Annotated in this window: 48 protein-coding genes and 2 tRNA genes (2 of these 50 running past the window's edge); 19 read left to right on the plus strand and 31 right to left on the minus strand. The window is 67.2% G+C overall.

Translation table 11 applies throughout. From position 1 onward, the window contains the following. From CMV14_RS12120 to rsmI, 5 genes are all read right to left on the minus strand, one after another. On the minus strand, window positions 1-1,805 hold the 5' portion of the coding sequence (locus CMV14_RS12120) for a glycosyltransferase family 4 protein (protein WP_066959137.1). 382 nt of this gene lie to the left of the window's left edge; the window shows 1,805 of its 2,187 coding nt (coding positions 1-1,805); it begins with the start codon at window positions 1,803-1,805; its stop codon lies off the left edge, out of view. Between the two features lie 300 nt (window positions 1,806-2,105). Further along, entirely contained in the window at window positions 2,106-2,705 is a 600-nt protein-coding gene (locus CMV14_RS12125; RefSeq protein ID WP_066959138.1) for a DedA family protein, read from the minus strand. Window positions 2,706-2,718: 13 nt separating this feature from the next. After that, entirely contained in the window at window positions 2,719-3,666 is a 948-nt protein-coding gene (gene gshB / locus CMV14_RS12130) for a glutathione synthase (protein WP_066959139.1), read from the minus strand. Between the two features lie 117 nt (window positions 3,667-3,783). Further along, window positions 3,784-4,134: a YraN family protein gene (locus tag CMV14_RS12135; protein WP_066959140.1), complete on the minus strand. Its 351-nt coding sequence runs from the start codon at window positions 4,132-4,134 to the stop codon at window positions 3,784-3,786. Next, window positions 4,131-5,012, minus strand: a complete 882-nt coding sequence (gene rsmI / locus CMV14_RS12140; RefSeq protein WP_066959141.1) for a 16S rRNA (cytidine(1402)-2'-O)-methyltransferase — start codon at window positions 5,010-5,012, stop codon at window positions 4,131-4,133. The genes CMV14_RS12135 and rsmI overlap by 4 nt, the downstream gene beginning before the upstream one ends. A gap of 12 nt (window positions 5,013-5,024) precedes the next feature. Between rsmI and CMV14_RS12145 the strand changes: the two genes are divergently transcribed. Beyond that, on the plus strand, window positions 5,025-6,212 hold the full coding sequence (locus CMV14_RS12145; RefSeq protein ID WP_066959142.1) for a penicillin-binding protein activator: 1,188 nt from the start codon (window positions 5,025-5,027) through the stop codon (window positions 6,210-6,212). Between the two features lie 319 nt (window positions 6,213-6,531). Here CMV14_RS12145 and hemW read toward each other — a convergent pair whose 3' ends face one another. The 3 genes from hemW to rph are packed head-to-tail and all read right to left on the minus strand — an operon-like array spanning window position 6,532 to window position 9,136. Further along, the gene (gene hemW, locus CMV14_RS12150; RefSeq protein WP_083215654.1) at window positions 6,532-7,728 is read right to left on the minus strand and encodes a radical SAM family heme chaperone HemW; all 1,197 of its coding nucleotides are present in this window, start codon (window positions 7,726-7,728) and stop codon (window positions 6,532-6,534) included. 56 nt (window positions 7,729-7,784) lie between these two features. Continuing rightward, the gene (rdgB, locus tag CMV14_RS12155) at window positions 7,785-8,423 is read right to left on the minus strand and encodes an RdgB/HAM1 family non-canonical purine NTP pyrophosphatase (RefSeq protein ID WP_066959143.1); all 639 of its coding nucleotides are present in this window, start codon (window positions 8,421-8,423) and stop codon (window positions 7,785-7,787) included. After that, window positions 8,420-9,136: a ribonuclease PH gene (gene rph / locus CMV14_RS12160; protein WP_066959144.1), complete on the minus strand. Its 717-nt coding sequence runs from the start codon at window positions 9,134-9,136 to the stop codon at window positions 8,420-8,422. Before rph ends, rdgB begins: the two co-directional genes overlap by 4 nt. Before the next feature lie 112 nt (window positions 9,137-9,248). Here rph and hrcA point away from each other — a divergent pair, with 112 nt between their 5' ends. Then, window positions 9,249-10,277: a heat-inducible transcriptional repressor HrcA gene (gene hrcA, locus CMV14_RS12165; RefSeq protein WP_066959145.1), complete on the plus strand. Its 1,029-nt coding sequence runs from the start codon at window positions 9,249-9,251 to the stop codon at window positions 10,275-10,277. Between the two features lie 220 nt (window positions 10,278-10,497). On the opposite strand, the gene CMV14_RS12170 is transcribed toward hrcA, so the two are convergent. Next, a complete protein-coding gene (locus tag CMV14_RS12170) occupies window positions 10,498-10,818 on the minus strand; it encodes a PilZ domain-containing protein (protein ID WP_066959146.1) in 321 nt (106 codons plus the stop codon). Between the two features lie 131 nt (window positions 10,819-10,949). Between CMV14_RS12170 and CMV14_RS12175 the strand changes: the two genes are divergently transcribed. Further along, on the plus strand, window positions 10,950-11,789 hold the full coding sequence (locus CMV14_RS12175) for a cytochrome b/b6 domain-containing protein (RefSeq protein WP_066959147.1): 840 nt from the start codon (window positions 10,950-10,952) through the stop codon (window positions 11,787-11,789). Then, window positions 11,786-12,541, plus strand: coding sequence for a molybdopterin-binding protein (locus CMV14_RS12180; protein WP_066959148.1), 756 nt, complete (start codon window positions 11,786-11,788; stop codon window positions 12,539-12,541). The genes CMV14_RS12175 and CMV14_RS12180 overlap by 4 nt, the downstream gene beginning before the upstream one ends. A 116-nt stretch (window positions 12,542-12,657) precedes the next feature. Here the strand turns inward: CMV14_RS12180 and CMV14_RS12185 are convergent, their stop codons facing one another. The 3 genes from CMV14_RS12185 to CMV14_RS12195 form a co-directional block, all read right to left on the minus strand. Continuing rightward, window positions 12,658-13,584, minus strand: coding sequence for a DMT family transporter (locus CMV14_RS12185; protein WP_066959149.1), 927 nt, complete (start codon window positions 13,582-13,584; stop codon window positions 12,658-12,660). Window positions 13,585-13,727: 143 nt separating this feature from the next. Next, a complete protein-coding gene (locus tag CMV14_RS12190; RefSeq protein ID WP_066959150.1) occupies window positions 13,728-15,269 on the minus strand; it encodes a 2-isopropylmalate synthase in 1,542 nt (513 codons plus the stop codon). A gap of 224 nt (window positions 15,270-15,493) precedes the next feature. After that, window positions 15,494-16,354 carry a class I SAM-dependent methyltransferase gene (locus CMV14_RS12195; protein ID WP_066959151.1) on the minus strand — a complete coding sequence of 287 codons (861 nt, stop codon included), beginning with the start codon at window positions 16,352-16,354 and terminating at the stop codon, window positions 15,494-15,496. A 42-nt stretch (window positions 16,355-16,396) separates the two neighbouring features. On the opposite strand from CMV14_RS12195, the gene CMV14_RS12200 reads away from it, so the two are divergent. From CMV14_RS12200 to CMV14_RS12215, 4 genes are read left to right on the plus strand one after another with little or no spacing between them, the layout of a single operon-like run. Beyond that, entirely contained in the window at window positions 16,397-17,149 is a 753-nt protein-coding gene (locus CMV14_RS12200) for a ComF family protein (RefSeq protein ID WP_066959152.1), read from the plus strand. 51 nt (window positions 17,150-17,200) lie between these two features. After that, a complete protein-coding gene (gene grxC, locus CMV14_RS12205; protein WP_066959153.1) occupies window positions 17,201-17,458 on the plus strand; it encodes a glutaredoxin 3 in 258 nt (85 codons plus the stop codon). Further along, window positions 17,458-18,285 carry a carbon-nitrogen hydrolase family protein gene (locus CMV14_RS12210; RefSeq protein WP_066959154.1) on the plus strand — a complete coding sequence of 276 codons (828 nt, stop codon included), beginning with the start codon at window positions 17,458-17,460 and terminating at the stop codon, window positions 18,283-18,285. The genes grxC and CMV14_RS12210 overlap by 1 nt, the downstream gene beginning before the upstream one ends. After that, window positions 18,282-18,764, plus strand: coding sequence for a DUF1178 family protein (locus CMV14_RS12215; RefSeq protein WP_066959155.1), 483 nt, complete (start codon window positions 18,282-18,284; stop codon window positions 18,762-18,764). The genes CMV14_RS12210 and CMV14_RS12215 overlap by 4 nt, the downstream gene beginning before the upstream one ends. Before the next feature lie 16 nt (window positions 18,765-18,780). Here CMV14_RS12215 and CMV14_RS12220 read toward each other — a convergent pair. The 3 genes from CMV14_RS12220 to CMV14_RS12230 form a co-directional block, all read right to left on the minus strand. Further along, a tRNA-Arg gene (locus tag CMV14_RS12220) sits at window positions 18,781-18,857 on the minus strand. A 52-nt stretch (window positions 18,858-18,909) separates the two neighbouring features. Then, window positions 18,910-19,116, minus strand: coding sequence for a DUF1737 domain-containing protein (locus CMV14_RS12225; RefSeq protein ID WP_066959157.1), 207 nt, complete (start codon window positions 19,114-19,116; stop codon window positions 18,910-18,912). A 20-nt stretch (window positions 19,117-19,136) separates the two neighbouring features. Further along, a tRNA-Gly gene (locus CMV14_RS12230) sits at window positions 19,137-19,210 on the minus strand. Window positions 19,211-19,362: 152 nt separating this feature from the next. Between CMV14_RS12230 and CMV14_RS27400 the strand changes: the two genes are divergently transcribed. The 8 genes from CMV14_RS27400 (at window position 19,363) to CMV14_RS12265 (ending at window position 26,843) form a co-directional block, all read left to right on the plus strand. After that, entirely contained in the window at window positions 19,363-19,485 is a 123-nt protein-coding gene (locus CMV14_RS27400) for a hypothetical protein (protein WP_255250147.1), read from the plus strand. A 132-nt stretch (window positions 19,486-19,617) separates the two neighbouring features. After that, entirely contained in the window at window positions 19,618-20,721 is a 1,104-nt protein-coding gene (locus CMV14_RS12235) for an LLM class flavin-dependent oxidoreductase (RefSeq protein ID WP_066959159.1), read from the plus strand. 19 nt (window positions 20,722-20,740) lie between these two features. Further along, a complete protein-coding gene (locus CMV14_RS12240; protein WP_066959161.1) occupies window positions 20,741-21,178 on the plus strand; it encodes a cupin domain-containing protein in 438 nt (145 codons plus the stop codon). An 18-nt stretch (window positions 21,179-21,196) separates the two neighbouring features. Further along, the gene (locus CMV14_RS12245) at window positions 21,197-22,327 is read left to right on the plus strand and encodes a CaiB/BaiF CoA transferase family protein (protein ID WP_066959163.1); all 1,131 of its coding nucleotides are present in this window, start codon (window positions 21,197-21,199) and stop codon (window positions 22,325-22,327) included. Window positions 22,328-22,329: 2 nt separating this feature from the next. Next, window positions 22,330-23,580 carry an MFS transporter gene (locus CMV14_RS12250; RefSeq protein ID WP_139114665.1) on the plus strand — a complete coding sequence of 417 codons (1,251 nt, stop codon included), beginning with the start codon at window positions 22,330-22,332 and terminating at the stop codon, window positions 23,578-23,580. A 67-nt stretch (window positions 23,581-23,647) separates the two neighbouring features. Continuing rightward, window positions 23,648-24,034 carry a DUF983 domain-containing protein gene (locus CMV14_RS12255; protein ID WP_096367721.1) on the plus strand — a complete coding sequence of 129 codons (387 nt, stop codon included), beginning with the start codon at window positions 23,648-23,650 and terminating at the stop codon, window positions 24,032-24,034. Between the two features lie 36 nt (window positions 24,035-24,070). Further along, window positions 24,071-24,790 (plus strand): type II secretion system protein N, encoded by a 720-nt coding sequence (gene gspN / locus CMV14_RS12260; protein ID WP_066959175.1) that lies wholly within the window; start codon window positions 24,071-24,073, stop codon window positions 24,788-24,790. After that, the gene (locus tag CMV14_RS12265; protein WP_066959178.1) at window positions 24,777-26,843 is read left to right on the plus strand and encodes a protein-disulfide reductase DsbD family protein; all 2,067 of its coding nucleotides are present in this window, start codon (window positions 24,777-24,779) and stop codon (window positions 26,841-26,843) included. The genes gspN and CMV14_RS12265 overlap by 14 nt, the downstream gene beginning before the upstream one ends. Before the next feature lie 110 nt (window positions 26,844-26,953). Here the strand turns inward: CMV14_RS12265 and CMV14_RS12270 are convergent, their stop codons facing one another. Continuing rightward, a complete protein-coding gene (locus tag CMV14_RS12270; RefSeq protein WP_176488937.1) occupies window positions 26,954-28,729 on the minus strand; it encodes a sensor domain-containing diguanylate cyclase in 1,776 nt (591 codons plus the stop codon). Between the two features lie 166 nt (window positions 28,730-28,895). On the opposite strand from CMV14_RS12270, the gene CMV14_RS12275 reads away from it, so the two are divergent. Continuing rightward, a complete protein-coding gene (locus tag CMV14_RS12275) occupies window positions 28,896-29,066 on the plus strand; it encodes a DUF1289 domain-containing protein (protein ID WP_083215657.1) in 171 nt (56 codons plus the stop codon). On the opposite strand, the gene CMV14_RS12280 is transcribed toward CMV14_RS12275, so the two are convergent. From CMV14_RS12280 to CMV14_RS12335, 12 genes are all read right to left on the minus strand, one after another. Then, window positions 29,053-30,597 carry an alkaline phosphatase D family protein gene (locus tag CMV14_RS12280; protein ID WP_066959181.1) on the minus strand — a complete coding sequence of 515 codons (1,545 nt, stop codon included), beginning with the start codon at window positions 30,595-30,597 and terminating at the stop codon, window positions 29,053-29,055. The two genes, CMV14_RS12275 and CMV14_RS12280, sit on opposite strands and share 14 nt — an antisense overlap. 31 nt (window positions 30,598-30,628) lie before the next feature. Next, entirely contained in the window at window positions 30,629-31,984 is a 1,356-nt protein-coding gene (locus CMV14_RS12285) for a PepSY-associated TM helix domain-containing protein (RefSeq protein WP_066959183.1), read from the minus strand. Then, window positions 31,981-34,260: a TonB-dependent receptor gene (locus CMV14_RS12290; protein WP_066959186.1), complete on the minus strand. Its 2,280-nt coding sequence runs from the start codon at window positions 34,258-34,260 to the stop codon at window positions 31,981-31,983. The genes CMV14_RS12285 and CMV14_RS12290 overlap by 4 nt, the downstream gene beginning before the upstream one ends. Window positions 34,261-34,309: 49 nt before the next feature. Continuing rightward, window positions 34,310-34,708: a hypothetical protein gene (locus CMV14_RS12295; protein ID WP_066959188.1), complete on the minus strand. Its 399-nt coding sequence runs from the start codon at window positions 34,706-34,708 to the stop codon at window positions 34,310-34,312. A 162-nt stretch (window positions 34,709-34,870) separates the two neighbouring features. Further along, a complete protein-coding gene (locus tag CMV14_RS12300) occupies window positions 34,871-35,320 on the minus strand; it encodes a DUF6265 family protein (RefSeq protein ID WP_066959190.1) in 450 nt (149 codons plus the stop codon). 345 nt (window positions 35,321-35,665) lie between these two features. Beyond that, complete coding sequence (gene bglA / locus CMV14_RS12305) at window positions 35,666-37,300, minus strand: beta-galactosidase BglA (protein ID WP_066959192.1); 1,635 nt, start codon at window positions 37,298-37,300, stop codon at window positions 35,666-35,668. Next, entirely contained in the window at window positions 37,300-39,258 is a 1,959-nt protein-coding gene (gene glgX, locus CMV14_RS12310) for a glycogen debranching protein GlgX (protein WP_066959195.1), read from the minus strand. Before glgX ends, bglA begins: the two co-directional genes overlap by 1 nt. A 176-nt stretch (window positions 39,259-39,434) precedes the next feature. Next, entirely contained in the window at window positions 39,435-41,066 is a 1,632-nt protein-coding gene (locus CMV14_RS12315) for an alpha-D-glucose phosphate-specific phosphoglucomutase (protein ID WP_066959197.1), read from the minus strand. After that, the gene (gene glgA / locus CMV14_RS12320; RefSeq protein ID WP_066959199.1) at window positions 41,063-42,538 is read right to left on the minus strand and encodes a glycogen synthase GlgA; all 1,476 of its coding nucleotides are present in this window, start codon (window positions 42,536-42,538) and stop codon (window positions 41,063-41,065) included. The genes CMV14_RS12315 and glgA overlap by 4 nt, the downstream gene beginning before the upstream one ends. 8 nt (window positions 42,539-42,546) lie before the next feature. Beyond that, window positions 42,547-43,827, minus strand: coding sequence for a glucose-1-phosphate adenylyltransferase (glgC, locus tag CMV14_RS12325; protein ID WP_238147008.1), 1,281 nt, complete (start codon window positions 43,825-43,827; stop codon window positions 42,547-42,549). Beyond that, on the minus strand, window positions 43,824-46,007 hold the full coding sequence (gene glgB / locus CMV14_RS12330; protein WP_066959201.1) for a 1,4-alpha-glucan branching protein GlgB: 2,184 nt from the start codon (window positions 46,005-46,007) through the stop codon (window positions 43,824-43,826). Before glgB ends, glgC begins: the two co-directional genes overlap by 4 nt. Before the next feature lie 42 nt (window positions 46,008-46,049). Then, window positions 46,050-48,512 carry a glycogen/starch/alpha-glucan phosphorylase gene (locus CMV14_RS12335; RefSeq protein WP_066959203.1) on the minus strand — a complete coding sequence of 821 codons (2,463 nt, stop codon included), beginning with the start codon at window positions 48,510-48,512 and terminating at the stop codon, window positions 46,050-46,052. A 208-nt stretch (window positions 48,513-48,720) separates the two neighbouring features. Here CMV14_RS12335 and CMV14_RS12340 point away from each other — a divergent pair, with 208 nt between their 5' ends. Further along, the gene (locus CMV14_RS12340) at window positions 48,721-49,911 is read left to right on the plus strand and encodes an aromatic ring-hydroxylating oxygenase subunit alpha (protein WP_066959204.1); all 1,191 of its coding nucleotides are present in this window, start codon (window positions 48,721-48,723) and stop codon (window positions 49,909-49,911) included. After that, window positions 49,908-51,515: a phytoene desaturase family protein gene (locus CMV14_RS12345; RefSeq protein WP_066959341.1), complete on the plus strand. Its 1,608-nt coding sequence runs from the start codon at window positions 49,908-49,910 to the stop codon at window positions 51,513-51,515. The genes CMV14_RS12340 and CMV14_RS12345 overlap by 4 nt, the downstream gene beginning before the upstream one ends. A 102-nt stretch (window positions 51,516-51,617) precedes the next feature. Here the strand turns inward: CMV14_RS12345 and CMV14_RS12350 are convergent, their stop codons facing one another. The 3 genes from CMV14_RS12350 to CMV14_RS12360 form a co-directional block, all read right to left on the minus strand. Next, window positions 51,618-52,904, minus strand: a complete 1,287-nt coding sequence (locus tag CMV14_RS12350; protein ID WP_066959205.1) for an APC family permease — start codon at window positions 52,902-52,904, stop codon at window positions 51,618-51,620. A 136-nt stretch (window positions 52,905-53,040) separates the two neighbouring features. After that, the gene (locus CMV14_RS12355) at window positions 53,041-55,401 is read right to left on the minus strand and encodes a TonB-dependent receptor (RefSeq protein ID WP_066959207.1); all 2,361 of its coding nucleotides are present in this window, start codon (window positions 55,399-55,401) and stop codon (window positions 53,041-53,043) included. A 94-nt stretch (window positions 55,402-55,495) separates the two neighbouring features. Further along, window positions 55,496-57,031, minus strand: partial view of a tetratricopeptide repeat-containing sulfotransferase family protein gene (locus CMV14_RS12360; protein WP_083215658.1) — the 3' portion only. 153 nt of this gene lie beyond the right edge of the window; 1,536 of the gene's 1,689 nt are visible here — the last part of the coding sequence; its start codon lies off the right edge, out of view — the gene reads right to left on this strand; it ends in the stop codon at window positions 55,496-55,498.

Genomic DNA, 57,031 nt, shown 5'->3' on the forward strand with positions numbered 1-57,031 from the left:
GAGCCCACCGGCCGGAAATGCCCCTCGCGTGCGGTCTGCCGGTCCGCGAGCCAGCGCAGGGCCTCAAGCCCGGCTTCGACCCATTCCGGACGGCGGCGCTCCAGCCCGGCCTCGATCAGCGCCTGGCAGAGGCGCGGATTGTCATAGGCGAGTCGCGCTTCGAACCAGGTCCAGCCCGGTCGGCGGGAGTGCTGGAGAAGATCGAACAGCATCGCGCCGCCACGATCGAGGATATGCGCAGCGCGAAGATGATCGTGTACGGTCCGCAGCACCGCCGCAGCGCCCAGCATCGCGAAAGCGGTAGATCGTGGCGGTCGCAGAGTTTCGGCAATGGTCGAGGTTTCGTCGAACCAGCGCAGCGCCCAGCGGCGCAACTCCCGGTCGGGCGCCAGCGCGGCGGTCTGGCCCAGCGCCCATATCGCCCGGCCGTTCGAATCCTCCGAACCGACTTCCTCGCACCAGCTCCGGTCGAACGCCATGAAATTGCGGAAGCGCCGCGCATCCGGGTTCCAGGCGTGCTGGATGAAGCTGGCATAGACCAGGCTCCAGCGCATCCGCTCCTCATGCGCAAGGTCGGGCACGATGTTCATCAGCATCAGCGCCCGGACATTGTCGTCCAGGCAATAGCCATGCCGCCGGTCGGGAACCATCCCGATCGAATGCTGCAGCATCCCGCAGCCGTCGCTCATCGTCCAGACGCCGGACAGGCCGGGCCTCGCCCCCATGCGGACCTCACGTCCCCGGGGACGGATGGCCCGGCGAACGAGGGCGGCGCTGGCATTGGCGAATTCGGGCCAGATCGTCCGGCGGCCGGCGGCATAGGCGCGTTCCTTGGTCGCGGTCAGCCGCTCCGGGTCGTCGAGAAGGCCGTTGACCGCCTCGGCGAGAGCGCGGCTCGACTGCGGTTCGACGATCAGCCCGACGCCCCCCGCCAACAGTTCGCGCGCATGAACATAGGGGGTCGCCACCACCGCCTTGCCCAGCGCCACCGCATAGCTCAGCGTGCCTGACGTCGCCTGCTGGAGGTTGGCATAGGGGGTGACATAGATGTCGCAGGCCTCCAGCTGATCGAGCAACTCTTCTGTGTCGAGGAAGCGGTTCTCCCAGGCGACATGATCCTCGACGCCGAGCGAACGGGCGAGTTGCTGGAGCGACTCGCGATAGCGCTCGCCCTCCTCGGCGATCAGGTTCGGGTGGGTAGCGCCGACGATGCGATAGAGCGCCCGGGGGTGGCGCGCGACGATCGCGGGCAGCGCCTCGATCATGTGCTCCAGCCCCTTGCCGGGGCCGATCAGTCCGAAGGTCATCAATATCGGCTGGTCGCCCAGCCTGAAACGAGCCTTGAACTCAGCTTCGCGGCCGAACGGACGGTCGGGTGCGCCATGTGCGATCGTCTCGACGATCGCGGCGGGCGCGCGATACTGGCCGATCAGCGTCTCGCGCCCCTGCTGCGACATCACCATGATCCGCGATGCGCGCGAGATCAGATGCTCGACGATCGCGCGCTGGCGCGGCGAGGGGGCGCTCAGCACGGTATGGAAGGTCAGGATGATGGGCGCGGCGATACGATCGGCGAAATCGCACACCATCTCGCCGTCGGGTCCGCCGAAGATGCCGAACTCATGCTGGATCCAGACCGCGTCATAGGCAGCGGCGTTGATCTCACGCGCGGCGCGCACATAATCGTCGGGCAAGGATTGGCGGATCACGCCGGCGACGTCGGGCCGCGCCCCTGCCTCTCCATGCTGCTCGATAGCATGGACGCTGATCTGGAAATCCGGTCTGGCCCCAAGGCGATCGAACACATCCTTGGTAAAGGTGGCGATGCCGCAACGGCGAGGGGGAAAGGTCCCTATCAACGCGACCCGGATAGGCCGTTCACTGGTACCCGATCCCACACCCCCGAAAAGCGAGACGACTTCGCCGCTGGCAGAAGAACTCCGAAACACATTGCAATCCATAGGAATTCCCTCGTGTCGTGGCGGCAAAGGGCCAACGCGACACGGAACAACCTGTTCCCGTCCTGCTTCGTTGCGGTGCAATATTTTCGTCCGGGTGAAGATAATCCGCGCCAGGACCCATTGCTGTACGCTCGACTCGGTCGATCAGGTTCGCGGCCGCCAGGTCAGCACGCGCCAGAGATACCAGGCGCCCAGCGCGATCAGCAGCAGGGTGGATGCCAGCCCGAGCCACGCTTCCATCTCAGCAAAACGGGTTCCCAGCACCCACCCTCCTGTCCCGAGCATCGCCGACCAGCCCACCGTCCCGATCGATGACCACAGGCAGAAGGGCAGGAAGCGCATCCGCATCAGCCCGGCGGGGATCGATATCAGCGATCGCAGCGTCGGCAGCATCCGTCCGATGCAGACGAACAGATAGCCATGGCGCATGAACCAGCGCTCGCCCCGGTCCACTTCCGCCCAGTCCATCGTCAGCCAGCGGCCATGGCGTTCGATCAGCGGGCGGAGCCGCTCCATCCCCAGCCCGCGCGCGGCCAGATACCAGGCGATGTTGCCCAGCATCGCGCCCGCCGATCCGACCAGGATCGCGCCGGTCAGGGACATCGTGCCCTTTGCGGCCTGGAGTCCGGCCATCGACATGATCACCTCGGACGGGATTGGCGGGAAGATGGTCTCGCCGAACATCAGCAGGAAGACGCCAAGATAGCCGCCCTCGGCGATCAGCGCCTGCACCCAGTCGGTCATTCGGAACGCTCCGCTACTTCAGCTTGGATTCGATGGCGTCCCATATCAGCGCGGGTGTGTCGGTTCCGTTGAAATTGTCTATCGCGACGATCCCGGTCGGCGAAGTGACGTTTATTTCGGTCAGATGGCCGGCGATCACGTCGATGCCGACGAACAGCAGCCCCCGCGCGGCCAGATCGGGGCCGAGCGCATCGCATATCTCCACCTCGCGCGCCGTCAGTTCGGTCGCATCGGCGCGGCCGCCGGCGGCGAGGTTGGATCGGATCTCGCCCGCCTTGGGCAGGCGGTTGATCGCGCCGGCCACCTTGCCGTCGACCAGTACGATCCGCTTGTCGCCCTTGGACACGTCGGGAAGGAAGGCCTGCACCATGAAGGGTTCGCGCCAGACCTGGCCGAACAGCTCGGTCAGCGCCGCCAGATTGGCGTCGTTGCGGCCGACATGGAAAACCGCCGATCCGGCATTGCCGTAGAGCGGCTTCACCACCACCTCGCCATGCTCGGCATGGAAGGCGCGGGCATCCTCTAGCCGCCGGGTGATCATCGTCGGCGGCATGAAACGGGCATAATCGAGCACGAACAGCTTCTCGGGCGCGTTGCGGACCGAGGCCGGGTCATTGACGACCAGCGTCCTGTGCTGGATGCGCTCGAGCAGGTGGGTGGCGGTGATATAGGCCAGATCGAACGGCGGGTCCTGTCGCATCAGCACCACGTCGATATCGTCGGCGAGATCGAGCACCACGGAATCGCCCACCGCGAAATGATCGCCCGCCACCCGTTGGAGCTTCGTGATGGGGCGCGCGGGCGCGGTCACCCGGCCATCGCGGTAGCAGAGGTCGCCCGCCTGATAATGGTACAGCCTGTGCCCGCGCGCCAGGGCGCCCAGCATGATCGCAAAGGTCGAATCTCCCCCGATATTGATCGTCTCCAGCGGGTCCATCTGGACGGCGACATTCAGGGGCATGGGCAGGCTCCGATGGTTTCGGGGGCCTAACTAGAGAGTGCGGTGAAGCGGTGCAATGGAGCACGTCCATTACCGTCATGCCGGATCACGTCAGCGGCGACGAAGAATGGAATGGCTCTACCCATGCCACACATTCTTAAGATGCACCGGCAGCCGCCACGGCCGTATCAGCATCACGTCGATCCGTATCTCCTGCGCGCCCCTGCCGTAGCGGGGCAGCAGCGCCTCGGCGGCATCGATGACCCGACGCAGCCGATAGTCGTCGATCGCGATGTCGAGCGCAGCCCCATCTCGGCGGGTCTTGACCTCGACGAAGGCGAGTGTCCGTCCGCGCCGCGCGACGATGTCGACCTCGCCGCGCCGGGTGCGGACCCGCTCGCCGGCGATGTGCCAGCCGTGAAGCCGCAGCCACCAGGCGGCGATGCGCTCGCCGGTTCGTCCTTCTCGCTCGGCGCGGCGGCGGTTCAATCCGCGTCCTTGATCGCCAGCGCCCTGGCGTAGAGATCACGGCGGTTGAGGCCGGTCGCGCGCGCTACCTCGCCCGCCGCCTTGGCCGCCGGCATATGGGCCAGCGCGACCCGCAGCAGTCCCTCGGCATCGCTGGGATCGGTGGCCGCCTGCTCGCCCGGCGGGCCGACGATCACGACGATCTCGCCCTTGGGCGCCAGATCGGCATAGCGCGCGGCAAGGTCGGGCAGGGGGGCTGCGACGCTTTCCTCGAAGGTCTTGCTGATCTCGCGCACCACCGCCGCCTCGCGGTCGCCGAGGCCCTGGGCCAGCGCCTTGAGCGTGGCGCCCAGGCGCGGGCCGGATTCGTAGAGGATCAGCGTCGCCTTGATCGCGGCCACTTCGGCGATGGCCTCGGCGCGGGCCTTCTCCTTGGACGGCAGGAAGCCGAGGAAGAAGAAACGGTCGGTCGGCAGGCCCGCAAGGGTCAGCGCCGCGATCGCCGCGCAGGGGCCGGGGATGGTGGTGATGGCGATCCCGGCGGCGCGGGCGTCGCGCACCAGCTTGTAGCCGGGATCGGAGATCAGCGGCGTGCCGGCGTCGGATACGAGCGCCACCGGTCCCGATGCCATGCGCGCGATCAGGCCGGGGCGCACCTTGTCCGCATTATGGTCATGATAGGGTGTCATCGGGCGGCGGATGCCGATCCGCTGCAACAGCTTCGCCGTGACCCGGCTATCCTCGACCGCGATCGTTTCGACGCGGGACAGCACCGATGCGGCGCGGGGCGAGAGATCGCCCAAGTTGCCGATCGGCGTGGCGACGATATACAGGCCCGGGGGCAAGGGCTGTTCCGGGGCTTCGGCGTCGGCGGCGGCATGATCGGCAGATGGGTTCATAAGGTAGAGTAGATGGCAGAGGCTCCCGCTTACAGGCAACCGCGCAGTTCATTCCGTATCTGGGCCATGGTCGGACTGTCGCTGCTGCTGGCGAACTGCACCGTCGTGCCGAAGGGCAAGCCGGGCCCGGTTGCACCGCCGCCGCCGGTCGAGAAGCCCGATAGCGGGACGCTGCCGTCGGATCAGGCGCGGCATCGCGTTGCGCTGCTGGTGCCGTTGACCGGTTCGAACGCGGCGGTCGGCCAGTCGATCGCCAATGCCGCCACCATGGCGCTGATCGATACCGGCAACAAATCGGTGCGGATGACGACTTACGACACCGCCCTGGGCGCCGCCGCTGCCGCCACGCGGGCGCTGGCTGATGGCAACCGGCTGTTCCTCGGCCCGCTGCTGTCCGAGGATGCCGTCGCGATTGCGGCGGCCGCGCGCAAGGCCGGCGTGCCCGTCATATCCTACTCCAACGACGCGGCAGTGGCCGGCAACGGGCTTTTCGTGATGGGCTTCTCGCCGGCCCAGTCGATCGACCGCGTGGTCCATTATGCCAAGGGCAAAGGGATCAAGCGCTTTGCAGCGCTGGTGCCGAGCGGGGTCTACGGCCGCAACGCTTCGACCGCGATCATCCGTTCGGTCGAGAGCGCCGACGCCAATCTGGTTGCGATGAAAAGCTACGAGCGCAATGCGAAGTCGCTGCAACGCGCGGTCGCCGATCTCGGCCGCAGCCAGCAGGGCTATGAAGGCGTGCTGATTGCCGACAATGCCCGGCTCGCGATCAGCGCGGTGCCGCTGATCCGCAGGATGTCGAACCAGCAGGCGCGGGTGCTCGGCACCGAATTATGGGCGGCCGAGCCGAGCGCGCTGACATCGCCCGTGCTGGCCGGCGCCTGGTTCGCCAGCGTGTCGGACGCGCGCTATCGCACATTGGCGACCGCCTATCGCCGCCAGTTCGGCAAGGCGCCGTTCCGGCTTGCCAGCCTGGGCTATGATTCGATGCTGCTGGTGGTGAAGATCGCCCGCGACTGGAAAATGGGGGAGCGCTTCCCCGCCGATCGCCTGCGCGACGAGGACGGTTTCGTCGGCGTCGACGGTGCGTTCAGGTTCGGCCCGAATGGCGTGGCGCAGCGCGCGCTGGAAGTGGACGAGGCGAACCCGGCCGGGGTCAGGAATGTCTCGCCCGCGCCGAGCAATTTCACCGAGCAATAAAAAAGCGGCCCGAGGCCGCCGAAAGATCCGATCGCTCGCCCGGGCGCCGCATGAGTGCGGCGTCCGGTGCGTGCGATGGTTAGAGCGCGAAGACCAGGCTGACGGCCAGAGTCTGCGCTGCGACTGCGAAGAACAGCGAGGTCGCTCCTTCAAAGTACCGCATGATATACCCCTGCGAATAAATGTTTCTTGTGCATCGCATCGTTGTTGTGCGATGCAGCAATATTTACTTCGCAGGTGCGGCAAGGGCAATTTCGCAATCAGCCTTTACGGTTGCGCCAAATGCAATCGTTAAAGTGCATTTTACTGAACCGCCTGCTCAGACGGCGATGATTTCGGGCAGGATGGCGTCCAGCAGCAGCATGCCGGCTTCCTCCACGCGCACCCTGTCGCCGCTCCGGGCGATCAGCGCCTGCCGTTCCAGGCGGGCGAGCGCCGGCTGTGACAGAAGCTGCTGCACCGCAATGCCGCTGATAGCGGCGATCCGGGCGAGGTCGACGCCTTCGGTCAGCCGCAGCCCCATCAGCAGCGCTTCCTGGGCGCGGGCTTCGGCGGGCAGGGTGTCCTCCTGCTCGATGCCGTGGCCATTGGCGTCGACCCGCGCCAGCCAGTTCTCCGGCTTCTTTCGGCGCACCGTCGCCAAGCCGCCGCGCCGGCCATGCGCGCCCGGCCCGATCCCGGCATAGCTGCCATAGCGCCAATAGGTCAGGTTGTGCCGGCTCTCGGCTCCGGGCCGGGCGTGGTTCGATATCTCATAGGCGGGCAGCCCGGCGGATGCGGTGATCGCGCGGGTCCGCTCGAACAGTTCGGCGGCCAGATCCGGATCGAGTGGGGCCAGTTCGCCCTTGGCGAAGCGGGCGGCGAACTGCGTGCCCGGTTCGATGGTGAGCTGATAGAGCGAGAGATGCTCGGTCCCGAAGCCGAGTGCGCGGCGCAGTTCGGTTTCCCAGGCCTCCGGGGTCTGATCGGGCAGCGCATAGATCAGGTCGAAGCTGACCCGCGCGAAGGCGGCCTGGGCGGTATCGAGCGCGGCCAGTCCCTCGCGCACGTCATGCGCGCGGCCCAGCCAGTGCAGCATCATATCGTCGAGCGCCTGGAGGCCCAGCGAAATGCGGTTGACCCCGGCCTTCGCGATGTCGCCGAAGCGTGCCGCCTCGACCGAGGAGGGATTGGCCTCCAGCGTGATCTCGATGCCGGGATCGACCGCCCAATGCCCGGCGGCGGCGTCGATCAGGGCGGCGACCGTCCCGGGCGGCATCAGCGACGGCGTGCCGCCGCCGACGAAGATCGAAGTCAACCGGCGGCCCGGCAGCTGTTCCGCCTCATAAGCGAGGTCCTTGAGCAGCGCGGCGCGCCATGCGGCCTGGTCCACGCTTTCGCGGACATGGCTGTTGAAGTCGCAATAGGGGCATTTCGAGACGCAGAACGGCCAGTGGATGTAGAGCGCGATCTCTCCCTCCCTTTCAAGGGAGGGGGCCGGGGGGTGGGTGGCGAGCGGCAGCGAGCTATCCTGCATATCGTCTCCCGCGCCTCACCCACCCTTCAATCCCCTCCCTTGAAAGGGAGGGGAGGTCAGAAAACCGCGCTCACCAGCTTTGCGAAGGCGTCCGCCCGGTGGCTCATTGCGTGCTTCGCCTTGGGCTCCATCTCGCCGAAGCTGATGCCATGGCCCAGGGGCTGGAAGATCGGATCATAGCCGAAGCCCCGGTTGCCGCGCGGCGGCCAGGTGATGATCCCGTCGACCCGCCCCTCGAAGCTCTCGATATGGCCGTCCGGCCAGGCGAGCGCCAGTGCGCAGACGAAATGGGCGTCATGCCCGGCCCCTTCGCCGGCTTCCTGCATGCGGGCGTGGACGCGACGCATTCCTTCCATGAAGTCGCGGCTGCCGTCCTCCAGCTCGGCCCAGCGTGCCGAGAAGATGCCGGGCTCGCCGCCCAGCGCTTCGACGCACAGGCCGCTGTCGTCGGCGAGCGCGGGCAGGCCGGTCAGGTCGGCCGAGAAGCGCGCCTTCAGCTCGGCATTGGCGACGAAGCTGGTGCCGGTCTCCTCGGGCTCGGGCACGCCCAGCGCGCCGGCGGAGACCGTATCGATCCCGTAGGGCGCCAGCAGTTCGCCGATTTCCCTGAGCTTGCCCTTGTTATGGCTGGCGATGACGAGCTTGCCCGGCCCGAGCTTGCGGTGGAGCAGGCCGTGCGAGTCTCGCTCTGTCACCGGCCGACGGCCTTGCGCTGCGCGGCGAATATCTCGCCGCAGCCGATGCGGGCCAGGCGGAGCAGTCTCAGCAAGGCTTCCTCGTCATAGGTCGCGCCCTCAGCGGTCGCCTGCGCCTCGGCGATGTTGCCATTGTCGAGCAGCACGAAATTGGCGTCGGCATGCGCGCTCGAATCCTCGATATAATCGAGGTCGAGCACCGGGGTTCCCTCATGGATGCCGCAGGAGACCGCCGCGACCTGCGCGGTGATAGGGTCCTCGGCGATCGCGCCCGACGCGATCAGCTTGTCGACTGCCAGACGCAGCGCCACCCAGCCGCCCGATATCGATGCGGTGCGGGTGCCGCCATCGGCCTGGATCACGTCGCAGTCGATCACGATCTGGCGCTCGCCGAGCTTGGCCATGTCGACCACCGCGCGCAGCGAGCGGCCGATCAGGCGCTGGATTTCCTGGGTGCGGCCCGATTGCTTGCCCTTGGCCGCCTCGCGGCTGCTGCGCGTGTGGGTGGCGCGGGGCAGCATGCCATATTCGGCGGTGACCCAGCCCTGGCCTTTGCCGCGCAGGAAGGGCGGCACCTTCTCCTCGACCGAAGCGGTGACGAGCACCTTGGTGTCGCCGAAGCTGATGAGCACGGAGCCCTCGGCATGGGCGGTGTAGCCGGTTTCGATGCTGATCGCCCGCATCTGATCGGGCGTGCGGCCGGATGGGCGCATGGATGTTCCTCTTTGCTGTGTGGCGGGTTCCTTAGGCGTGCCGGTCGCAAGTTGGAAGCCTGTTGAGCAGGCGGCATCGCTTCACTATCTCTGGGGCGTGAACGTATCGCCCATGTCCGAAATGTCGAGCCGCGCCCGCGAGGTGTTCCGCGTCGTCGTCGAAAGCTATCTCGGCACGGGGCAGCCTGTCGGGTCGCGCACCATCTCCAAGCTGGCCGGGCTGAACCTGTCGCCCGCCTCGATCCGCAACGTGATGCAGGACCTGGAGGAGCTGGGCCTGCTCGCCGCGCCGCACACCTCGGCCGGGCGGATGCCGACCCAGACGGGCCTGCGGCTGTTCGTGGACGGCATGATGCAGACCGCCGAGCCTTCGCCCGAGGAGCGTGCCGCGATCGAGGCGCGCGCCGCGCGCGGCGGGCCGATCGAGGAGGCGCTGGCGCAGACCAGTGCGGTCCTGTCGGGCCTGTCGGCCTGCGCCGGCATCGTGCTGGTGCCGCCGCACGAAATGGTGCTGCGCCAGTTCAGCTTCGTGCCGCTGTCGCGCGAGCAGGCGGTGGCGGTGCTGGTCGGCCAGGACGGCAGCGTCGAGAACCGCGTGGTGGACATTCCGGCCGATGTCCCGCCCTCGGCGCTGGTCGAGGCCGGCAATTTCATCAGCGATCGGCTCGCCGGTCTCACCCTGAGCGAGGCGAAGGCCCGGATCGAGGCCGAACTGGGCAAGGGGCGTGCCGCGCTCGACGCTGCTGCAGCTTCGCTGGTGGCGCAGGGGCTGGCGGTCTGGTCGCAGGACGGCAGCGCGCGGCCCGTGCTGATCGTGCGCGGCCAGGCCAATCTGATCGACCCCGGCGCCGTCGCCGATCTGGAGCGGGTTCGCCAGCTGCTCGATGAGATCGAGGGCAAGGAGGAGATCGCCCGGCTGCTCGACAGCGCGCGGGGCGGGCAGGGGATCAAGATCTTCATCGGCGCGGAGAACAAGCTGTTCTCGCTGTCGGGCTCATCGGTAATCGCCGCGCCCTATCGTGGCGGCGACGGGCGCGTCGTCGGCGTCGTCGGCGTGATCGGGCCGACCCGGCTCAACTATGCGCGGATCGTGCCAATGGTCGATTTCACCGCCCAGGCGCTGACCCGGATGATGACGTAGCTTTCCGGCGTCATTCCCGCCCTTCGACTGCCTGCAAGGCAGGCGCTCAGGATAAACTTCGGCTACATGCCGAAGGCGGGAATCCATATTCTCTGAAGCTCGAACCTCTTGGGCGAAGGGGTTATGGATCCCCGCATCCGCGAGGATGACGAATGTTGGGCGCGGACGCTTGGTACGCGAAGGCCCTGCTTTCGCTGGAATGACGGCAATCCGATTGTTTTCAGCGGTCGTTGTTGGGGCCGCTCTTCGAGACGAGGCCGAGCACCTCATCCTCGCTGATCATCTCTTCGAACTGGACGCCGAAGCGGTTGCCCTCGACCCAGCGGACCACGCCGGGCACATCGAAATTCTGCCGTTCGAGCAGCAGCCGGCAGCCGACCGGCGGCGGTGGCGAGGCGCTGAGCATCGCGCCGCCCTGCGACACGTCGAGCAGCACGCCATTCGCCTCGCCATGGACCGAGTAGAAGGTGGCGGCAAGCATGATGCGGTGGCGGCCATAGCGGCGCGCATCTTCGTTTTGCTGTTCACCGGCGAAGGCCATGGGCGTCCATTTCCCAGAATCAGACTCGTTGCGACGCGGCAATCATCCCCGATTATCGCTAACAAACCCCTAAGAGCAGAAGTGAACGGTGGATTTTCCGTAGCGCCACCGGTCGTGCTAGGCTGTGCCGCATGAGCGACGGCGAAGCAGGCGGGCAGGCCCCGCGCGGCGGCGATCTGGTGCGTCGACACCGGCTCTCGACCCGCATCTGGCACTGGATCAATGCCCTCACCATCTTCGTGATGCTGATGAGCGGGCTGATGATCTTCAACGCCCACCCACGACTCTACTGGGGTCAATATGGCGCGAACCATGACCGTGCCTGGCTGCAGATCGGATCGATCGGCGATCGCGGCATCGTCCAGATCGGCGACACCCGTTTCGACAGCACCGGCCTGCTCGGCCTGTGGAAGGATCGCGACGGTGTCGTGAGGCGCAAGGCCTTCCCCTGGTGGGCCACGATCCCGTCGAGCTACAGCCTCGCCGACGCGCGGCTCTGGCATTTCTTCTTTGCCTGGGTGCTGGCGATCGGTGCCGTAGCCTATGCCGCGATCGGGCTGGTCAATCGCCATATCCAGCGCGATCTGCTGCCGCGCCGGGGCGAACTGCACCCGCGCCATATCTGGCATGACGTCAAGGCGCACGCCCGGCTGCGCTTCCCCACAGGGGCTGCGGCCTTGCGCTACAACATCCTCCAGAAGCTCGCCTATCTGGCCGTCATCTTCGGGCTCATCCCGCTGGTGATCCTGACCGGGCTGACCATGTCGCCCGGCGTCAATGCCGCCTGGCCGTGGCTGCTCGATCTGTTCGGCGGGCGGCAGTCGGCCCGGTCGATCCATTTCCTCTGCGCGGCCGGCTTCGCGCTGTTCATCCTCGTCCATCTGCTGATGGTGCTGCTCGCGGGGCCCTTCAACGAGGTCCGCTCGATGGTCACGGGCAGATACCGGCTTCCGAAGGAGCGTGCGGAATGATCACACGACGCGGCCTGATCGGATCGCTGGCGGCGGGCGCGGGCGGGTTGCTGCTCTCGGGCTGCAACAGGATCAATGCCAATCCCGGCGTGCGCTCGCTGCTCCAGAGCGCCGAGGGGCTGACGATGCGCGCCCAGCGGATCATCGCCGACCGCAGCGCGCCCGCCCGCGAATATGGCTTGGCCGATCTGTCGCCGGTGTTCCGCGCCAACGGCACGCGCCAGCCCGCCGGCGCCGATTATGAGGCGCACCGGCTTGCCGGCTTCGCCGACTGGCGGCTCCTCGTCGACGGTCTGGTGGCGCGGCCGCTGTCGCTGTCGATGGCGCAGATCCGCTCGATGCCGCAGCGGACGCAGATCACCCGCCATGACTGCGTCGAGGGCTGGAGCGCGATCGGGCAATGGACCGGCGTCCCGCTCCATAGGCTCCTCGACGCCGCCGGGCTGCGGAGCAATGCGCGCTACCTGATCTTCCACTGTGCCGACCGCTACGCGCAGGCCGATTATTATGAGAGCATCGACCTGATCGACGCCTTCCACCCGCAGACCATCCTCGCCTGGGGGCTGAACCGGCAGCTCCTGCCGGTGGGCAACGGCGCGCCGCTGCGCCTCAGGGTCGAACGGCAGCTCGGCTACAAGCACGCCAAATATGTCCGGCGGATCGAGGCGGTCGATAGCCTCGCCTCCATCGGCCGCGGCAAGGGCGGCTATTGGGAGGATTATCACGATTATGCCTGGTATGCGGGGATTTAGACGGGCTTTCGACCCCATGCCGTCATCCTGACGGAAGTCAGGATCCAGACGCGCAGCCAACCTCTTCTGCCGGAGCGTTGCGGTAATGGATGCTGAATCGAGTTCAGCATGACGCGTCAGGCGCGGGGGCGCCTGCTCTCGATCAGGGTGAACAGGCCCACGCCGCCGACCACCAGCGCGGTTCCGGCGGCCTCGGGCCATCCGAACGGCTCGCCGAGGATCAGGATCGCCAGCACGATCGTCACCAGCGGGCTGACCGTCGAGATGATCGCGGTGCCCTGCGCGCCGATCCGGGCGGTGCCGGCGGACATCATGAAGGTGGGGACGACTGTCGAGAAGAGGGCTAGCGCCGCCATCAGGCTCCAGGCGGGCAATGGCGCCGGAGGAATGGCGATCCCCTGCGCGAGAAGATATTGTGCGATCAGCGTGGTGCTGGCCGTGCTCATCGCGATCGCGGTGAACAGGGCGGGGCCGCAGCGCAGGATCAGCTCGCGGGCAAAGAGCTGGTAGAGCGCGAAGAACGCCGCCGCGCACAGCACCAGCGCCGCGCCGCCCAGCATCGCGGGGGTCAGCCGGGCGGGATCGGCGCCGAACATCAGGATCAGCCCCGCATAGCTGAGACCCGCGCCGGCCAGCGCATGGGCGCGCATCCGGTGCCGGAACAGCAGCCGGCCGAACAGCAGCACCATGAAGGGATAGGTGAACAGGATCAGCCGCTCGGTCTGCGCCTCCAGCGTCTGAAGTCCCTCGAAATCGAGCCAGGAGGAGAGGTGATAGCCGAGGATGCCGACCAGCGCGGCGAGCCCGATGCTCTTCGCATTCGGGCGCCTGTCCACCGGGCGGCGGCGCCATTCGACGATGCCGACCGCAAGGAACACCGGCAGCGACAGCGCCATCCGCACGGCCAGCAATGCGGTGGTGTCCACCTGATAGGCGTAGATCAGCTTGATCAGCACCCCCTTGATCGCGAACAGCATCGCGCCGACCGCGGAGAGCGCGAAGCCGGTCAGCCGCCAGGAGGCGGAGTGGGATTGAGAGGACATGGCTCGCCTTAATCCCCCTCCCGCTTGCGGGAGGGGCTAGGGGTGGGCAGGCAGCCCGTTAGGGCTGCGCTCTTTACGCGATGCCGGAGGCCCACCCCCGCCCCTCCCGCAAGCGGGAGGGGCGAACAGTGGGCGAGCCGGGTTCAACCCGCCTTGGCGTCCACCGGAGCCCGTCCGCGCTTCACCATCATCTTGTTGAGCGCGTTGACATAGGCACGGACGGAGGCGACCATCGTGTCCTGGTGCGCGCCGCGCCCGCGCGTGGTGCGGCCATTCTCGCTGAGCAGCACCGAAACCTCGGCCTGCGCGTCGGTGCCGCCCGTCACGGCATGGACCTCGTAGCGCTCCAGCACCGAGCTGTCGTGCGGCACGATCAGGCGGATCGCGTTGAACAGCGCATCGACCGGGCCGTTGCCCTTCGACGTCACCGTCTTGTCCTCGCCGTCGACCTCCAGGGTCAGGATCGCGCGCTGCGGCCCGTTCGAGCCGCAATAGACCTCGACCTCCTTGACCTGGATCGCATCATGCCCGCGCAGCACCTCGTCGTCGACCAGCGCGACGATGTCCTCGTCATAGACGGCCTTCTTGGCGTCGGCGAGCTGCTTGAAGCGGCCGAAGGCGTCCTGGAAGGCGTTGTCGCCCAGGCTGTAGCCCAGTTCCTCCAGCTTCTGGCGGAAGGCGGCCCGGCCCGAATGCTTGCCCATCACCAGGCTCGACTGGGTGAGGCCGACGCTCTCGGGCGTCATGATCTCATAGGTCGAGCTGTCCTTGATCATGCCGTCCTGGTGGATGCCGCTCTCATGTGCGAAGGCGTTGGCGCCGACGATCGCCTTGTTGGGCTGCACCTGGAAGCCGGTGATGCCCGAGATCAGGCGCGACGCGCGGGTGATCTCGGTCGAGACGACATTGGTGCGATAGGGCATCACGTCCTGACGCACCTTCAGCGCCATCGCGATCTCCTCGACGGCGGCGTTGCCGGCGCGCTCGCCGATGCCGTTGATCGTGGATTCGACCTGGCCCGCGCCGTTCATGATCGCGGCCAGCGTGTTGGCGACCGCCAGGCCCAGATCATTATGGCAATGGGTGGAGAAGGTCGCCAGATCGGCGTTCGGCACCCGGTTGATGACGTCGGCGAACATCGCACCATAGGTCTGCGGAGTGGCATAGCCGACCGTGTCGGGCAGGTTGATCGTCCGCGCGCCGGCCGCGATCGCGATCTCCACCGCGCGGCACAGGAAATCGGGCTCGGTGCGGGTCGCGTCTTCGGCCGACCATTCGACGTCGGGGGACAGGCTGGCAGCCAGCCGCACGGTGCGGTCGATCGCCTCCAGCACCTCGTCCGGCGTCTTGTTGAGCTTCACCCGCATGTGCAGCGGGGAGGTGGCGATGAAGGTGTGGATGCGCGGCGACTTGGCGTGCTGCACCGCTTCCCAGGCGCGCTCGATGTCGGCGGTGGCGGCGCGCGCCAGTGAAGCGACGGTCGCGGTCTTGCACTGGCGGGCAACTTCCGACACCGCCTCGAAATCGCCGGGCGATGCGATGGCGAAGCCGGCCTCGATGATGTCGACGCCCATCGCCTCCAGCTGCGCGGCGACCTGCAATTTCTCTTCCAGGTTCATCGAGCAGCCGGGAGACTGCTCGCCGTCGCGCAATGTGGTGTCGAAAATCTTGATGGTCTTGGTCACGATACCTGCTCCTGCTGCAGGGTGGTCATTTCGGGGTTCGTTTCTGGACCCTTAGACGCCGTGGCTTGCAGGGCCTTCTCGACCCCAAGCGAAATCGCGCGCCTAAGGGCGCGTAAGTCGAAGCAGGAGAAGGGCGATGTACCGCGTCATGATGGGGCGCTCTTACAGGTGAAAAGGTTATCAAGTCCATAGGGTAATGCGCATTTCCCCATTCGTCGCCCAGTTCACCCCTTTGCCTTCAGCGCCTCCGCCAGCGACGCCGTGGCGCTGCCGCGCTTCGCCGCCTTGGGCTGGTCGGGGCTCGGCGCCCAGCCCGACAGATAGACCAGTTCGAAGCTTTCGCGCAGACGCCCGTCCGGGCCGGCGGCTTCGGCGAACCGCTCGAACAGCGCGGCCAGCCAGGCTCGGCCCGGCGCGGTGCGGGCGCGCTGGTTCAGGATATTGGTCGCCGCCATGCCGCGCAGGTCGTGGAGCAGGCGGATCGGATCGCCATAGCCGACGTCGAGCCGGTCCCCGTCCGCCACCTGCAGGGCGAAGCCCGCGCGCGACAGCAGATCGCCCGCCGAGCGCACGTCGATCTGTGGGTGGATCCGGGCGGCGACGCTGCCATTGGCGTCTGCATCCGCCGCAAGCAAAGCCTGTTTGAGCCAGGCAAGGCTGCCCGCGCCGGCGAAGGCGCCCAGGAACAGCCCGTCAGGCCGCAGCGCGCGGCGGATCAGCGTCAGCGCGCCCGGAAGATCATTGACCGTGTCGAGCGTGCCGACCGCGACGACCAGGTCGAAGCTCGCATCGGCGAAGGGCAGGCGATCCTCGTCGCACTGCACGCCATCGCTCGCCCGGGCGAAGGCGAAGCCCGGATCGGCCTGGACGATCAGGCGTCCGGGCGCGGCGAAGCGCGGGGCGATCCGGCCGTCATGGCTGCCCAGGATCAGCACCCGCCCGAAATCGCGCGTCACCATCGCCAGCCGTTCGGCCAGTTCGTCGGCCATGTGCGTGATCAGGAAATCATGCTCGCCGAAGCGCGCCGCGGCGCGGTCGCGGCGCTGGCGGCGCAATTGGCGGTCGAAAATCTCGGGGGCGTCCATCGCGGCGCTTGTGCCGCCGGGGCTCCCCGGTGACAAGGTGGCATGAGGGCCGTTCAGCACTTGCGGGCGATCGGGGAAGGCGTGCTGCGTTTCGCCCTGCCGCCGCGCTGCCCCGGCTGCGGGGTGGTGACCCCCGGCATGCATCAGTTCTGCCTCGACTGCTGGGCGGCGCTCGATTTCCTGGGGCCCCCTCACTGCGCCCGCTGCGGCGAACCGTTCGAGCTCGATCCCGGCGCGGATGCGCTGTGCGGCGCCTGCCATGCCGATCCGCCGGCCTTCGATGCGATGCGCGCCGCCGTCGCCTATGGCCCGATCGCCCGCGCGCTGGCGCTCAAGCTCAAATATGGCCGCCGCCCCGGTATCGCCCACACCATGGCCTCGGCGATGCGCCGCCATCTGCCGCAAGAGGGGGAGTGGCTGCTGGTGCCGGTGCCGCTCCATCGCTGGCGGATATGGCGGCGCGGCTACAACCAGTCGGCGTTGATGGCGCGGGCGATCGCGCGCGGCACGGAGCATGATCTGGGCCTCGAGGCGCTGGTCCGGGTGAAGGCGACGCCGATATTGCGCGGGCTGGGCCGCGACGGACGGGCCCGTGCGGTGCGGGGTGCCTTCGCGGTGCGCGACAAGGCGGCGGTGGCCGGCCGGTCGGTGCTGCTGGTCGACGATGTCTATACGACTGGCGCCACCGCCAATGCCTGCGCGAAGGCGCTGCGCCGTGCGGGAGCGGCGCGGATCGAGCTTCTGTGCTGGGCGCGGGTGCTGCGTGACGATACGGATCAGGATGTCCCGCGTTGACATTCGCGGCGCCCGACAACATTTCGGGCAGCTACTAAGGATAGGAAATTGATGCCCAGGATCGAAATCTACACCAAGGCCTTCTGCCCCTATTGCTCGCGCGCCAAGGCGCTCCTCGAGACCAAGGGCGTCGCCTTCGAGGAATATGACATCAGCATGGGCGGGCCGAAGCGCGAGGAGATGCTCCAGCGTTCGAACGGTGGTTCGACTGTGCCGCAGATATTCATCGACGACCGGCATATCGGCGGCTGCGACGACATGTTCGCGCTCGATCGGGCCGGCAAGCTCGATCCGCTGCTCGCCGCCTGATGCGCGTTGCCCTGCTCCAGAGCCGGACCGGGATCGATCCGGCCGCGAACGCCGCGGTTCTGGTCGACGCGGTCGCGCGTGCGAAGGCGGGCGGGGCGGAGATGCTGTTCACGCCCGAGATGTCCGGCCTGCTCGACCAGAATCGCAAGCGTGCCGCCGCGCACCTGAGCGACGAAACGGGCGATCCGGTGCTGGCCGCCGTCCGCAAGGCCGCCGCCGATCACGGCATCTGGGTGCACATCGGTTCGCTGGCCCAGACCGGCGGCTCCGATGGGCGGCTCGTCAACCGCGCCTTCATGATCGATGATGGCGGTGCCGTGCGGGCCCGCTATGACAAGATTCACCTGTTCGACGTCGATCTGCCGACGGGGGAGAGCTGGCGCGAATCGGCGGCTTACGCGCCGGGCGAGCGGGTGGTGATCGCCGCCACGCCCTGGGCGAAGATCGGCCTCTCGATCTGCTACGACATGCGCTTCCCCGATCTCTATCGCGCGCTCAGCAATGGCGGCGCGGAGATATTGGCGGTGCCAGCCGCCTTTACCGTGCCGACCGGCAAGGCGCATTGGCATGTGCTGCTGCGCGCCCGCGCGATCGAGGCGGGCGCCTTCGTGGTCGCAGCCGCGCAATGGGGCGATCATGAGGATGGCCGCGCCACCTATGGCCATTCGCTGGTGGTCGATCCGTGGGGCGAAGTGCTGCTCGACATGGGCGAGGGCGAGGGAGTCGGCTTCGCCGATCTCGACATGGCCCGCCTGGCCGATGTCCGCGCCCGCGTGCCGGCGCTGAAGAACCGCCGGCCGATCGGCGCGGTAGAGGTGAGCGCATGATCGTCTTCGATGTGGGCTGCAAACAGGGTCATGTCTTTGAAATCTGGTTCGGTTCCTCGGCGGATTATGAAGACCAGAAGGCTCGTGGCCTGGTGATGTGCCCCTATTGCGGCTCGACCGATGTCGACAAGGCGGTGATGGCGCCGAACGTGGCGGCTAAGGGCAACCAGCGCAACGCCGTTGTTCCCGCACCCGGCGGGGCGCCGGCGGAGGTGCCGGCCGCCGCCAACCTGCCGTCGCCGGAGCAGTTCAAGGCGATGGTGGCCAAGCTGGCCGAGGTCCAGGCCAGGATGCTCGAAGGGTCGGACTATGTCGGCAAGCGCTTCGCCGACGAGGCGCGTTCGATGCATCTGGGCGAACAGGAAGCCCGGCCGATCCACGGCCAGACCAGCGCCGAGGAGGCAAAGGCCTTGATCGAGGAGGGCGTGCCGGTCGCCCCGCTGCTGCTGCCGGTCCGCCCGCCCAAAAGCGAGAATTGAGGTTTTGAGGGGGATTTGGCGCCCCGGGAGAGACTCGAACTCCCGACCTGCGGTTTAGGAAACCGTTGCTCTGTCCTGCTGAGCTACCGGGGCGCGCGCTGCTCTCTTATCGCGCCGGACGGCGATGTCCAGCGGGTGGCGTCGCTCAATAGTCGATCAGTTTCCGGTCGGGATCATAGGGCTGGTCGGGCACCACCTTGGTCACCGCCTGTCCGGCCACCATGCACTGCCGGGCCGCATCGAAGGCGTAGCTCGGCGATCCGTGGAGCTGCCAGCCCTCGGACAACGCCTTTGTCACCTTGTGGCAGAAGGCGGAGTCGTCGACGCCGGTGAGGAAGCGGTAGATCAGCATGGGATATCCGCGAGGGAAGCTGGAGCGGGTGAAGGGAATCGAACCCTCGTCGTAAGCTTGGGAAGCTTCTGCTCTACCATTGAGCTACACCCGCGGCGCGATGCCGATTGCCACAGGCGTCGGTGCGCGGTCAACATGGCGTCGCGAATTTCCCGCGATGCCGGCCAACCGCCTCACTCGCGAACGCCTTGGCGATGGAAATCTTCATGCGCGCATACTCTCCGCCATGAACCGAGAAGTGACGCCATGGCCCAGGATCCCACAGCCTCGACAGTTGCCGACCGGTTCAGCGCCGCGCTGCTCGGTCATTCCGGTTCCGCTGCGCCGCTCGCAGGCCGTATCGCGCGCGCGCTGGGGCTGCTCGGCTGATCGTGGCAGCCCCATCGCCATAATTTGATTTTACGTTCAAATAATGATTGTCGGCAGGGGTGCCGCGCTGTAGATCGTCTCCGATGCGCTCGGACCGGGACCACCCTGTCAGGCAGGCACCGGAGGAGAGGCATGGCCAACGCGATCGAGATCTGGACGAATTTCACGGCGCTCGATCGCAGCGATCCCTTCGCCTTCTTCGAACGGGCGCGCATGCTGGAGGCCGATGGCTGGGACGGCGCGACCTTTCCGGACTCGCATCAGGTCAATCCCGAGGTTGTCTCGATGCTGGGGGCCTGCACCCAGATCACCAGCCGTCTGCGCCTCGGCACGGGCGTCACCAATCCTTCCACCCGGCATCCGGCGGTCGTGGCGTCGGCGATGATGACGCTGAACGCGATTTCCGGCGACCGGATCGTGCTGGGCATCGGCCGTGGGGATTCGCCGCTGGCCTATTGCGGCGGCTCGCCAGTCTCGATCAAGGATTTCGAAGCCGCGCTGGAGATGATCCGGGCCTATATGAAGGGCGAGACGGTGCCGCTGGAGCTCGCGGCGACCGCGCTCGCGCGCAATTCCAGGGTCGGGTTCGGCGACGATCTGGCGATGAACCACGCGCCCGAGGGCAGCCTGATCAAATGGATCAAGCCCAGCCACCGTCGCCCCCCGGTCGAGGTGATCTGCACCGGCCCCAAGGTGATCCAGATCGCCGCGCGGCAGGCCGATCATATCACCTTCGCGCTGGGCGCCGATGTGGAGCGGCTCGCCTGGGCGGTCGGCGTCGCGAAGGAGGAACTGGCGCGGATCGGGCGCGATCCCGCCGATATCATCTTCGGCGCGCATATCCCGACCTTTCCGCACCACGACCAGGCGGTCGCCCGCAAGCTGGCGGAGGGCTATGTCACCGCCCAGGCGCGCTTCGGGGTGATGACGAACAAGGTGGTGGGGCCCGCCGACGCCGGCCAGCGCGCCAATTTCGAGCGGCTCGCGGGCAATTACGACATGCGCGCCCACGGCATGATCGGCAGCGCCCAGGCGCGGGTGCTCGACGATGACTTCATCGATGCCTTCGGCCTGATCGGCGATCCCGCCGCCGCGGTCGAGCGGCTGAAGCGGATTGTCGCGCTGGGCATCACCAAGCTGCAGCTGGTCACGTCACAGGCGAGCACCGACGACGGCCGCGCCAGCTACGGCCTCGCCACGACGGAGATCATGCCCGCCATCCGGGCCGCCGCCTGAGCCAGCAACGGGAGGGGATATGAACCGTATCGTCACCGGGCTCGCCGAAGACGGCCGCGCGACCATCGTGCGAAGGGACGAACTCTCGCCTATGACCGGCGGTCGGCCGGGCAGGCCGGAGATGCAGGCGATCTGGTCCACCGCGACGCCCTTCGCCATTTCGGATATCGATATCGAGCTGCCGGACCGCGATCGATCTGGCTATCCTGGCGCGGGCGAGGCGCGCTTCATGCTGTCGATGCTGCCCGGCAATTTCGTCACCCAGCAGCATGTGACCAGCACGGTCGACTATTTCCTGGTCGTCTCCGGTGAGCTGTGGCTCGTGATGGAGGACGGCAGCGAGGCGCGACTGGCGCAAGGCGACAGCGTCGTCCAGCGCGGCACCGTCCATGCGTGGGAGAACCGCTCGGATCAGCCGTGCCTCGTCGCCTTCGTGATGCTGGGCCTCGACGGATAGCAGGTGAGGAGGGACGGCATGCGTCAGGGGCCGCTCAGCGGATTGAAGGTCGTCGAGTTCGCGGGCCTCGGCCCGGCGCCCTTCTGCGGGATGCTGTTGTCCGATCTCGGCGCGGACGTGATCCGCATCGATCGGAAGGGCGGCCGCGCGCCCGGGAAATTCGATCCCACCGCGCGGGGCCGCCGGTCGGTCGCCTTCGACCTGAAGAAGCCCGAAGCGGTCGCCGCCTGTCTGGAGTTGATCGCGGGGGCCGATGCGCTGATCGAGGGCTTTCGCCCCGGGGTCATGGAGCGCCTCGGCCTCGGTCCGGAGGTGGCGCTCAAGGCCAATCCCGGGCTCGTCTATGGCCGCGTCACGGGGTGGGGACAGACCGGGCCGCTGTCGCAGGTGGCCGGGCATGATCTGAATTTCGTCGCAGTCACCGGCGCGCTGCACGCGATCGGCACCGCCGACCAGCCGGTGCCGCCGCTCAACCTGGTCGGCGATCAGGGCGGCGGGGCGATGTATCTCGCCTTCGGTGTGTTGGCGGCGGTCTTTCACGCCCGCGCCACGGGTGAGGGGCAGGTGGTGGATGCCGCGATCACCGACGGCGTCGCGTCGCTGATGGCCATGTGGTACGGCAGCCGCGCCGAGGGGAGCTGGAGGGACGAACGGGTGAGCAACCTGGCCGATGGCGGGCCGCATTTCGCCCGCACCTATCGGTGTGCGGACGGCAAATGGATTTCGATCTCGTCGTTCGAGCCGCCCTTCTATGCGCTGCTGCTGGAAAAGACCGGGCTCGACGATCCCGATATCGGCAACCGCATGAATCCCGATGCCTGGCCCGCGATGCGGGAGAAGCTGGCCGCCATCTTCGCGCGGCGGACGCGCGCCGAATGGTGCGCGCTGCTGGAGGGAAGCGACGTGTGCTTCGCGCCGGTGCTGACCTTCGACGAGGCTTTCGCCTATCCGCACAATGTCGCGCGCGGGACCTTCGTGGAGCGGGATGGGGTGATCCAGCCCGCCCCCGCGCCGCGCTTCTCGAGGACCCCGGGCGCGATCCAGGGTCCGCCGCCCGCCGTCGGGGAGCATGACCGGCAGGCGCTGGGCGACTGGGGCTTTTCCGAGGATGCCATCGCGCGGTTGCGCGATTGCGCGGCGATGGCCTGAACATGGCCAGCGACGCACCCGCTTCGGCCACCGCCGAATTCCGCCGATATTGGCCGCTGGTCCTCGCATCGATGGCCGGCAACAGCCTGACGGCGCTGCCCTTCTACACCATGGGCCTGTTCGTCGAACCGGTGGAGGCCGAGTTCGGATGGAGCCGGGGCTTCGTGACGGCGGGGCTTACCGTCTATGCCTTCATCGGCGTGACGCTGGCCGGGCCGATGGGCTATCTGATCGGCCGGGTAGGGCCCCGCCGGGTCGGCCTGCCGGGGACCTTCTTCTTCTGCGCGGCGCTGGCGCTGCTGGCGACGGTCACCGGCTCGAAATTCAACTGGCTGCTGATGTGGGGGATCGTCGCGTTGACCGCCGTCACGGTCAAGCCGACGGTGTGGACCACCGCGATCGTCAGCCGTTTCGAACATGGCCGGGGCATCGCGCTGGCGCTCAGCCTGTGCGGCGCGGGCCTCAGCACCATGGCCGGGCCGATCCTGATCAATCACATGATCGAGGCCTATGGCTGGCGGGCGGCCTATGTTGGTGTCGGCGCGATCTGGCTCGCGGTCTGCATCCCGCTGATCTATTTCTTCTTCTATGGTGCGCAGGACCGGCGGAGGGGGCAGCCGCCGGCCGACATCGAGGCGCGTGGTGCCGGGGAGGGGACGAACGGCGACCTGCCGCTCGGTGCCATGCTGCGCTCGCGGGCGTTCCTCAAGATCGGCCTCACCAGCTTCCTGCTGGTCGTGACGACCATGGGCATTACCGTCCATCTCGTGCCGATGTTCAGCGCATCGGGGCTGGAGCGCGCCCGCGCCGCGGAGATAGCGGGCCTCATGGGGGCCGCCGCCTTCCTTGGACGCATGGCGACCGGATCGCTGTTCGATCGGCTCAGTCCGACGCTGGTAGGCACGGTGATCTGCCTGCTGCCGGCTACGGCATTCGGCCTGCTGCTGATGTTCGACGGCTCGATTCCCTTCGCCCTGGTGATCGCCATCATCATCGGCCTGTGCTCCGGCGCGGAGATGGAGATGGCAGCCTATCTGTCCTCGCGCTTCCTGGGCCGGGCCAGCTTCAGCACCCTGTTCGGGGTGATCGTGGGGCTGGTGACGCTGGGCGCGGGGCTCGGCCCCACCCTGACGGGCATGATCTACGACGGCACCGGCTCGTACCGGATCGCCCTCCTGATAGCCTTGCCGCTGGCGCTCATTTCCGCTGCGCTTACCCTTTCGCTCGGCAAGCCTCCCGCGTCCCGGCGGTAGCCAGGGCGCGATCGGCGGATACGCAAAGCGCTTCCCCGTCAAACGATCAGGCTTTATGGGAAGCGCCATGACGCATCCCACTTCGAACGGCGAGCGCGATCTGCGGTCGGCGGTCCTGCGCGGCACCCGGGGCCATTGCCCGGCCTGCGGGCAGGCATCGCTGTTCGGGCGCTTCCTCAAGCCGGTGGGCCACTGCCCCGCCTGTGGCCAGGGCTGGAGCGGCCACCAGGCCGATGACATGCCCGCCTATCTGGTGGTGCTCGCGCTCGGCCATATCCTGGTGCCGGCGGTGGTGGCGATGAACCTCCGATTCGATCCGCCGATGTGGGCGGAGATGCTGCTGTGGCCGGTGCTGGCGCTGATCCTGGCGCTGCTGCTGATCCAGCCGGCCAAGGGCGCCGTGATCGGCTTCCAATGGGCAAGGCGGATGCATGGTTTTTCAGGCGGCCGTTGAGCGGGCGCGGATGGGGCAAGGTTCTGGGGGGATGAGATGAAGACGATATTGCTGTTCCTGATCGGCATCGCGATGGTGATCTGCGCGATTCCGCTGATCCCGCTGGAAACCGCGGTCAATGTCCTCCAGCTCCGCCGCGCCGGTTTCGAGGCGTCCACGATCCAGGGCAATGTCTGGGAAGGCCAGATGTTCGATGCCAAGCTGGCGACGATCAACCTTGGCGACGTCATGACCAAGATGTCGCTCGACGACATCAGCAAGGGCCGTGTCCGCGTGAACATGGAAGGCACCGATGAGGTGTCGCGGCTCAAGGGCGGCTTCAGCTTCGGCCTGGGCGGCATCGGGCTGGAAGGCTTTTCGGTCGGCATGCCGGTGATGGCCGGGCCTCCGCCGATCGGTGGTGTCACCCTGATCGTCGACGGGCTGACCGCGCGTTTCCCGGGCGGCGAGTGCGCCGATGGCCGGGGCGAGGTCCGCGCCTATCTGTCCGGCGCGCTGCCCATGGTCGGCCTGCCGAGCGAGATGAGCGGGCCTGCGCTGTGCCGCGACGGCCACCTCACCTTCGACCTCGCCAGCCCCAGCGGCCGCGAGCAGGAGACCGTCACCATCCTGTCCCCCAACAAGTTCAAGGTGCGCATGTTCATCAAGCCCACCAACGAACGTGTCGAACAGATCCTCCAGGCGAAGGGCTTCCGCCGCGACATCGACGGCTATGTCTTTGAGGAAGAACGCACCATCGGCGGTGGCGGTGCGTGACATATTGCCCCTGACGGTCCGCGCGCTGCTGGCGCTGCTGCTGGTCCTGCTCGGCCCGGCGGCGGCGCAGGCGGCGCATATCGCGGCCCGGCTGGAGGCGGAGACGCTGCGCCCCGCGCCAGGCAGCAGGGTGACCCTGGCGCTCAGCATGGTGCCCGAGCGTGACTGGCATGGTTACTGGCAGAACCCCGGCGATGCCGGCGCCCCCGCCGATATCGCCTGGACGCTCCCCGCCGGCGTCAAGGTCGGGCCGATGCGCTATCCGGTGCCGCAGCGGCTCATCGTCCAGGGGCTGATGAACTATGTCTATGAGCGGCCCTATGCGCTGCTCATGATCCTCGACGTGCCCCGGGGCGCGAAGCCGGGGACGCCGCTGAAACTGGCGGGCAAGGCGCGCTGGCTGGCCTGTTCGCCGATCATCTGCGTGCCCGAGCAGGGCATGGTCGCGATCGACCTCATCGTCGGCGACGGCGCGGTGCCGCCGGCCAGCCGCGCGCGCTTCGACGGCTGGCGCGCGAGGCTGCCGCTGCCGCTTGGCCAGCCGGCCAGCTTCGAGGCGAAGGGCGGCAAGGTCCGTCTGGCCATCCCCTTTCCGAAGGGGCGGCCTGTCACCAATCCCTATTTCTACCCGGCAACCGACGGCGTGATCGACTATGCCGCGCCCCAGGCGATCAGCCGCAAAGGCGACCGGCTGATCGTCGAGATGAAGGCGTCGGCGCTGGGCCGGCCCGGCGCTGCGATCGACGGGGTGATCGCGATCGGCCCGGATCGCGGCCTCGCGCTCACCGCGCGGCCCGGCAAGGTTCCGGCGGCGGGCGTGCCGATCGTCGCGGCGGGCCAGGATGCGCCGGGCGGCGGATGGCGGACCTTCGCGCTCGCGCTGGGCGGCGCGCTGCTCGGCGGGGTGCTGCTCAACCTGATGCCCTGCGTCTTCCCGATCCTCAGCCTCAAGGCGCTCAGCCTCGCGCGCAGCGGGGAGACCGATCGGCAGGCGCGGATCGAGGCCGTGGCCTATGCCGGGGGCGTGATCCTCAGCTGCGTCGCGCTGGCGCTCGCCCTGCTTGCCCTGCGCGCGGGCGGCGCGGCGGCGGGCTGGGGCTTCCAGCTGCAGGATCCGCGCATGGTGTTCGCGCTGCTGCTGCTCGTCACTGCGATCAGCCTCAACCTTGCCGGCCTGTTCGAGCTGCGCGCGATCGGCCTTGGCGAGGCGCTGACGCGCGGGCAGGGCGCAACGCCGGCCTTCTGGACCGGCGTGCTCGCCGCGCTGATCGCGACGCCTTGCAGCGGCCCGTTCATGGCCGGCGCGGTCGGCGCGGCGCTGCTGTTGCCGCCGGTGGGCGCCGTCGCGATATTCGCCGGGCTGGGCTTCGGCCTCGCCTTGCCCTTCCTGGCGATCGGATTCATTCCCGCGCTGCGCCGCCTGCTGCCGAAGCCGGGGGCCTGGATGGAACGGCTGCGCCATATCCTGGCGGTGCCGATGTTCCTGACCGCGCTGGGGCTGGCCTGGGTGTTGGGGCGCCAGGTCGGGGTGGACCAGCTTGTCGTCGGCCTGGGCGCGGCGCTGTTGCTCGGGCTGGCGCTATGGTGGGTCGGGGCGCGACAGGCGCGGGGCAAGCGCCACAGCTGGGCGCCGCTGCTGCCGGTCGCCGCGCTGGCGGCCGCGCTGATCCTGTTCGCCCCCGCGACCACCGCTCCCGCAACGGCGTCGCCGGCCGGCGCTCCGGGCGCCGAGCCGTTCAGCGAGGCACGCCTCGCCGCGCTGCAGACCGAGCGCAAGCCGGTCTTCCTCTATTTCACCGCCGACTGGTGCCTGACCTGCAAGGTCAACGAGCAGGCGGCGATCGAGCGGCCCGTCGTCCGCCAGGCCTTCGCCGAAGCCGGTATCGCGGTGATGGTCGGTGACTGGACCAATGGCGACCCCGCGATAGGCCGCTTCCTCGAAGCGCAGGGACGGTCGGGCGTTCCGCTCTACCTGTTCTATCATCGCGATGGCCGCATCGAGACCCTGCCACAGCTGTTGACGCCCCGCCTGCTGACCGGACTGGCCGCTTAGAAAAGCCCCGTCATGCTGAACTTGTTTCAGCATCCACCCGTCCACGGGAGCGGTAGAACAGGGGAAAGAGTGACTTCGAAGCAAGTCCAACATTATCGGCGGAGGCCAGGTCAGGCCGCGAGCTTGAGCTGATTGCGGCCACTGTTCTTGGCCAGGTAGAGCGCGCGATCCGCTTCGGCGAGCAGATCGTCGGCGGCCTGGCCCGGCTTCGATCGTGCCAGCCCCATGCTGATCGTCATATGCAGGCCGATCCCCTCGGGCGATCCGGTCAGCTCCGGCGACAGGGCGATCTTCTGGCTGGCGATCGCGGCGATCAGCCTTTCGGCCGTCGCCACTGCGGCGCCGGCGATCCTGTCCTCGATCAGCAGGGCGAATTCCTCGCCACCGATCCGCGCGATCATCTCGCCGTCTTTCAGCAGGCTGCTGGCGGCGGCGGCGATGTGGCGCAGCACCGCATCGCCGGCAGGGTGGCCGAAGGCGTCGTTGATCCGTTTGAAATGGTCTAGGTCGAACAGCGCCAGCGCCAGCGCATGGCCTGCCTCCATCCGCGTTTCCAGCCGTTCGAAGAAGGCCCGGCGGTTGGGCAGGCCGGTCAGCGGGTCGGTCCGCGCGTCGCGGCGCGCGCTTACTGCCTTCTGGCGAAGCTGCATGTCGATCAGCGTCCGCGCGGTGACGTCGCGGAACACGCCGCTGATCCCCTCGCCCTGTCCGCCGAACGTGCCCGCGTGGAGGGCGAACTCGATATAGCGGGTCACGCCCAGCGCATCGACGATCTGGCTGGTGAAGGCATAGTGCGGGATACGGCCGGCCCGTAGCCGCGCCAGCGCATGGTTGAAGCGGTTATGATCGCGCTGGGGCAGGTCGGCCAGCACCGGCCGGCCGATCGCCCCGGCGACGCTGCGGCCGGTCACCGCCTGATAGGCAGGATTCAGATAGGCCCAGGCATTCCGATCATCGATGCGGAACAGGACATCGCCGATGCGATCCGCGATGCCGTGCATATTGGCGAGGTGCGCCGCCGTGCGGGCAGCCAGTTCGTCGCGCTCGTCGAGCAATGCCGCGATCGGAAGTGCGCACAGGAACATCGTCGCGATGAACAATTGCATCACATAGACCCGTTCGGCCGCGCTCACCGGCATCAGCGCGAACGGGCCGCTGCCCTCGATCGTGAACCAGCTGGCGACGATGGCGATGATCGCCACCGATCCGGCCGCGCCCGGCGCGCGCAGCAGGAAAGTCGGCACCAGCAGCGCCGGCACGATCAGGAAGCTGAGCACATAGGTCGACTGGCCGAACACCAGCGCCGTCGTCCCCGCCACCAGCCCCAGCATCGCGATGCTCCGGCCCAGCGCCGCCGGCCGGATGCGGTCGGGCCGGAAGTCGCGCGCCGCCCGGTGTAGCACGATCAGCAGCGGCGTCATGATCAGCAGGCCGCAGCCATGGGTGGTGATCCAGCCGGCGGCGATTTGCCACCAGGAGGCGCCCGAAACGCCATGCATCACCAATCCCATCATGATCGCCGGCGGAACGCAGGCGATTACCGAGGACAGCGCGAAGCGCAGCAGATTGGCCGAATCGTCGAACAGCCGGTCGGCCGGGCTCAGCCGCGCCATCAGCGCGGCGGCGATAAGCGCCTCGCCGACGCCCGCGACGGACAATGCCAGCGCCAGCGCCTCCGTCCTGCCGCTCCAAAGATTGAAGAGGAAGGACAGCAGCAGCGTGACCAGGATGTAGAGCGAGTGGCGCTGGCGGGGCTCGATCAGCAGGAAGGCGGTCAATATCGCATTCGCGAACCAGACGGTGGCAAGCCCGCCGCCATGCCGCGTGAAGGCGACGCTCAACGCGGCCGATGACGTCCAGAGCAAGGCGAGAAGGAGCGATCTCATCAGCCCGGCAATCATGGTCCGCCCCCGCAAACTCGTACCTGCAAACCTTTGCATACTGTAGTTTTACTTGGGCCGAAAGTCGTAAAGAAGGGCTTAACGACGCGTCGGGGCCTGCGCGATTCCCGTCGCGGCTTGCCAGCGCACGCCCGATCGCCGATGGCGGGCCATGGCCGTGCCTTCACCCTGTACCAACATCTGCTCGATCGATCCGGCGACCGGTTATTGCATCGGCTGCCTGCGGACGGTCGAGGAGATCGCCGGCTGGGGATCGAGCGACGATGATGGGAAGCGTGCGGTGCTCGAACGGTTGAAGCGGCGCGCGCTCAGGAAAGATTGAGCGCGGGGCGGCCGCGTTCGATCGTCGCGGTGGCAAGGGTCGATATGGCGCCGCCGGGGCGGCTCACCTGGTCGACCCCGCGGAACAGCGTCTGCCATTGGTCGCGCCCGACATCGCATATCGCATAGCCGCGCCTGTCACTGGAATATTTGAGGTCGGGGTTGTTGGCCCGGACTTGTGCCTGGGTCTCCGGCCTGACCCAGCCGTCGCCACCCGAACTGATCGAGGTGGTCACCAGCTCGACCGCGACGACCTCGTCCTTCCTGGCCCGGCGCAGCTCGGCGGCGAAATTCTGATGTTCGTCGCCGGTCATCACCACCGCATTGCCCCGCCCGGCGAGGCTGTCGAGCATGCGCTGGCGCGCCACTTCATAGCCGGCCCAGCTGTCGACATTGCGAATTCGCGCGTCGCCGTCGTCGGTGCGCCGCTCCAGCGACATCAGCATCACCTGCTGGGCGATCAGGTCCCATCGGCTGCCGCTGTCGCGCAGGCCCTTGCCCAGCCACTGCTCCTGCGCGGCGCCCAGCACCGTCGTCGCCGGGGCGTCGATGCCCGGACAGACCGGATCGAATCCGCCCTGGCAGGGAAGCGGGCTGCGATATTGGCGGGTGTCCAGGAAATGCGCGGTCAACAGGTCGCCCAGACGGATGCGGCGGTACAGCTGCATCGCCGATCCGTCGGGCATCTGCGCGCGGCGCAGCGGCATATGCTCATAATAGGCCTGCATCGCCGCCGCCCGGCGGATCGCGAACAGCGCGGGATCGCGCTGATAGGGGCTGACGGTCGAGGTCCAGTTGTCGACCACCTCATGATCGTCGAAGGTGGTGAACCAGGCGGCGGCGCGGTGCGCAGCCTGAAGGTCCTGGTCCATCTTGTACTGGGCGTAGCGGCGGCGATAGTCACCGATCGTCAGGCAGTCGGCGCCGACATGATCGCGGACATTGTCCTTGGCCGATCCGTCGCGCTCATAGTTCACCTGCCGGGCGCGGTCCTCGTAGATATAGTCGCCATAATGCCAGACGAAGGCGACATCCTCCTGTGCCAGATGGCGATAGGCGGTGAACAGGCCATGCTCATAATGCTGGCAGCCGGCGACGCCGAAGCGGATCCGGTCGAGCCGCGCGCCGGGGGCGGGCAGGGTGCGGGCGCGGCCCAGGGGTGTCTTGTCCCGGCCGAGGATGAAGCGATACCAATAGGGCCGGTCGGGCTGGAGCCCGGTCAGCTCGACATGAATCGAATGGCCGAGCTCGGGCCAGGCGGTCGCCTTGCCCTTCTGCGCAAGCCGGCGCATCCCCTCGTCCTCATAGACGAACCAGTCGACCTCGACCGGGCCGAACGGCATGCCGCCATGCTCGTCGAAAGGATCGGGACAGAGCCGCGTCCAGATCACGAAGCCGTCATGGCTCGGGTCGCCGGCGGCGATGCCAAGCCGGAAGGGGAAACCCATCAGCAATTGCTGGCCGCGCAGTATGGCGGGGGCCGCAAGCAGGCCGGCGCCGGCACCAGTCAACAATTGTCGGCGGGAAAGCATGCGCGTCACCTGAACGGCTGGGGTTGCAGGCTTATGACGCGGGCGGCACGGCCCTCGCAAGCCCCAGCCAGCGCGCCATTGCCCGATTCCGGCGGAAAATCCCCCATTCGAGCGCGAGCACTAGCAGCAGCGTGACCCCGAACATGGGAAAGACCAGGCCCAGCAGCAGGATCGCGCCGGTCAGCGCCGGCCCGAAGCGCGGCCGACCGAGCGGCAGCGGCGCGCCGAGCAGCCCGTGTGGGCGTCTCCGCCACCACATCACCGCTCCGGTCGCGGCCGTCAGGAACAGCCCGAGAGCGGCAATCAGGCCGAGCAGCTGGTTCGCCCAGCCGAACAGCTGCCCTTCATGTACGGCGATGCCATAGCCAACGGCGCGGTCGATCCAGTGGCGCTCGGCGAAATCCTTGCGGCCGACGACGGTGCCGCTGACTCCGTCGAGGGTCAGGCTGGTGCGCAGCGGCCGGTTGGCGCTGTCGGACTTGGCGGTCCACAGGCCGTCATGGCCGGCGGGCGGCGCGATCAGCACCGGAGCGGCAAGGTTCATGGGCGCGACCTGGGCGATGATCCGGTCGAGCGGTGCATAGTCGATGCGCGGGTGCTCCATCGTCATACCACCATGCTCGGCATGGTCGCCCGTCATCTGTGCCGTCCCGCTGCGTGACGACGTCGACCAGTCCTGCGGCCCGTCAATCTGGTGGGTGAGGGCGCGGACCTCCTTGAGATAGCCGCCCCAGACATTGGCCCAGGGCAGCCCGGTCAGGATCAGCAACAGCGCCAGCGCCGATATCCAGATCGCGACCACGGCATGAAGGTCGCGCCAGAAGCCTCGTCCCCCCAGGGTCAGGCGCGGCCACAGCACGCCGCCCAGCCCCCTGGCGCTGCGCGGCCACCACAGATAGACGCCGGTCAGGATCATCATGATCGCCCAGCAGGCGGCTGTCTCGACGATCCAGCTCCCCGGATCGCCGATCATGAGCTCGCCATGCAGCCGGAAGACGAACCGCATCAGCCGGTCCTGCTCGGCGACGGTCTTGAGGATGGCGAGGGTCTGCGGATGGACGTAGACCCGCGTCTCCGCGCCGCCCTTGCTGCCGACGATCACCTGCACCGCCTGGTCTGGTGCGTCGGGCAACTGATAGCGGTGCAACACCGATCCGGGCACCGCCGCCACCGCCGCATCGGCGATCCGCGCGGCGCTCATGCGCGGGCCTGGGCCGGCGACCTGCGCATAGGGGCGATCGATCAGCGCCTCTATCTGCGGCCGGAACAGATAGAGCGATCCGGTAACAGAAAGACATAATATCAACGGGATGCAGAAGAGGCCTGCATAGAAATGCCAGCGCCACACCGCATTGTACCACCGGCTGCCGGGGGCCTGCACGCTCATAGCGACCACCCCGCCTCGATCGTGAAGGTGCGCTGCGGATAGGGGTGGAACACCCAGGCCTTGTCGTTGGTCAGGTTGTTGACTCCGGCCGAGATACGAAAGCCACGGGCGATGCGGTGGTTGATCCGCGCGTCGATCTGGAGCAGTTCGGACGCATAGCCATAGGTGTCGCCACGCTGGAGCCCGTCTATGTCGCTGTTCGGGCGGGAGGCGTAGCGGCCGCCGAGAGACACATCGGTCGCCGCGTCGATCCGGTAGCGCAGGTTGCCGTTGATCCGCCAGCGCGGGATGCGCGGGAACTGGACGCCCTCCGATGCCGGATCGGCGCGGTTCTTCGCCGTGATCGCATCGATCCAGGCGGCGTTGGCGTCGATGTCCAGCCCTTCCACCGGCCAGTCGCGCGTCTCGACGATCAGCTCCGCGCCATATTGGCGGGTGCGGTCGATATTCTTGAAGGTCTGCACCGACACGCCATTCTGGTTGAAGCCCAGATATTGGAAGATGGCATTCTCCACCCGTTGGTAGAAGAGGCTTCCGGTGATCGTCACCCGGCCCAGCCTGCGGCGCAGCAGCGCGTTGGCGTCGCGACTGCGCTCTGCCTTAAGATTCGGGTCGAAGCTGTTGATATTGAACGATCCGTCGCCGTTGAACGAACCCTGATAAAGTTCGCCGACCGTGGGGTAGCGGGTAGCGGTGGCAAGGCTCAGCTCGGCCGCCCAGTCCGGCGCGAAGGCCCAGCGGGTGGATAGCTTGGGGTCGACATGATGGTCGCGCCGCGGCGCGTAGAGCTGCGACGTCCGCGCACCGATCAGCCCGGCATCATAGGCGCGCCAGAAATCGGCCCGGATGCCGGGCGTGACGGTCAGGCCATCGGCGACGCTGATCACATCTTCGGCGAACAGGCCGACCATCCGGCTCTTGCCGAAGGTGCGGCTGTTGAGTGTGCGGCCGGTTGCCTCGCGCCAGCGCGCGGTCGCGAAATTGAACTGGTCGGTGCGGTAGCGGTTTGCGTTGATCCCGAAGGCGATCGCATGCGCGCCGATCGTCCGCTCCGCCGAGAGATCGAGCGTGTACCAGTCGGTCGGGCCTTGCTCGATAAGCTGGCCCGGCCCGCCGTTCAGTCCGTTGACATAGCCGCTGGAGCGGCGCTGCGTCTGGCGATCGAACTGCAATGTGGACAGGTTGGCATTAAGATCGAATCCGAACACCGGCGCGGAAAGCTTGATTCCGCCCAGCCATTCGTTCTTGGTGTTGGTCGTGATGTTGAAATTGCTGGCTGGGTTGAGCGTGTAGACGGTGCCGTTCAGCAACACCCGGCCGCCATTGGCGGTGGATCCATAGAAAGGCGCTCCGGCCCCATCGCGCAGATAGGTCCTCGGGTTGTGCTGGCTCTCCTCATTCCACCAATAGGTGAACAGCGCCTCGACATGGACGTCGCCGCTGTCGAAGCGGATCTGGGTGCGAAGTTGGTCCTGGCGGCTGTGGATCGGCGAAAAGTCCCCTGCCACAGGCGTCTTGGTGATCAGCGCCGGGTCCACGACACCGCCGGAGATCGGGGTCGCGGCCGATCCCGGTTGCGCGGTCGCGAGCTGATAGAACTGCATGGGCTGGCCGTCGTTGACCAGCCGCCGGCCCGAGACGCGGATCGAAAAGGGGCCGTCCTTCTGCTTTAAGCCAAAACCGGCCTCCGCCGATCCGCCCCACAGTGTCTCCTTCGTGCCGTACTGGCGATAGGGCTGGATGAACCCCTGCACCGTTCCGAATGCCTCGGTCCGCTCGGGCGCGCGGGTGGTGATGTTGACGATCCCGCCCATCGAATTGCCGGAATAGCGCGCCGAATAGGGCCCGTAGACAATATCGAACTGGCGCACCTCGGTCGGGCTCACCACGCCCCAGGCAGGCGGGAAGGAGAAGCTGTTGCCAAGGAAGTTCGACACCACGAACCCGTCGACCATCACCAGCGCGCGGGCGCTCTGGGTGCTGTGGGTGCCGCGAAAGCCGGGGACGGCGTTGTTGTCGCCGATGAAGCGGGTACGCACGAAGAAGTCGGGCGCATATTTGATCAGGTCCTCGACATTGAAGGCGTTGACCGCGCGGAACTGCGCGTCGCCGAGGCTGACCGACAGGCCGCGCGGTTCGATGCTGATCGCGCGGTCGCGCTGTCCGATCACCAGGATCGAATCGAGCGGTGCCTCTTCCTCGGCGAAGGCGGGAGCGGCGGCGAACGGGACGAGGACGAGCGCCGCGAGCAGGCGGCGCGAAACAGTATAGGACATGGATTTCTCGCAGGCATGGGGAACGACGGCCGCCCGAAGGCGGCGGCGGTCATGCGGCGAGCGGAGGTCCTCTCAGCGGCGGCCGGATCTGGCTGCGGCGCGCAACAGGTGGCGCGGTTTCGCCGAGCAGGCCGAGCAGCAGGATGAAGGCGATAGCCAGCGCCAACTGGATCGGATCGGTGACGGGGCCGGCGGGAAGGCCCAGTGCAGCGAAGGAGCAGGGGCCGTCGGCCTGGGCCTTGCCATGACCGTCCTTCGCCGGATCGGTCGGCAGGGCGATGGTGATGCTCTCACCCGCGACGCCGCTGCACAGTTCCACCGTGAGGCCGGTCGACGAGGTCCCGGCCATATAGCCGGCGGGCACCAGCGCGCGCACCGCCAGCGCCAGCGCGACGAGCAGCATCGCGAGCCCGGCATGCCGGCGGAAATAGTTGCGCAGCCCCTGCATTTGCGGGGCTGTTAGCGGCGCGACGAAGGGATGTCACCTTTTTTCCGTTCCCTCGACCCTCGACCCAATCCGTCAATCCAGCTTCGGTTGGAGCGACGAGTAATGGCCGAGTGACGGGGTGAAGCTGGTGCCCTGTTTCGCTGCTCCGGCAAAAAGGCCGGCTCACTCGCCCATCGGCGCGTAGGTCCAGCGCATCGGCCGCTCTCCGTCGGCCAGCGCGATCTCCGCCTTCAGCAGCTTGCCCTCGCGCCAGTAGCGGATGCGCTGCGGATAATCATGGGCGGGATTGGCGAACACCACCTCCTGCGCCGCCGACCGCACCAGCGGGAAGCGGGTCGGCGGCGCTCCCTCGGGTGAGCCGAAGAAGGCGATCCCGCCATCGGCTTCCCGCACGATCCGCATCGTCTCCCACCCGGCGAGCGTCTCGCCCCGCCCGTTGCGGCCGGCGCCGATCATGATCCCGCCGCGCGCCGGGGTCCAATATTCCTCGGTCCACCGGTCGCCGCTGCTCTGCTGCCAGGCACCGGCCATCCAGTCGGGCAGGGCAGGGGCCGGTTCGGCGGCAAGCGGCGATGCTGCCAGCGCCAGACATGCGATGAAGCCGGTCCGCATCCTTCACCCCCTTTTGACCTCGTCATTCCCGCGCAGGCGGGAATCCACGGTCACGGGACATTCTGCCTCTTGCGGGCTGCCGTCCACGGATTCCCGCTTTCGCGGGACCTTCGAATTAATCCCGCTCCTCCTGATCCGTCATTCCCGCCCTTCGACTGCCTGCAAGGCAGGCGCTCAGGATAAACTTCGGCTATATGCCGAAGACGGGAATCCATATTCTCTGAAGCTCGAACCTCTTGGCGGAAGGGGTTATGGATCCCCGCATCCGCGAGGATGACGCGTGTTGGGGGGCGGACGCTCTTTACGCAAAGGTCCCGCTTTCGCGGGAAAGACGACCGAGGGGGATTATCCCGGCTTTCTCAGGAAGGCCCAGCCATAGGCGGGCAGGCGCAGCATCTTGCGGTTGACGGTGATGCCCGGCGCGGACAGCGGATCGGCCAGTGCGGTGGCATAGGCGGCGGGCAGCGGCCAGTCCTGCGGCTCGCGCGCGATATTGTACAGGCACAATATCGTCTCCCCGCCCCGCGTGCGGGTGAAGGCGAGGATGTCGTCGCCGGCTTCCACGAAATCGATATCGCCGCACTGGATGGCGGGATTCTCGCGGCGCCAGGCAAGCGCCCTGCGGTAGAAGTGGAGCATCGCGCGCGGGTCGGCCTCCTGGACGTCGACCGCGCGTGCCTTGTGCTCGCCGGGGATCGGCAGCCAGGGTTTGGCGGTGGAAAAGCCCGCCTGCGGCTCGTCCCGGCTCCACGGCATCGGCGTGCGGCAGCCGTCGCGGCCCTTGAAGCTGGGCCAGAAGCGGATGCCATAGGGATCGCGCAGGTCCTCATAGGCGATCTCGGCCTCGGGCAGGCCCAGTTCCTCGCCCTGATAGATGCAGATCGTGCCGCGCAGCGCGACGAGGATCGCGATGGCGAGCCGGCCGATCCGGTTCGGATCGTCGCCGGCCTCGGCGAAGCGGCTGACATGGCGCATCACGTCATGGTTGGACAGCGCCCAGCAGACCCAGCCGTCCGCCGATGCCTTCAGGAATTTGGTCACGGTCTCGCGGAAGACGCGCGGCGAGAATTCGGTGCCGAACAGGTCGAACGTATAGCAGAAGTGCAGGGTGTCGCCGCCCGACGTGTACAGGCCCACCGTCTGCGGCGCCCGCTCGCCATCGCCGACCTCGCCGACCGCGACCGTGCCCGGATATTCCTCCAGCAGCGCGCGGATGCGTTTCAGATAGGCGAGATTCTCGGGCTGGGTCTTGTCGTACAGATGCTCTTGGAAGCCATAGGGGTTGGTTTCGGGGATGTCGTGCGCGGCCATGCGGCGGGCGGGGGGATTGTCGCGCAGCTTCGCGTCGTGGAAATAATGGTTGCAGGCGTCGAGCCGGAAGCCGTCCACCCCGCGATCGAGCCAGAAGCGCATTTCCTCGATCATCGCATCCTGCACGGCCGGCGCGTGGAAATTGATGTCGGGCTGAGAGGCCAGGAAACTGTGCATATAATATTGCATCCGCGTCCCGTCCCATTCCCAGGCGGGCCCGCCGAAGATCGACAGCCAGTTGTTCGGGGCGGTGCCGTCGGGCTTGGGATCGGCCCAGACATACCAGTCGGCCCGGGGATTGTCGCGGCTCGACCGGCTCTCCTGGAACCAGGCGTGCTGATCGGATGTGTGGCTGATCACCTGATCGATGATGATCTTCAACCCCAGCGCATGGGCGCGGGCCAGCAGCGCATCGAAATCGGCGAGGGTCCCGAACATCGGATCGACGGCGCGATAATCGGATACGTCATAGCCCATGTCGGCCATCGGCGACTTGAAGAAGGGGGAGACCCAGATCGCGTCGACCCCCAGCGAGGCGATATGGTCGAGACGCGCGGTGACGCCCTTCAGGTCGCCTATGCCGTCGCCGTCGCTGTCCTGGAAGGAACGGGGATAGACCTGGTAGATGACGGCGCCGCGCCACCAGTCGCCATCGCCACTTCCAGCCATTATGGACCTTCTTCCTCAATGAGATAGCCCACCGAACGCGGATCGATTGTGAACGTCGCGCCATCGATGTCGATACGCCGCCACTGATGGCCCGGACGCGGCGAAAGGGCAAGCGTCAGGGGCGCGTCCTCGCGGTTGAAGGCGATCGCGATCCGGCACGGCTGCTCGGGCAGGTGAAGCAGCATCACCAGCGCGGCGGTTCGCGGATCGTGCCAGTCCTGCGCGTCGAACTCACGCCCGTCGAAGGTCAGCCAGTCGACGTCCGCCCCGCCCAGCAGCACCGGATCGGACAGGACCGGGCACGCGCCGCGGGCGGCGGCCAGGCCAGCGACATATTGCTCCAGTTCACTGTCGCGCGCCTGCCAGTCGATCCAACTGACCGCATTGTCCTGCGCATAGGCGTTGTTGTTGCCGCGCTGGCTCCGGCCGAACTCGTCGCCGGCGGTCAGCATGATCGTCCCGCGCGATGCGAACAGCGTAGCGAGCAGCGCCTTGATGTCGCGGCGGCGGGCGGCGAGGATGCCGGGGTCTTCGGTCGGGCCTTCGGCGCCGTTGTTCCAGCTGTAATTGTCGTTGTGCCCGTCGCGATTGGCCTCGCCGTTCGCCTCATTATGCTTGGTCGCATAGGCGGTCAGGTCGGCGAGCGTGAAGCCGTCATGCGAGGCGATGAAATTGACGCTGCGGCTGTGCGTGCGGCCGTGGTTGCCGAAGATGTCGGACGATCCCGCCAGGCGGGTGGCGAGATCGCCGATGCTGTGGGGATCGCCGCGCCAGAAGCGGCGGACATCGTCGCGATAGCGGTCGTTCCATTCCAGGAAGGGTTCGCCGAAATTGCCGAGCTGATAGCCGCCGGGCCCGATGTCCCAGGGCTCGGCGATCAGGATGCGGTCGGACAGGATCGGATCGTTCCGCATTTCGCGCAGCAGCGTGGCATTGGGTTCGAAGCCGTCACGGCCACGGCCCAGTATCGGCGCCAGATCGAAGCGGAAGCCGTCTATCCCGGCCAGCGTCACGAAATGGCGCATCGCATCCAGGATCAGGCGGCGGGTCGCCGGGTGGTCGCAATCGAGCGTGTTGCCGCAGCCGCTGTCGTTGGCCAGCGTGCCGGGCTCGTCGCGGATCGTCTTGAAATAGGCGTGGTTGTCGATCCCGCGCAGCGACAGGGTCGGGCCAAGCGCATCGCTTTCGCCGCTATGGTTGAAGACGACGTCGAGCAGCACCGCGATCCCGGCATCGTGCAGCGCCGCGACGGTGCGGCGCAGTTCGTCGAGGCCGCCCGGCGCGAGGCGCGGATCGAGCGCCATGAAGCCGACCGGATTATAGCCCCAGCTGTTGCTGAGCCCGAGCGGGCCGAGATGGCGTTCGTCGATCCAGGCGGTGATCGGCATCAGCTCCACCGCGCCGACGCCGATCTTCCCGAGATGATCGATGATCTCCGGCCGGCCGAGCGCGGCGATGGTGCCGCGCTCGCCCTCCGGAACGGCAGGATGGAGGCGGGTGAAGCCCCGGACATTGACCTCGTAGATCAGCCCGCCGGGGGCGAAGCGCGGCGGTTCAGGCGCCAGTGGCGCGGGCAGGGCGGTGACGACCGCCTTGGGCATCAGCGGCGCGGTGTCGATCCCCTCCTCGCGCCGCGCGGCGAGGCGCGGGTCATAGGCATAGGGCCTGTCGATCGCGACGGCATAGGGGTCGGCGAGCAGCTTGGCGGGGTCGAACCAGTTGCCGATCGCCGGATCATAGGGCCCGTCGGCGCGGAAGCCGTAGCGCGCGCCCTCGGTCAGGCCGGGCACGGTGGCCTGGAAGACGTCGGCCGGCCCACGCTCGAGCGGGACACGGGTTTCGCGGTCGTCCTCATCAAAAATGCAGACCCATGCGGCATCAGCCGTCTCGGACCAGATGGCGAAATGCACACCCTCGGGGACAATGGTCGCGCCATAGCGGGGCGGGGGAGATGCCACCTAGAAGATCCTCCCTACGCGAAGCGTGGGGAGGGGGACCACCCGCAGGGTGGTGGAGGGGTAATGCGAGAGCGCGCGGTCAGCGACGACGGTGAGGTTGGAAAACCCCTCCACCACGCTTCGCGCGGTCCCCCTCCCCATGCTGCGCATAGGGAGGATCTGGGAACGATATTGCCTCACGTCACCACGTCGGGCGCGGTCCGCCCGGTGTGCCGCGCGATTCCTGCGATCGTCTCCACCGCCGCGATCAGGTCGGCGATCGCCTCGCCGGTCTCACGGTCAAGGTCACCATCCGCCGGCTCATAGCGCTCGATATAGACGCGGATCGTCGCCCCGGAGGTGCCGGTGCCCGACAGTCGGAACACGATCCGCGATCCGCCCTCGAACAATATGCGAATGCCCTGCTTGCGGCTTTCCGATCCGTCGACCGGATCATGATAGGCGAAGTCGTCGGCCGCCTCGATCCGCAGGTCGCCGATCCCGGTGCCCGGCAAGGCGTCCAGCCTTCCGCGTAGCTCCACCATCAGCGTATCGGCGGCGGCGCTGTCGACGCCCTCATAATCGTGGCGGGCATAATAGTTGCGGCCGAAGCGCTGCCAATGTTCGCGGGCGATCTCGATCACGCTCTGGCGCCGCACCGCCAGGATATTGAGCCACAGCAGCACCGCCCACAGCCCGTCCTTCTCGCGGACATGGTCCGATCCGGTGCCGGCACTTTCCTCGCCGCAGATCGTCGCCTTGCCTGCGTCGAGCAGGTTGCCGAAGAATTTCCAGCCGGTCGGCGTCTCGAACAGGGGCAGGCCCAGCCCCTCGGCCACCTTGTCGGCCGCGCCGCTGGTCGGCATCGAGCGGGCGATTCCGGCGAGGCCCCGGGCATAGCCGGGCGCCAGATGGGCGTTGGCGGCGAGCATCGCCAGCGAGTCCGAAGGGGTGACGAACAGTCCCTTGCCGATGATCAGGTTGCGATCGCCATCGCCATCGGATGCCGCGCCGAAATCGGGGGCGTCCGGCCCCATCATCTCGTCGTACAGCGCCTTGGCGTGGACAAGGTTGGGATCGGGATGATGGCCGCCGAAATCGGGCAGCGGCACGCCGTTGCGCACCGTTCCGGCGGGCGCGCCCAGCCGGCTCTCCAATATCTCGGTGGCATAAGGCCCGGTCACCGCGCTCATGGCGTCGAAGGCGATGCGGAAGCCGCCACCGATCAGCGCGCGGATCGCGTCGAAATCGAACAACTGCTCCATCAGCGCGGCATAGTCGGCCACCGGATCGATGATACGCACCACCGCCCCGCCCACCCGCGTCTCGCCGTCGCGGTCGAGATCGACGTCGGCGCTGTCGAGCGTCAGATAGCGGTCGATCGCGGTGCTGCGCGCGAAGATCGCGTCGGTGATCTTCTCGGGCGCCGGGCCGCCATTGGAGATATTGTACTTGATCCCGAAATCCTCGGTCGGCCCGCCGGGATTGTGGCTGGCGGACAATATGATCCCGCCGAACGCGCCATATCTGCGGATGACATGGCTGGCCGCCGGGGTGGAGAGGATGCCGCCGCGTCCGATCAGGATGGTCCCGAAGCCATTGGCGGCGGCCATGCGGATCGCAGCCTGTATCACCTCGCGGTTATGGAAGCGTCCGTCGCCGCCGATCACCAGCGCTTCGCCGGTGAAACCATCGAGGCTGTCGAAGATCGACTGGATGAAATTCTCGGCATAGCCGGGCTGCTGGAACACCGGCACCTTCTTGCGCAGCCCCGATGTGCCGGGCTTCTGGTCGGCAAAGGGGGTGGTGGGCACTTCCCGGATCGTCATGCGGTCCTGTTCCTGTCGGCGAGCGAACGGTAGAGCGCGGCATAGCGCGCGCTGCCGCGGCCCCAGCCATAATCACCGCGCATGCCCTGCCGCCGCATCGCCTGCCAGAGGTCGGGCGACGAATGGAGGGCAATAGCGCGGCTGATCGCGGCCTTGAGCGCTTCGCCGGAGGCGGGCGGGTGGAGGATGCCCGTCGCGCAGCCCGCCGACAGCGCCGCGTCATTGGCGTCGATGATCGTATCGGCGAGGCCTCCGGTCCGTGCCGCGACCGGGATGGTGCCATAGCGCAGGCCATAGAGCTGCGTCAGGCCGCACGGCTCGAACCGCGACGGGATCAGGATCGCGTCGCATCCCGCCTGCATCAGATGGGCGAGCGGCTCGTCATAGCCCGTGACGACGCCCACCTGTCCGCGATGGCGCGCGGCGGCGCCGATCAGCGCGCCTTCGAAGGCGGCGTCGCCCGATCCCAGCACCGCCAGCCGCCCGCCATGCGCGACGATATGCTCGATCGCATCGACGATCAGGTCGATCCCCTTCTGCCAGGTCAGCCGGCTGATCAGCGCGAAGATCGGCCCCCCATCTCGACTGGCGCCGCGCTTCAGCCCGAAGCGCTTCTCGACCGCCCGGCGGTTCGCGGTGCGGCCGCCCAGCGAGCGGGCCGAAAAAGAGCGGGCAAGGTGCGGGTCGGTCGCCGGGTCCCATTCCCGGTCGTCGATGCCGTTGACGATGCCGTGCACCGCGTCGCCGCGCCCGCGCAGCAGCCCGTCCAGCCCCATGCCGAAGGCGGGGGTGCGGATCTCGTCGGCATAGGTGGGGCTGACGGTGGTGATTGCGTCGGCATATTGGAGCCCAGCCTTCAGGAAGCCGACGCCGCCATAATATTCGACGCCGTCGACCGCCCAGGCGCTGTCGGGCAGGCCCAGCTGCGGGAAGATGCCGGCGTCGAACCGCCCCTGGAAGGCCAGGTTGTGGACGGTCAGCACCACCGGCGTATCGGGCGCCCGGCCATGGCGGACATAGGCGGCCGTCATCGCCGCCTGCCAGTCATGGGCGTGGACGACATCGGCCCGCCAGCCCTTCACGGCGCCCGCCGCGACATCGGCCGCGACCGCCGACAGCGCCGCGAAACGGCGCCAATTGTCGCTCCAGTCATGCCCGGTCAGGTCGGCATAAGGCCCGCCATCGCGGGTGGCGAACAGCGACGGGGAATCGAGCAGCAGCAGGTCCAGCCCGTTGAGCTTGGCGGCGAGCAGCCGAGCCGGGTCGCCGAACAGCGCCTTGTAGCTGTGGACGGCCTTCAGCTTGCTGTCCGCGAAGGCGCGTAGGACCTGCGGATAGGCGGGCAGCAGCAAGCGCGTCTCGACACCGTGCGCCACCAATGCTGGCGGCAGAGCCCCCGCCACATCGGCCAGGCCGCCGGTCTTGATCAGCGGATGAAGCTCGGAAGTTACCGACAGCAGGCGTAACGACATGGCGGTCCCTATGCCACCAACCGGTCGATCATGTCCTGCGTGATCAGGCAGACGCCCTTTTCGGTGCGGCGGAAGCGCCGGGCATCGGCGACCGGGTCCTCGCCGACGATAAGCCCCTTGGGGATCTGCACCCCCTGGTCCAGCACCACCTTGTGCAGCCGCGCCTCGCGGCCGATCTGGCAGCCCGGCATGATCACCGCCTCCGTCACCGAGGAGAAGCTGTTCACCCGGACGCCGGTGAACAACAGGCTGCGGTGGAGCGACGCGCCCGAGATGATGCAGCCGCCCGCGATCAGCGAGGAGGTGGCGGCGCCCCGCCGGCCCTCGTCATTATGGACGAACTTGGCGGGCGGGGTGACCTCGGCATAGCTCCAGATCGGCCAGTCGCGCTCATAGAGGTCGAGCTTGGGGACCACGTCGGTCAGGTCGACATTGGCTTCCCAATAGGCGTCGATGGTGCCGACGTCGCGCCAATAGGCTTCCGGCTCGCTTTCGGCGCGGATGCAGCTCTGCGAAAAGAGGTGGGCCACCGCCTTGCCGTGCTGGACGATATAGGGGATCAGGTCCTTGCCGAAATCATGGCTGCTGCTGGGATCGGCGGCATCGCGGCGCAGCTGCTCCGCCAGGAAGCCGGTCTTGAACACATAGATGCCCATCGAGGCGAGCGCGGTGCCGGGCTTGCCGGGCATCGCCGGCGGATCGGCCGGTTTCTCGACGAACTGCTTGATCCGCGCCTTGTCGTCGATGTGCATCACGCCGAAGCCCGTCGCCTCGAGGCGCGGCACCTCCAGACAGCCGACCGTCACGTCCGCGCCGGCATCGACATGCTGGCGCAGCATCAGCTCATAATCCATCTTGTAGATGTGATCGCCGGCCAGGATGATCATATATTCCGGGTTGTAGCTCTCGATGATGTCGAGATTCTGGAACACCGCGTCGGCGGTCCCCTCATACCACTGGTTTTCCGACACGCGCTGGCTGGCCGGCAATATGTCGAAGCTCTCGTTGCGCTCGGGCCGCAGGAAGTTCCAGCCGCGCTGGAGATGGCGGATCAGCGAATGCGCCTTGTACTGGGTCGCGACCCCCATGCGGCGGATGCCCGAATTGAGCGCGTTCGACAGCGCGAAGTCGATGATCCGCGATTTTCCCCCGAAATAGACGGCGGGCTTGGCGCGCCGGTCGGTCAGTTCGTAGAGCCGGCTGCCGCGCCCGCCGGCCAGCACATAGGCCATGGCGTCCCGCGCGAGGGGCTGGCTGCGGCGATCGTTGGCGGGGTTTGCAGGCATCATTCGGCCTCCAGCATGATCGTTGCGAGGGGCGGTAACGTCACGGAAGCATAGCCATCATCGGCCGCCGAGACATATCCGCTGTTGCCCATATTGCTCCCACCATAGTCGCTTGCGTCGCTGTTGAGGATCTCGCGCCAGCGCCCGCCACGCGACAGCTTCAGGCCGTAGCCGGGGCGCGGCACCGGGGTCATGTTCGATATGATCGCGATCGGCCGTTCGCCGGGCGCGCGCCGTTCCCAGGCGAACACCGAATTGGCGCTGTCGTCGACCACCAGCCAGTGGAAGCCCTCCGCCTCGCAATCTCGCGCGTGGAGGGCGAGGCGGTCGCGGTAGAGCCGGTTGAGGTCGCGGACCAGACGGCGCACGCCCTCATGCGCGGGCGCGTCGAGCAGGTGCCAGTCGAGCGCGCGTTCCTCGCTCCATTCGGCGCGCTGGGCGAATTCCTGGCCCATGAACAGCAGCTTCTTGCCCGGATAGCCCCACATCAGCGCATAATAGGCCCGGAGATTGGCGAATTTCTGCCAGTCGTCGCCGGCCATCTTGTTGAGCAGCGATCCCTTGCCGTGGACCACCTCGTCATGGCTGAGCGGCAGCACATAATTCTCGCCGAACGCGTAGAGCAGCCCGAAGGTTATGTCGTTGTGGTGATGGACGCGATGCACGGGCTCGCGCGCCATGTAGCGCAGCGTGTCGTGCATGAAGCCCATGTTCCACTTGAAGCCGAAGCCCAGCCCGCCCTCGTGGACGGGGTGCGACACCTTGGGCCAGCTCGTCGATTCCTCGGCGATCGTCATCACGCCGGGGTGCTGGCCATAGATTTCGCGGTTCATCGCCTGGAGGAAGGATACCGCCTCCAGATTCTCGCGCCCGCCATGCTGATTGGGCAGCCACTCGCCGTCCTTGCGCGAATAATCGAGGTAGAGCATCGACGCGACGGCATCGACGCGCAGGCCATCAAGGTGATATTTTTCAGCCCAATAGAGAGCATTGTTGACAAGAAAACTCATCACCTCGCGCCGGCCGAAATTGTAGATGGCGGTGTTCCAGTCGGGGTGGAAACCCTTGCGTGGATCGGCATGTTCGTAGAGCGCGGTGCCGTCGAAGCGGGCCAGCCCATGCTCATCGGTCGGGAAATGCGCGGGCACCCAGTCGAGGATCACGCCGATCCCCGCGCGGTGGGCGCCGTCGACGAAGCGGGCGAAGCCCTCCGGCCGGCCGAAGCGGGCCGTCGGGGCATAGAGGCCGGTGGTCTGGTAGCCCCAGCTCGGATCATAGGGATATTCGGTGATCGGCAGCAACTCGATATGGGTGAAGCCCATTTCCGCGACATAGGGGATCAGCCGCTCGGCCAGCGCATCCCAGGTCAAAAACTGCCCATGCTCGTCGCGGGCCCATGATCCGGCGTGCAGTTCGTAGATCGAGACGGGCTGGCGTCGGATATCGGTCTTGCGCCAGAAGTCGCGATGGGCGGTGTCGCCCCAGTCGTGGGCGAGCGGGGCGGTCGTGATCGAGGCCGTGGCCGGGCGCAGCTCCGAACGGAAGGCGAAGGGGTCGGCCTTCAGCGGCAGCGTCTTGCCGTCGGCGCCGACGATCTCGAACTTATAGGGCTCGTCCTCGCCAATGTCGGGGACGAAGATTTCCCAGATGCCGGTGTCGCGCCGCAGCCGCATCACATGGCGGCGCCCGTCCCACTGATTGAACAGACCTACCACCGAGACCCGCTTCGCATTGGGTGCCCACACCGCGAAATGGACCCCATCGGCGCCTTCGTGGCGCAGCTTGTGGGCGCCCATCTTGTCGAACAGCCGCAGGTGCGATCCCTCGGCGATATAATAATCGTCCATCGGCCCCAGCACCGGCCCGAAGCTGTAGGCATCGGCAACGATCCATTCGCCGTCGGCATTGGCCGCGCGGTAGCGCAGCGGCTGCGCCTTGCGGATGTTGAGCGGCCCCTCGAACAGCCCGGCCCTGTCGATCCTGGCAAGTCTTCCGGCGAGCTTGCCGGCCAGGGTCAGCGCCTCGGCGCTTTCCGCGCCTGGGATGAAGGCACGGGCGATCAGGCCCTTGTCCGCGGGATGGACGCCCAGCACCGCGAAGGGATCGCCATGCGTGCCCCTGGCAAGGGCCGCGATCTCGGCGGGGGGCAGGGGGGAGGGTTTTGTTATCGTTATGCTCCGCATCCCCGAATCCGGGGGCAAGTCGGTGGATAAGTCGGGGCTAGTCTAGAGCACGCCCCAGATTTCAGAAGCATATTGTCTGATCGTGCGATCCGACGAGAACCAGCCCATGCCCGCGACATTCCGGATCGCCATCGCGTTCCAGGCCGCCCGGTCGCCCCACAGCGTGTCGATCTCGCGCTGCTTGGCGGCATAGCTGTCGAAATCGGCTGCGACCATGAACCAGTCATGGTCGTAAAGCCCGGCGACCAGATTCTTGTAGCGGTCCCGGTCGTCGGGCGAGAAGACGCCGCCGCCGATCGCGTGCAGCGCCTGGGACAGTTCGCGCGATCCCTCGATGATTGCGCGCGGATCATGCCCCTCGGCGCGCGCCTTGCCGACCTGATCGGCAGTCAGCCCGAAGATCATGATGTTCTCCGCCCCGACATGGTCGCGCATCTCGACATTGGCGCCGTCCAGCGTGCCGATCGTCAGCGCGCCGTTCAGCGCGAACTTCATGTTGCCGGTGCCCGACGCCTCCATGCCGGCGGTGGAGATCTGCTCGGACAGGTCGGCCGCCGGCATCATCATCTCGGCCAGCGAGACATTGTAGTTGGGCACGAACGCCACCTTGAGCAGGCCCTGCACCGCCGGATCATGGTTGATCACCCGGGCGACGTCATTGGCCAGCTTTATGATCAGCTTGGCGTTGTGATAGCTCGGCGCCGCCTTGCCGCCGAACAGCTTGACCCTCGGCACCCAGTCCCGCTCTGGATGCGAGCGGATCTGGTCGTACAGCGCTACCGCCTCGATGATGTTGAGCAGCTGGCGCTTATATTCGTGGATGCGCTTGATCTGAGTGTCGAATAGCGCCGCGGGATCGATCTTCAGTCCCATCCGCTCGCGCAGCAGGTTCGACAGCGCCACCTTCTTGGCCAGCTTGACCGCCGCGAACTTCTCGCGGAACGCCGCGTCGTCCGCAAACCGGCCGAGGTCGCGCAGCTTCTCGGTATCGTCGAGGAAGGCGTCGCCGATCGCCTCGCGGATCAGCGTGGTCAGTTCGGGATTGCACTGCATCAGCCAGCGGCGCGGGGTGATGCCGTTGGTCTTGTTGTTGATCCGGTCGGGATATAGCCGGTGGAAGCCGGCGAACACCGTCTCCTTCATCAGCTCGGTGTGGAGCGCGGAGACGCCGTTGACACTGTGCGATCCGGCGAAGGCGAGGTTGCCCATCCGCACCCGCCGTTCGCCGCCCTCGTCGATCAGCGATATCGCGCTGATCGCCGCATCGTCGAAGCCGTGCTGGCGGCGCGCCTCGATCAGCAGCTTGGCGTTGATCGCATAGACCAGCTGCATGTGGCGGGGCAGCAACTGCTCGAACAGGTGGATCGGCCAGCTTTCCAGCGCCTCGGGCAGCAAGGTGTGGTTGGTGTAGCCAAAGGTGGCGCGGGTGATGTCCCACGCCTCGTCGAAGTCGAGATTGTGGAGGTCGATAAGTATCCGCATCAGCTCGGCCACCGACACCGCCGGATGGGTGTCGTTGAGCTGGATCGCCGCCTTGTCGGGAAGCGTCCGGATATCGCCGAAATATTGGACGTGGCGGCGGACGATGTCCTGCAGGGAGGCCGAGGAGAAGAAATATTCCTGGCGCAGCCGCAACTCCTGCCCGGCCTGATGGCTGTCGGCGGGATAGAGCACGCGGGTCAGCGCCTCCGCCTTGTTGCTCTCCTTGAGCGCGCCGATATGGTCGCCCGCGTTGAACGCGTCGAGCAGGATCGGGTCGATCGGCTGCGCGGTCCACAGCCGCAGCGTGTTGACCCGGGTGCCGCGCCAGCCGACCACCGGCGTGTCGAAGGCGGTGGCGATGATCCGGTCTTGCGGCTTCCAACTGCGGGCATGGTCTCCGCTGCCGTCGGCGGCGGCAAGGTCGACGACGCCGCCGAAGCCGATCTCGTAGCTCGCCTCGCGCCGCTCGAACTCCCAGGGATTGCCGTGCGCCAGCCACGTCTCCGGCAGCTCTACCTGCCAGCCGTCCGAAATCTCCTGTCGGAACATGCCGTTCACATAGCGGATGCCATAGCCATAGGCCGGCACGTCGACCGAGGCGAGCGACTCCATGAAGCAGGCGGCGAGCCGCCCCAGGCCGCCATTGCCCAGCGCGGCATCGGGTTCCAGCTCGCGGATCAGGTCGATATCGACGCCCAGCGAGCTCAGCGCCTCGCGCATCTCGTCCATCAGGCCCAGGTTGGAGATGGCGTCGCGCATCAGCCGGCCGATCAGGAATTCCAGGCTGAGATAATAGACCCGCTTGCCGCCGGCCTGATAGGTTCCCTCGGTGCTGGCGATCCAGCGGTCGATCACCCGGTCGCGGATGACCAGGATGGTCGCGGCCAGCCAATCGTGGCTTTTCGCGGCCGCCGCATTCTTTCCGATCCGATAGGTGAGCCGTTCGATGATCTCCCCGGCCAGTTCGGCGGGGTCGGTGCCCCGTAGGGCCGGCTTCGGCAAGGCTGCGCTGGCGCGGTTCATGGTCGCGACTCCCCCGGGGACCTCTGGCGATGGATCGAGTGTATCGCAGCGGGAGCGGTTCGCAACCGACATGTTGCAGTGCGGCAAAGAAAAGCCGCGGCTTGCGGTTCCGGCCCCGGAAGGGCAGTCTGCTGACAAGGATGTATGTGTCCCTTGATACGTCATTCCCGCTTCCGCGGGAACGAGGAATTGTCCGGAAAGTGGCTGAATGAGCTTGCATGCCATCAACGATGTGGGATCGGTGGCGGATCCCGATGCCCATCTGGGCCTGCCGGGCTGGATCTACAGCGATCCGGAGGTTTTCGCGCTGGAGCAGGAACGCATCTTCCGCCGCTCCTGGCAGCTCGTCTGCCACCTCAACGATCTGCCTAAGGCCGGCGGCTGGCAGGCGCTGGAAATCGGGCGGGAATCGATCCTTGTCATCCGGGGCGACGATGGCGGCGTGCGCGCGCTGGCGAACGTCTGCCGCCACCGCGCCGCCCGCCTCGTCGACGGGGCGGAGGGCTGCGCGAAGAAGCTCATCTGCCCCTACCATGCCTGGACCTACGAACTGGACGGCCGCCTGTCCGGCGTGCCCGGTAAGCGCGACTATCCCGCCTTCGACATGGCCGATTACGGGCTGCATGCCTTCCCGGTCGAAATCTGGCGCGGCTTCATCTTCGTCAATATCGAGGGCGTGGGCCCATCGGTCGCCGAGATGATGGCGCCCTATGCGGAAGAGGTGGCGCCCTATCGGTTCGAGGAGATGCGCGCGCTCGGCCGCGTGGTGATGCGCCCGCGCACGGTGAACTGGAAGAACATCGCCGACAATTATTCGGACGGGCTCCACATCCCCGTCGCCCATCCGGGGTTGAAGCGGCTGTTCGGCCCCGGCTACGGGATCGAGGCCGAAACCTGGGTCGACAAGATGTGGGGCCCGCTGCTCGAAGGGGTGCCGGGCAGTTCGTCGGAGGCGCTCTATCGCAAATATCTGCCCCGGGTCGATCATCTCCCCGAGGATCGCCAGCGGCTGTGGACCTATTTCAAGCTCTGGCCGAACACCGCCTTCGACATCTATCCCGACCAGATCGATTTCATGCAGTTCATCCCCGTCTCGCCGACCGAGACGATGATCCGCGAGATCGCCTATGTGCTGCCCGACGAGCGGCGCGAAATGAAGGCGGCGCGCTACCTCAACTGGCGGATCAACCGCATGGTCAATGCCGAGGACACGAAGCTGGTCGCGCGGGTCCAGCAGGGCATGGCGAGCGAAAGCTTCACCCAGGGGCCGCTCGGCCATGGCGAGGTCTGCCTGAAGAGTTTCGCGCGGAAATTCCGCATCCTGATCCCGGAGGCGCGTCAGCCCAGGCGCCCGCCGCCCGGATGGAGCGCCGCCAGCATCGAGGGCCGCCTGTCGTGACCACCAGGCAGGATGTCGTCATCATCGGCGGCGGGCATAACGGCCTCGTCTGCGCCTATTATCTGGCGGTGAAAGGCCTCAAGGTCCGCATCCTCGAGCGGCGCGCCGTCGTCGGCGGCGCGGCGGTAACGGAGGAATTCCATCCCGGCTTCCGCAATTCGGTCGCGAGCTACACGGTCAGCCTGCTCCAGCCGCGCGTGATCCGCGACATGAAGCTGCACGAGCGCGGGCTGCGCGTGGTCGAGCGGCCGATCTCCAATTTTCTGCCGCTTCAGGACGGCGGCTATCTGAAGCTGGGGGGCGGGCTGGACCGCACCCAGGCGGAGTTCCGGCGCTTTTCGGCCCGGGACGCGGAGGTGCTGCCGGCCTATTATGACGCGCTCGACGGGGTGGCGGACGTGCTGCGCGATCTCGCCCTCCGGATACCACCCAATGCCGGCGGCGGGTTGATCGAATTGTTGCGTGCGGCGGCGCAGGGCAGGCCGATCCTGGGGGCGGGCCTTCACCTCCAGCGCGACATGCTCGACCTGTTCGTGAAGAGCGCACGGACCTTCCTCGATGGCTGGTTCGAGCATGATGCGATCAAGGCGGCCTTCGGCTTCGACGCGGTGGTCGGCAACTATGCCAGCCCCGACACGCCGGGGTCCGCCTATGTGCTGCTCCACCATGTCTTCGGGGAGGTGAACGGCAAGAAGGGCGCCTGGGGCCATGCGATCGGCGGCATGGGCGCCATCACCCAGGCGATGAGGGCCGCCTGCGAAGACCATGGCGTGGTGATCGACACCGACGCCGCCGTGGAGCGGGTGCTCGTCGACGGCGGCAGGGCGGTGGGCGTGCGGCTCGCCGACGGCAGCGAGCATATGGCGCCGGTCGTGGCGTCGAACGTCGGGCCGGGCTTGCTCTACCGCAAGCTGATCGACCAGGCCGATCTCGATGCCGATTTCCGGCACCGGATGAAGGGTTTCCGGGCGGGTTCGGGCACGTTCCGGATGAACGTCGCGCTCAGCGAACTGCCCAGCTTCACCGCCTTGCCGGGGCAGGGGGAACATCACCAGAGCGGCATCATCATCGCCCCGACGCTCGACTATATGGACCGCGCCTTCACCGATGCCCGCGCCTTCGGATGGTCGAAGGCGCCGATCGTCGAGATGCTGATCCCGTCGACCGTCGACGACAGCCTCGCACCCGCCGGGAGCCATGTCGCCAGCCTGTTCTGCCAGCAATTCGCGCCCGAACTGCCCGACGGCCGAAGCTGGGACGACGAGCGGGAGGCGGCCGCCGACCATATCATCGCGACGGTCGAGGCCCATGCGCCGGGCTTCGCGAAATCGGTGGTGGGCCGGCAGATATTGTCGCCGCTCGATCTGGAACGCACCTTCGGGCTGGTCGGCGGTGACATCATGCATGGCCATATGGCGCTCGACCAGCTCTGGTCGGCCCGGCCGATCCTCGGCCATGGCCATTATCGCGGGCCGATCAAGGGCCTCTACATGTGTGGTGCGGGCAGCCATCCCGGCGGCGGCGTCACCGGCGCGCCGGGCCACAATGCCGCGCAGGCGATCCTGGCGGACCGGGGGCTCGGCCGCCTCTTCGGCTTCGGCTGAGGCGAGCGCGTCTTCGTCGCCCCGGTGGAGGCCGGGGCGCAAGCGGCTTTTCCGCAAGGTCGCCCCTTAACCGTGACGGCCCGGCCTCCGCCGGGGCGACGATCATGTAAGGGGCGCGGTCCTCTTGCGCCGCATCAGCCACCACACCGGCACCCCGGCGAGCACAAGCAGCAGGCCGAGCTTGTTCGCCTCCACGCCGGCGCCATAGAGCGCCCAGAACGAATAGAGCGCGGCGGCGATCGCGATCCAGGGTCTGACGCCGCCCAGCTTCAGCGCGGCCGCTGCGACGGCGATATACATCAGCAGCGATGCGGTGGTCGCCAGCAGCGCGATGAAGGTGAACATGTCCACCGTCGTCCTGCTGGCGTTGAGCGCCAGGATCGCGGTGACCAGCGCGGTCGACAATATATGCGCGCGCACCGGCACCCCATTGGGCGCGAGCCTGGCCAGCGCCTTGGGGAACACCCCGCCGGCCGCCATCGCCGCCGGCATCTCGCCCTGCAGCAATATCCAGCCATTGAGCGCCCCGATCGCGCTGATCATCGCGAAGGCGGCGACGACATGCGCGGCGCCCGATCCCCAATAGCGCTCGATCACCGCCGCGAAGGGCGCGGCCGAATGCGCCGCCACTTCGGGCGCGAGCAGCAGGATCACGGCGGTGCAGGCGAACAGATAGATGACGCCGGTCAGCGCGGTGCCGCCCAGGGTGGCTAGCGGGATGGTCCGCTGCGGGTTCGCCACCTTGCCGGCGGGCACGGTCGCCGATTCCAGGCCGAGAAAGGCCCAGAGGGTGAGCGTGCCGGCTGTCGAGATCGCGGCCAGCCCGATCGCCGGCCGGTGCGGATCGGGCAGGGAGAGGTCGCCCTGCGGCGCGGCCATCGCGGCGATGATCACCACCGCGACCAGCGGCAGCACCTTCAGCGCCGTGGCGATCAGCTGGACCCAGCCCGCGTTGCGCGTGCCGCTGATGTTGATCGCGGTCATCGTCCAGACCAGCAGGATCGTGATACCGGTGGAAAGCAGCGCGTCGGTGGCGAGTGTCGGCACGAAGGCGGACATGTAGCTGACCGCCGCGACGGCGATCGCGCCATTGCCGACGAACAAGGATATCCAATAGGCCCAGGCGACGAAGAAGGCGAGGTCGTTGCCGAACGCCGCGCGCACATAGACATAGGGCCCGCCCGTCTGCGTGTGGCTGCGGCACAACCCTGCGAAGACGGCGGCGATGGCAAGGCTGCCGGCGATGGTGATTCCCCAGGCGGGAATGACGTTCCAGCCATAGGGCGCCAGGCTGGCGGGCAGGAGATAGACCCCCGATCCGATCATGTTGCCGACGACCAGCGCCGTCGCCATGATCGGCCCCAGGGGGCGGTTCTCCTTACCCGTCATGCTGAACGTGTTTCAGCATCCGCCCGGCCTCCCGGACAAGCCCATCGACAGCGCGGAACAGGACGCGCTTGCTATTCCCCTGCAACTGATGACACGCCCGGGTTCAGCATGACGCCTCCTTGGATGCGAACCTTCCTCAGAAACGCTGCGAGACCTTCATGCCGAACAGCTGTGGCTTGACCGGATAGGACCGCGCCACCGTACCGCAGATCGTCGCCGGGCAGAAGGTGTTGCGGCTCAGTATCCCGCGTTTGTCGAAGGCATTCTGGATGAAGGCCTCCACGCTGATCTCGCCGAACTTCGTGCCTGCCGAGAAATCGAACGTCGTGAAGCCCGTGGTGCGCCCGACCGCGAGATCGTCGGCGGTGGCGAGGAAGTTCTTGACCCCGCCCTGGCGCAGCACGCTGCCCTGTACGAAACTGTCCCGGCCGCCCAGGTCGAAATCATAGCGGACGGTGCCGGTTCCCTTGAACTTGGGCTGCACGGTCAGCCGGGCGCCCTTGGGCGCGGCGACGGTGCCGAGCGTGCAATCCGAATTGCCGGCCGCGTTGATCGAGCAGAAAGGCGTGCTCAGCTTGGCGTCGGTGAAGGTGCCGGTGGCGCTCAGCGTCAGCCCGCCGGTGCGATACTGGACGTCGAACTCGGCGCCATAGATGCGCGCATCGCCCGAATTGTAGATGTTGACGACGCCGGCCGAGCCGACCGGCGCGAGCGTATATTGGAGCTTCTTCCACCTCATATAATAGGCCGAGCCGTTGAAGCGGAGCTTGCGATCGAGCCAGGCCGTCTTCCAGCCGAGCTCGAAATTGTCGAGCGTATCGGCATCATAGGGGTTGATGCCGGGCCGGCGGTTGTTGCCGCCGGGCCGGAAGCCGGTCGAATAGGTGGCATAGACCATGCGATCGCGGTCGACCTGCCAGCTGAGGCTGACCTTGTGGGTTTCGCCGCTCTCCTTGTAGGTCTTGTCCACATTGACGCAGCTGCCCAGGGTGATCGGCACCGCGCAGCCGCTGGCGGCGGCGTTGGAGGCGAAGCCCGAAAAGCCCTTCAAACTGTTGCGTGCCCGGAACACGCGGATGCCGCCGGTCAGCTTCAGGTCGTCGGTGATCTTGTAATAGGCCTCGCCGAAAGCCGCATAGTCGCGCGCGATGATGCGCGTATCGGTGACGAAGATGTCGTCGCCGAACACCGCGAAGGTGCTGGGGATCGAGCCGAAACCGGGTATCGTATAGTCGGCGAGGTTCTTGTTGCTCTGGCGCTGGATGAACAGGCCGGCGGTGAAGCTGAACGGATTGCTCTGGTCGGAGCTGAGCCGGATCTCGTGGCTCTGCTTGGTCAGCCGCTGTTCGTTGTGATAGCGCATCGACGGGTCGAGGAAGCCGCCATTGCCGTCCGGGAAATTGGTGTAGAACGTGTCCAGCGTGTCGTAATAGACCGTGTAATAGCTGTAATCCTGATCGTTATCGATCGAGCGTTCCAGATAGCCGCCCGAATAGAGCAGGTCGAAATTGCCGATCTTGCCCTCGATGGTCAGCGCCGCCTGATACCATTTGTCGAGATTGCGGTCCGGCGCATATTCATGGACCTGGAGGTCGCCGACGCGCGGATCGAAACCGAACGAGCCCTTGGCCTTCTGGTGCTGGGCGATGATCGTCGGCGTCATCGTCCAGTTGTCATCGAGATCGATGCCCAGCGCCACGCGGCCGCCATAGGTCTCGAGCGTGTTGAAGTTCTTCTTCACCTCCGCCGCGTTGTTGACGGTCAGGTTGGTGGTGGGATCGCCGTCGGACAGGGTGAAGGTCCGCGTGCCCGGCGTATTGTCGATATAGCCGCCATCGCGCCGGTAGAAGCCGACCACGCGCAGCGCCGTCTTCTCGCTGAGCGGCACGTTGAGGAAGGCTTCGGCAACGCCGCCGGCCTCGCCCTCGCCGAATTTGTTGAGGGTCAGGTCGTAGCCGCCCTCGAACACGCCCTGCTTGGGCTTGTTGGTGATCAGGCGGATCGTGCCGGCCAGCGAGCTGGCGCCGTAGAGCGTGCCCTGCGGCCCGGACAGCGCCTCGACGCGGGCGAGGTCATAGGCATGGACGTCGAGCATCGCGCCGATCGTGCTGACCGGGATTTCGTCGAGATAGACGCCCACCGTCGGCAGCGAGCCGCCGGGCAGGTTGATGCCGCCGGTCGAGACGCCGCGGATCGAGATGTCGGACTGCGACGGGCCATAGGTCTGGAAGCTGACGCTGGGGAGCAGCTTGCTATAGTCGTCGAGACCCGTGACCTGATGTTGGGCCAGCGTCTCGGTGCCGAGAGCCTGCAGGCTGATCGGCACCCTCTGGATGCTCTCGCTGCGCTTCTGTGCGGTAACGATGATATCGCCTCCGGCGGCCTCGTCCTCCGGTGCTGCCTGTGCGAAGGCCGCGGCGGGGGAGAGCAGGACGGTCGAGGCGAGAAGAAGACCCGCCATGGTGCGGCGCGCGGGCTGGGAGGACTTCAAGGTCATGACGGGCCCCTTTTTTATCAGGAGCCCAGTTCCCCATGAAATTTGTTTCGGCGCAAGAAGCTAAGCGTGGCCGCTGCCTACAAGCCTGTTAATTTTATGCTGTGTTGCGGAATGAACACAGCGGCGGAACCTCCGGATAGTGGTCGAGCACGGGGCCGAGGGCATCGCGCAGCGGCCCCAGCATCGCGTCATAGGGGCGCCACTGGCCGACCCCGTCGCGGTTGATCGGCCGGCGTACCTGTTCGCTGCTTGCGGTGCGCACCGCCCGCCCGCTCTGGTGGAAATCGAGACAGGCCTGTTCGAAGGGCAGGCCCAGCGCGTCTAGCAGCGCGCGCACTTCGCCCTCGGGATTATCGATCAGCCGCTCGTGGATGACGCGGTGGACCTTGCCCGGCATCGCCGCGTCGAAATGCGCCATCAGCCGCACATAATCCGCATAATAGCGCCCCATGTCCTCCAGCCCGTAGCTGAACCCCTGGCCGCGCGCGAAATGCTGGCGGAAGTTGGAGAAGCAGCAGTCGAGCGGATGGCGGCGCGCGTCGATGATCCGGGCGTTGGGCAGGATCAGCGCGATGAAGCCGGCATGCAGCCAGTTGTTGGGCAGCTTGTCGATGAAGAAGGGCTTGTGCTCGCGCCGCTGCACCCGCGTCGCATCGAGATAGTCCCGGCCCAGCATCGCCAGCTGCTCGGGCGTGAGCTGTTCGAGCCTGCCCAGCGTCCCCGCCTTGGCCAGCAGCCGGGGGATGTCGGGCAGCTCCATCGTCCCTTCGACCTGCGAATGGCACGCCAATATCTGCTCGATCAGCGTCGATCCCGCGCGCGGCATGCCGAGGATGAAGATCGGATCGGGGGCCGGGCAGCCCTGGCCGGCGCGCGCGGCGAGGAAATCGGGGGTGAAGTGCGTTATGGCGGTGTCGACCTGCCGGCTCGTCTCGTCCGGATCATAGCCGATCTGGGCGCGGCGGATCGCGTTGCCGCTGGCAAAATGGGCGAAGGCCTCGCCATGCTCGCCGCAATCGTCGAGGGCCTTGCCCAGCGCGAAGTCGAGGTGGAGCCGGTCGTCGTCGGCAAGGCCGGGCGTCAGCAGCGCCCGCTTCATCGCGTCGCGATCCTCGGCGGCAAGGGCGACCGTCTTGAGATTGGCGAGGCTCCACCAGATCTCGCCGACCGTCGGATCGATCGCGAGCCCCTGGCGATAGGCGACGATCGCTTCGTCCTGTCGGCCCACGGTCTTGAGCGCATGGCCGAAACTCATCCAGAGCTTGGGCTGGTCGGCGCGCTGGGCGAGAACGTCGCGATAGAGCGCGATGGCCTCTTCATAGTCGCCGATCCGGCCCAGCACGGCGGCGCGTAGCGTGGCATGTGCCGCATTGCCGGGATCGCGCGCGCTGAGCCGGTCGAGTTCGGCCAGCGCCTCGGTCGTGCGGTTCTGGCGGTGGAGGACGGTGGCGAGGTTGGCCCGCGCGGCCGTGAAGCCCGGCGCCAGTTCGACCGCGCGGCGCAGCAGCGCCTCGGCATCGCGATAGCGGCCGATCCGCGCGGCCAGCTCGGCCATCATCCGGATCGCCGCGACGTCGAGCGGGCTGGCCTTCAGCCGGGCGCGCAGCAGCGGCTCGGCGACGTGCAGTTC

It is taken from the genome of Rhizorhabdus dicambivorans, from assembly GCF_002355275.1.
Classification (GTDB): Bacteria; Pseudomonadota; Alphaproteobacteria; order Sphingomonadales; family Sphingomonadaceae; genus Rhizorhabdus; species Rhizorhabdus dicambivorans.

Bases quoted from the DNA above. Each gene is read 5' to 3' on its own strand.
- gshB (WP_066959139.1), bottom strand. From the start codon at position 3,666: ATGCCCCTGAATGTCGCCGTCCAGATGGACCCGCTGGAGACGATCAAT.
- grxC (WP_066959153.1), top strand. From the start codon at position 17,201: ATGCCCAGGATCGAAATCTACACCAAGGCCTTCTGCCCCTATTGCTCG.
- CMV14_RS12180 (WP_066959148.1), top strand. From the start codon at position 11,786: ATGATCACACGACGCGGCCTGATCGGATCGCTGGCGGCGGGCGCGGGC.
- CMV14_RS27400 (WP_255250147.1), top strand. From the start codon at position 19,363: ATGGCCCAGGATCCCACAGCCTCGACAGTTGCCGACCGGTTCAGCGCC.
- bglA (WP_066959192.1), bottom strand. From the start codon at position 37,300: ATGGCTGGAAGTGGCGATGGCGACTGGTGGCGCGGCGCCGTCATCTAC.
- CMV14_RS12240 (WP_066959161.1), top strand. From the start codon at position 20,741: ATGAACCGTATCGTCACCGGGCTCGCCGAAGACGGCCGCGCGACCATC.
- CMV14_RS12195 (WP_066959151.1), bottom strand. From the start codon at position 16,354: ATGGACGCCCCCGAGATTTTCGACCGCCAATTGCGCCGCCAGCGCCGC.
- hrcA (WP_066959145.1), top strand. From the start codon at position 9,249: ATGTCCGAAATGTCGAGCCGCGCCCGCGAGGTGTTCCGCGTCGTCGTC.
- gspN (WP_066959175.1), top strand. From the start codon at position 24,071: ATGAAGACGATATTGCTGTTCCTGATCGGCATCGCGATGGTGATCTGC.
- CMV14_RS12355 (WP_066959207.1), bottom strand. From the start codon at position 55,401: ATGACCTTGAAGTCCTCCCAGCCCGCGCGCCGCACCATGGCGGGTCTT.
- CMV14_RS12290 (WP_066959186.1), bottom strand. From the start codon at position 34,260: ATGTCCTATACTGTTTCGCGCCGCCTGCTCGCGGCGCTCGTCCTCGTC.
- CMV14_RS12280 (WP_066959181.1), bottom strand. From the start codon at position 30,597: ATGCTTTCCCGCCGACAATTGTTGACTGGTGCCGGCGCCGGCCTGCTT.
- CMV14_RS12145 (WP_066959142.1), top strand. From the start codon at position 5,025: ATGGCAGAGGCTCCCGCTTACAGGCAACCGCGCAGTTCATTCCGTATC.
- CMV14_RS12225 (WP_066959157.1), bottom strand. From the start codon at position 19,116: ATGCTGATCTACCGCTTCCTCACCGGCGTCGACGACTCCGCCTTCTGC.
- glgA (WP_066959199.1), bottom strand. From the start codon at position 42,538: ATGTCGTTACGCCTGCTGTCGGTAACTTCCGAGCTTCATCCGCTGATC.
- CMV14_RS12210 (WP_066959154.1), top strand. From the start codon at position 17,458: ATGCGCGTTGCCCTGCTCCAGAGCCGGACCGGGATCGATCCGGCCGCG.
- CMV14_RS12255 (WP_096367721.1), top strand. From the start codon at position 23,648: ATGACGCATCCCACTTCGAACGGCGAGCGCGATCTGCGGTCGGCGGTC.
- CMV14_RS12215 (WP_066959155.1), top strand. From the start codon at position 18,282: ATGATCGTCTTCGATGTGGGCTGCAAACAGGGTCATGTCTTTGAAATC.
- CMV14_RS12245 (WP_066959163.1), top strand. From the start codon at position 21,197: ATGCGTCAGGGGCCGCTCAGCGGATTGAAGGTCGTCGAGTTCGCGGGC.
- CMV14_RS12250 (WP_139114665.1), top strand. From the start codon at position 22,330: ATGGCCAGCGACGCACCCGCTTCGGCCACCGCCGAATTCCGCCGATAT.
- glgB (WP_066959201.1), bottom strand. From the start codon at position 46,007: ATGCGGAGCATAACGATAACAAAACCCTCCCCCCTGCCCCCCGCCGAG.
- CMV14_RS12170 (WP_066959146.1), bottom strand. From the start codon at position 10,818: ATGGCCTTCGCCGGTGAACAGCAAAACGAAGATGCGCGCCGCTATGGC.
- CMV14_RS12200 (WP_066959152.1), top strand. From the start codon at position 16,397: ATGAGGGCCGTTCAGCACTTGCGGGCGATCGGGGAAGGCGTGCTGCGT.
- CMV14_RS12175 (WP_066959147.1), top strand. From the start codon at position 10,950: ATGAGCGACGGCGAAGCAGGCGGGCAGGCCCCGCGCGGCGGCGATCTG.
- CMV14_RS12295 (WP_066959188.1), bottom strand. From the start codon at position 34,708: ATGCAGGGGCTGCGCAACTATTTCCGCCGGCATGCCGGGCTCGCGATG.
- CMV14_RS12300 (WP_066959190.1), bottom strand. From the start codon at position 35,320: ATGCGGACCGGCTTCATCGCATGTCTGGCGCTGGCAGCATCGCCGCTT.
- CMV14_RS12235 (WP_066959159.1), top strand. From the start codon at position 19,618: ATGGCCAACGCGATCGAGATCTGGACGAATTTCACGGCGCTCGATCGC.
- CMV14_RS12125 (WP_066959138.1), bottom strand. From the start codon at position 2,705: ATGACCGACTGGGTGCAGGCGCTGATCGCCGAGGGCGGCTATCTTGGC.
- glgC (WP_238147008.1), bottom strand. From the start codon at position 43,827: ATGATGCCTGCAAACCCCGCCAACGATCGCCGCAGCCAGCCCCTCGCG.
- hemW (WP_083215654.1), bottom strand. From the start codon at position 7,728: ATGCAGGATAGCTCGCTGCCGCTCGCCACCCACCCCCCGGCCCCCTCC.
- CMV14_RS12185 (WP_066959149.1), bottom strand. From the start codon at position 13,584: ATGTCCTCTCAATCCCACTCCGCCTCCTGGCGGCTGACCGGCTTCGCG.
- CMV14_RS12285 (WP_066959183.1), bottom strand. From the start codon at position 31,984: ATGAGCGTGCAGGCCCCCGGCAGCCGGTGGTACAATGCGGTGTGGCGC.
- rsmI (WP_066959141.1), bottom strand. From the start codon at position 5,012: ATGAACCCATCTGCCGATCATGCCGCCGCCGACGCCGAAGCCCCGGAA.
- CMV14_RS12275 (WP_083215657.1), top strand. From the start codon at position 28,896: ATGGCCGTGCCTTCACCCTGTACCAACATCTGCTCGATCGATCCGGCG.
- rph (WP_066959144.1), bottom strand. From the start codon at position 9,136: ATGCGCCCATCCGGCCGCACGCCCGATCAGATGCGGGCGATCAGCATC.
- CMV14_RS12270 (WP_176488937.1), bottom strand. From the start codon at position 28,729: ATGAGATCGCTCCTTCTCGCCTTGCTCTGGACGTCATCGGCCGCGTTG.
- CMV14_RS12315 (WP_066959197.1), bottom strand. From the start codon at position 41,066: ATGACGATCCGGGAAGTGCCCACCACCCCCTTTGCCGACCAGAAGCCC.
- CMV14_RS12350 (WP_066959205.1), bottom strand. From the start codon at position 52,904: ATGACGGGTAAGGAGAACCGCCCCCTGGGGCCGATCATGGCGACGGCG.
- CMV14_RS12335 (WP_066959203.1), bottom strand. From the start codon at position 48,512: ATGAACCGCGCCAGCGCAGCCTTGCCGAAGCCGGCCCTACGGGGCACC.
- CMV14_RS12340 (WP_066959204.1), top strand. From the start codon at position 48,721: ATGAGCTTGCATGCCATCAACGATGTGGGATCGGTGGCGGATCCCGAT.